This is a genomic window from Mesorhizobium sp. M0159, from assembly GCF_040322295.1.
In the GTDB taxonomy this organism is placed as follows: Bacteria; Pseudomonadota; Alphaproteobacteria; order Rhizobiales; family Rhizobiaceae; genus Mesorhizobium.
Genome location: NZ_JAMYTF010000005.1, coordinates 225,691 through 273,730, shown reverse-complemented (window position 1 = coordinate 273,730; position 48,040 = coordinate 225,691). Strand labels below are relative to the sequence as shown.

Annotated in this window: 44 protein-coding genes (1 of these 44 cut by a window edge); 22 read left to right on the top strand and 22 right to left on the bottom strand. The window is 63.2% G+C overall.

Features of this window, described 5'->3' with window-relative positions; translation table 11 throughout:
• The 3 genes from cobU to NKJ32_RS07985 all read left to right on the top strand — a co-directional run.
• A partial coding sequence (gene cobU / locus NKJ32_RS07995) for a bifunctional adenosylcobinamide kinase/adenosylcobinamide-phosphate guanylyltransferase (protein ID WP_352827285.1) occupies positions 1-507 on the top strand: 507 nt, incomplete at its 5' end.
• A gap of 1 nt (position 508) precedes the next feature.
• Positions 509-1,126, top strand: a complete 618-nt coding sequence (gene cobO / locus NKJ32_RS07990; protein WP_352827283.1) for a cob(I)yrinic acid a,c-diamide adenosyltransferase — start codon at positions 509-511, stop codon at positions 1,124-1,126.
• Positions 1,127-1,599: 473 nt separating this feature from the next.
• Positions 1,600-1,914 (top strand): hypothetical protein, encoded by a 315-nt coding sequence (locus tag NKJ32_RS07985; RefSeq protein ID WP_051406122.1) that lies wholly within the window; start codon positions 1,600-1,602, stop codon positions 1,912-1,914.
• Between the two features lie 27 nt (positions 1,915-1,941).
• Here the strand turns inward: NKJ32_RS07985 and cbiB are convergent, their stop codons facing one another.
• Positions 1,942-2,913, bottom strand: a complete 972-nt coding sequence (cbiB, locus tag NKJ32_RS07980) for an adenosylcobinamide-phosphate synthase CbiB (protein ID WP_352827280.1) — start codon at positions 2,911-2,913, stop codon at positions 1,942-1,944.
• Between cbiB and cobD the strand changes: the two genes are divergently transcribed.
• The 3 genes from cobD (at position 2,912) to NKJ32_RS07965 (ending at position 5,744) form a co-directional block, all read left to right on the top strand.
• Positions 2,912-3,970: a threonine-phosphate decarboxylase CobD gene (gene cobD, locus NKJ32_RS07975; protein ID WP_352827278.1), complete on the top strand. Its 1,059-nt coding sequence runs from the start codon at positions 2,912-2,914 to the stop codon at positions 3,968-3,970. The genes cbiB and cobD overlap by 2 nt on opposite strands.
• Positions 3,967-4,470 (top strand): tyrosine phosphatase family protein, encoded by a 504-nt coding sequence (locus tag NKJ32_RS07970; RefSeq protein WP_352827275.1) that lies wholly within the window; start codon positions 3,967-3,969, stop codon positions 4,468-4,470. The genes cobD and NKJ32_RS07970 overlap by 4 nt, the downstream gene beginning before the upstream one ends.
• A gap of 119 nt (positions 4,471-4,589) precedes the next feature.
• On the top strand, positions 4,590-5,744 hold the full coding sequence (locus tag NKJ32_RS07965) for a serine hydrolase domain-containing protein (protein ID WP_352782383.1): 1,155 nt from the start codon (positions 4,590-4,592) through the stop codon (positions 5,742-5,744).
• A 60-nt stretch (positions 5,745-5,804) separates the two neighbouring features.
• Here NKJ32_RS07965 and NKJ32_RS07960 read toward each other — a convergent pair whose 3' ends face one another.
• Positions 5,805-6,608 (bottom strand): creatininase family protein, encoded by an 804-nt coding sequence (locus NKJ32_RS07960; RefSeq protein WP_352827272.1) that lies wholly within the window; start codon positions 6,606-6,608, stop codon positions 5,805-5,807.
• A 57-nt stretch (positions 6,609-6,665) separates the two neighbouring features.
• Positions 6,666-7,049, bottom strand: coding sequence for a RidA family protein (locus NKJ32_RS07955; RefSeq protein ID WP_352617542.1), 384 nt, complete (start codon positions 7,047-7,049; stop codon positions 6,666-6,668).
• A 379-nt stretch (positions 7,050-7,428) separates the two neighbouring features.
• Here NKJ32_RS07955 and NKJ32_RS07950 point away from each other — a divergent pair, with 379 nt between their 5' ends.
• From NKJ32_RS07950 to NKJ32_RS07925, 6 genes are all read left to right on the top strand, one after another.
• The gene (locus NKJ32_RS07950) at positions 7,429-8,433 is read left to right on the top strand and encodes an ABC transporter substrate-binding protein (protein WP_352692730.1); all 1,005 of its coding nucleotides are present in this window, start codon (positions 7,429-7,431) and stop codon (positions 8,431-8,433) included.
• 3 nt (positions 8,434-8,436) lie between these two features.
• The gene (locus tag NKJ32_RS07945) at positions 8,437-9,279 is read left to right on the top strand and encodes an ABC transporter ATP-binding protein (protein WP_352827269.1); all 843 of its coding nucleotides are present in this window, start codon (positions 8,437-8,439) and stop codon (positions 9,277-9,279) included.
• Positions 9,266-10,117 carry an ABC transporter permease gene (locus NKJ32_RS07940; protein WP_352577095.1) on the top strand — a complete coding sequence of 284 codons (852 nt, stop codon included), beginning with the start codon at positions 9,266-9,268 and terminating at the stop codon, positions 10,115-10,117. Before NKJ32_RS07945 ends, NKJ32_RS07940 begins: the two co-directional genes overlap by 14 nt.
• A gap of 193 nt (positions 10,118-10,310) precedes the next feature.
• Positions 10,311-11,612 carry a cytosine deaminase gene (locus tag NKJ32_RS07935; RefSeq protein WP_352827266.1) on the top strand — a complete coding sequence of 434 codons (1,302 nt, stop codon included), beginning with the start codon at positions 10,311-10,313 and terminating at the stop codon, positions 11,610-11,612.
• Entirely contained in the window at positions 11,612-13,009 is a 1,398-nt protein-coding gene (locus tag NKJ32_RS07930) for an FAD-binding oxidoreductase (protein ID WP_352617684.1), read from the top strand. Before NKJ32_RS07935 ends, NKJ32_RS07930 begins: the two co-directional genes overlap by 1 nt.
• Before the next feature lie 225 nt (positions 13,010-13,234).
• Positions 13,235-13,816 (top strand): NAD(P)H-dependent oxidoreductase, encoded by a 582-nt coding sequence (locus NKJ32_RS07925; RefSeq protein WP_352827263.1) that lies wholly within the window; start codon positions 13,235-13,237, stop codon positions 13,814-13,816.
• A 132-nt stretch (positions 13,817-13,948) separates the two neighbouring features.
• On the opposite strand, the gene NKJ32_RS07920 is transcribed toward NKJ32_RS07925, so the two are convergent.
• The 6 genes from NKJ32_RS07920 to NKJ32_RS07895 all read right to left on the bottom strand — a co-directional run bounded on the left by NKJ32_RS07920 (position 13,949) and on the right by NKJ32_RS07895 (position 22,752).
• Positions 13,949-14,897, bottom strand: a protein-coding gene (locus NKJ32_RS07920) for an IS630 family transposase (protein WP_352827260.1) whose coding sequence is annotated in 2 segments (ribosomal slippage) — positions 13,949-14,560 and positions 14,562-14,897 — 948 coding nt in all. Because the reading frame shifts where the segments join, the coding sequence is not laid out codon by codon here.
• 182 nt (positions 14,898-15,079) lie between these two features.
• Positions 15,080-17,554, bottom strand: a complete 2,475-nt coding sequence (locus NKJ32_RS07915) for a GcvT family protein (RefSeq protein ID WP_352827257.1) — start codon at positions 17,552-17,554, stop codon at positions 15,080-15,082.
• Positions 17,551-18,732: a pyridoxal phosphate-dependent aminotransferase gene (locus NKJ32_RS07910; protein WP_352568962.1), complete on the bottom strand. Its 1,182-nt coding sequence runs from the start codon at positions 18,730-18,732 to the stop codon at positions 17,551-17,553. The genes NKJ32_RS07915 and NKJ32_RS07910 overlap by 4 nt, the downstream gene beginning before the upstream one ends.
• On the bottom strand, positions 18,732-19,631 hold the full coding sequence (locus NKJ32_RS07905) for a homocysteine S-methyltransferase family protein (RefSeq protein WP_352827254.1): 900 nt from the start codon (positions 19,629-19,631) through the stop codon (positions 18,732-18,734). Before NKJ32_RS07905 ends, NKJ32_RS07910 begins: the two co-directional genes overlap by 1 nt.
• Complete coding sequence (locus NKJ32_RS07900) at positions 19,628-22,081, bottom strand: GcvT family protein (RefSeq protein ID WP_352568960.1); 2,454 nt, start codon at positions 22,079-22,081, stop codon at positions 19,628-19,630. The genes NKJ32_RS07905 and NKJ32_RS07900 overlap by 4 nt, the downstream gene beginning before the upstream one ends.
• 77 nt (positions 22,082-22,158) lie before the next feature.
• Positions 22,159-22,752 (bottom strand): helix-turn-helix domain-containing protein, encoded by a 594-nt coding sequence (locus tag NKJ32_RS07895; protein ID WP_031211731.1) that lies wholly within the window; start codon positions 22,750-22,752, stop codon positions 22,159-22,161.
• A 269-nt stretch (positions 22,753-23,021) separates the two neighbouring features.
• Between NKJ32_RS07895 and NKJ32_RS07890 the strand changes: the two genes are divergently transcribed.
• On the top strand, positions 23,022-23,720 hold the full coding sequence (locus NKJ32_RS07890; RefSeq protein ID WP_023676539.1) for a nitroreductase: 699 nt from the start codon (positions 23,022-23,024) through the stop codon (positions 23,718-23,720).
• A gap of 19 nt (positions 23,721-23,739) precedes the next feature.
• On the opposite strand, the gene NKJ32_RS07885 is transcribed toward NKJ32_RS07890, so the two are convergent.
• From NKJ32_RS07885 to NKJ32_RS07870, 4 genes are read right to left on the bottom strand one after another with little or no spacing between them, the layout of a single operon-like run.
• Positions 23,740-24,327 (bottom strand): sarcosine oxidase subunit gamma, encoded by a 588-nt coding sequence (locus tag NKJ32_RS07885; protein ID WP_023676538.1) that lies wholly within the window; start codon positions 24,325-24,327, stop codon positions 23,740-23,742.
• A complete protein-coding gene (locus NKJ32_RS07880) occupies positions 24,320-27,316 on the bottom strand; it encodes a sarcosine oxidase subunit alpha (protein WP_352568958.1) in 2,997 nt (998 codons plus the stop codon). Before NKJ32_RS07880 ends, NKJ32_RS07885 begins: the two co-directional genes overlap by 8 nt.
• Positions 27,313-27,609, bottom strand: coding sequence for a sarcosine oxidase subunit delta (locus NKJ32_RS07875; RefSeq protein WP_023676536.1), 297 nt, complete (start codon positions 27,607-27,609; stop codon positions 27,313-27,315). Before NKJ32_RS07875 ends, NKJ32_RS07880 begins: the two co-directional genes overlap by 4 nt.
• Positions 27,610-27,620: 11 nt before the next feature.
• Positions 27,621-28,880 carry a sarcosine oxidase subunit beta gene (locus NKJ32_RS07870; protein WP_352756714.1) on the bottom strand — a complete coding sequence of 420 codons (1,260 nt, stop codon included), beginning with the start codon at positions 28,878-28,880 and terminating at the stop codon, positions 27,621-27,623.
• Between the two features lie 250 nt (positions 28,881-29,130).
• Here NKJ32_RS07870 and NKJ32_RS07865 point away from each other — a divergent pair, with 250 nt between their 5' ends.
• The 8 genes from NKJ32_RS07865 to NKJ32_RS07830 all read left to right on the top strand — a co-directional run bounded on the left by NKJ32_RS07865 (position 29,131) and on the right by NKJ32_RS07830 (position 39,481).
• On the top strand, positions 29,131-31,620 hold the full coding sequence (locus tag NKJ32_RS07865; RefSeq protein WP_352568957.1) for a mechanosensitive ion channel family protein: 2,490 nt from the start codon (positions 29,131-29,133) through the stop codon (positions 31,618-31,620).
• Positions 31,621-31,776: 156 nt separating this feature from the next.
• Positions 31,777-32,040, top strand: coding sequence for a hypothetical protein (locus NKJ32_RS07860; RefSeq protein WP_023676533.1), 264 nt, complete (start codon positions 31,777-31,779; stop codon positions 32,038-32,040).
• 268 nt (positions 32,041-32,308) lie between these two features.
• The gene (locus NKJ32_RS07855; protein WP_352568956.1) at positions 32,309-34,870 is read left to right on the top strand and encodes a GcvT family protein; all 2,562 of its coding nucleotides are present in this window, start codon (positions 32,309-32,311) and stop codon (positions 34,868-34,870) included.
• Positions 34,871-34,877: 7 nt separating this feature from the next.
• A complete protein-coding gene (locus NKJ32_RS07850) occupies positions 34,878-35,840 on the top strand; it encodes a site-2 protease family protein (RefSeq protein WP_352568955.1) in 963 nt (320 codons plus the stop codon).
• A gap of 100 nt (positions 35,841-35,940) precedes the next feature.
• A complete protein-coding gene (locus NKJ32_RS07845; protein WP_352568954.1) occupies positions 35,941-36,789 on the top strand; it encodes a DUF1194 domain-containing protein in 849 nt (282 codons plus the stop codon).
• 114 nt (positions 36,790-36,903) lie between these two features.
• Complete coding sequence (locus tag NKJ32_RS07840) at positions 36,904-37,854, top strand: ABC transporter substrate-binding protein (RefSeq protein WP_352452114.1); 951 nt, start codon at positions 36,904-36,906, stop codon at positions 37,852-37,854.
• A 71-nt stretch (positions 37,855-37,925) separates the two neighbouring features.
• Entirely contained in the window at positions 37,926-38,702 is a 777-nt protein-coding gene (locus NKJ32_RS07835; protein WP_023676527.1) for an ABC transporter permease, read from the top strand.
• The gene (locus tag NKJ32_RS07830; protein WP_352452112.1) at positions 38,699-39,481 is read left to right on the top strand and encodes an ABC transporter ATP-binding protein; all 783 of its coding nucleotides are present in this window, start codon (positions 38,699-38,701) and stop codon (positions 39,479-39,481) included. The genes NKJ32_RS07835 and NKJ32_RS07830 overlap by 4 nt, the downstream gene beginning before the upstream one ends.
• 26 nt (positions 39,482-39,507) lie before the next feature.
• On the opposite strand, the gene NKJ32_RS07825 is transcribed toward NKJ32_RS07830, so the two are convergent.
• The 5 genes from NKJ32_RS07825 to NKJ32_RS07805 all read right to left on the bottom strand — a co-directional run bounded on the left by NKJ32_RS07825 (position 39,508) and on the right by NKJ32_RS07805 (position 42,312).
• Positions 39,508-39,999 carry a GNAT family N-acetyltransferase gene (locus NKJ32_RS07825; protein WP_352568952.1) on the bottom strand — a complete coding sequence of 164 codons (492 nt, stop codon included), beginning with the start codon at positions 39,997-39,999 and terminating at the stop codon, positions 39,508-39,510.
• Positions 39,996-40,286: a type II toxin-antitoxin system TacA family antitoxin gene (locus NKJ32_RS07820; protein WP_352477597.1), complete on the bottom strand. Its 291-nt coding sequence runs from the start codon at positions 40,284-40,286 to the stop codon at positions 39,996-39,998. The genes NKJ32_RS07825 and NKJ32_RS07820 overlap by 4 nt, the downstream gene beginning before the upstream one ends.
• An 81-nt stretch (positions 40,287-40,367) precedes the next feature.
• Entirely contained in the window at positions 40,368-41,306 is a 939-nt protein-coding gene (locus NKJ32_RS07815) for a GlxA family transcriptional regulator (RefSeq protein WP_348625928.1), read from the bottom strand.
• Positions 41,307-41,656: 350 nt separating this feature from the next.
• Complete coding sequence (locus NKJ32_RS07810; RefSeq protein ID WP_013894968.1) at positions 41,657-41,791, bottom strand: hypothetical protein; 135 nt, start codon at positions 41,789-41,791, stop codon at positions 41,657-41,659.
• 335 nt (positions 41,792-42,126) lie between these two features.
• Positions 42,127-42,312, bottom strand: coding sequence for a hypothetical protein (locus NKJ32_RS07805; RefSeq protein ID WP_352452109.1), 186 nt, complete (start codon positions 42,310-42,312; stop codon positions 42,127-42,129).
• Between the two features lie 229 nt (positions 42,313-42,541).
• Between NKJ32_RS07805 and NKJ32_RS07800 the strand changes: the two genes are divergently transcribed.
• On the top strand, positions 42,542-43,441 hold the full coding sequence (locus NKJ32_RS07800) for a LysR substrate-binding domain-containing protein (protein ID WP_023676521.1): 900 nt from the start codon (positions 42,542-42,544) through the stop codon (positions 43,439-43,441).
• Between the two features lie 6 nt (positions 43,442-43,447).
• Here the strand turns inward: NKJ32_RS07800 and NKJ32_RS07795 are convergent, their stop codons facing one another.
• From NKJ32_RS07795 to NKJ32_RS07780, 4 genes are all read right to left on the bottom strand, one after another.
• Complete coding sequence (locus tag NKJ32_RS07795) at positions 43,448-44,431, bottom strand: alpha/beta hydrolase (protein ID WP_352454619.1); 984 nt, start codon at positions 44,429-44,431, stop codon at positions 43,448-43,450.
• A 268-nt stretch (positions 44,432-44,699) separates the two neighbouring features.
• Positions 44,700-44,882 (bottom strand): hypothetical protein, encoded by a 183-nt coding sequence (locus tag NKJ32_RS07790; RefSeq protein WP_352454618.1) that lies wholly within the window; start codon positions 44,880-44,882, stop codon positions 44,700-44,702.
• Positions 44,883-45,068: 186 nt separating this feature from the next.
• Positions 45,069-47,138, bottom strand: coding sequence for an ASKHA domain-containing protein (locus NKJ32_RS07785; protein ID WP_352452107.1), 2,070 nt, complete (start codon positions 47,136-47,138; stop codon positions 45,069-45,071).
• 113 nt (positions 47,139-47,251) lie between these two features.
• Positions 47,252-48,040: the 3' portion of a methyltetrahydrofolate cobalamin methyltransferase gene (locus tag NKJ32_RS07780; protein ID WP_352568951.1), read on the bottom strand. Its footprint extends 186 nt past the window's final position; 789 of the gene's 975 nt are visible here — the last part of the coding sequence; its start codon lies off the right edge, out of view; the stop codon is at positions 47,252-47,254.

Sequence of the window (48,040 nt, the reverse complement as noted above, 5' to 3'; positions counted from 1 at the left end):
GCTGGTCTCGGTCAACAACACCCCGGCGGCGGCCCCGCCGGAAAGAGCCCGCATGCCGAGAGCCTGGTGACGGTCGGCCCGCGGCCTTGGAGCTATATCGCCACGGCGCAAGCCTATGACGACGAGATGCGCCAGCGCATCGCGCTGCACCGCTCGCGCCGGGGCGCCGGCTGGACGACCATCGATGCGCCGCTCGACCTTGCCGGCGCGATCGGAGCGCTGCCTGACGGCCAGCCGGTGCTGATCGACTGCCTGACGCTGTGGCTGACCAACCATATGCTGGCCGACCATGATGTCGAGGCCGAATGCCGGAGGCTGGCCGATGTGCTGTCGCGGCCGCGTGGGCCGTGGTTCGTGGTGTCCAACGAGGTCGGCCAGGGCATCGTGCCGGACAATGCGCTGGCAAGACGGTTTCGCGACGCCGCCGGCCGGCTGAACCAGGACGTCGCGGCTGTTGCCGGCACCGTGCTTTTGATGGTGGCGGGGCTGCCGCTCAAGGTGAAATGACATGGCTGATACTATCGATCCCAAGGACGAGGAACGCCACCGCGCCAAGATGGCCAAGCGCAAGGCGGTGCAGGACGCCGAGGTCGCGGCCAAGACGGTCGAGAAGGGGCTGCTGATCGTCAACACCGGACCGGGCAAGGGCAAGACCACGGCCGCCTTTGGGCTGGCGCTCAGGATGCTCGGCTATGGCAAGCGCGTCGGCGTCGTTCAGTTCATCAAGGGCAAATGGCACACCGGCGAGAAAGACGCCTTTGCCGCCTTCGGCGACCGTGTCGTCTGGCACGCCATGGGCGAGGGCTTTACCTGGGAGACACAGGATGTGAAGCGCGACATCGCGGCGGCCGAGGCTGCCTGGGCGAAAGCGCTGGAGCTGATGGCCGAGCCGTCGATCAGCCTCGTGGTGCTCGACGAGCTGAACATCGCGCTGCGCTACGACTACCTCGATCTCGAAAAGGTGGTCGCGGCGCTGAAGGCGCGTCGCGAAGGCCTGCATGTCGTCGTCACCGGCCGCAACGCCAAACCGGCACTGGTCGAGGCGGCCGATCTGGTCACCGAGATGGGCGTGACCAAGCACCACTTCTCCGCCGGCGTGAAGGCGCAGCAGGGGATCGAGTTCTGAGGGGGTTGCTGGGGAGGCAGAGGCGCGGTGTCTCGACCTCTCAAGATTTGGGTTCCTCGCCCGCCGCGAAGGGGGGAGAGGTGGTCGCGAAGCGGCCGGAGAGGGGCTTTCGTAGAGCGCGGTTCCCCTCTCCGTCTCGGCTTCGCCGAGCCACCTCTCCCCACTTTCGTGGGGCGAGGAACCCAAGCTGGAACTAAGCTGCGAACCTTCAAGGCTGAAGGCGCCCTATTTTGTTCTTGCTTTGTGCCGGCAGCTATGCTACTAATTTCGGTATGGTGCTAATTGGCTCCAACGACCCGCCGCATGGTGGGTTTTTGTTTCGCCTGGGATCGGGCGAAGATCACAACAGAATTACGACCGTCGAGATTACCCCAAACAGTGCGATCAGCAGAAAGTCGGCGATCCGGTAGAGTTTCAGTGCCGCCGGATGTCAGGGATAGAGTTCTGGTCGCTTGCGAAGCTGGAGATTGTTCGTGGACCAGGCGGTAATCGTCTATCTTATTCTCAATGATGGTCAGTTTGGTGCCGCTGACGAGCGCGAATCCATTTATGCGCTCGAGAATCGGCTAGAGAAAGCTATCGAGGATGCATCGGTCGGCGAGTTTGACGGTGACTTGTTTGGTGAAGGCGAATGCATCCTCTACATGTATGGGCCAAACGCTGAACGACTTTTTGTCGTAGTCGAACCCTTATTGAAATCTTCTCCCGTAGCTGCCGGTGGGTACGCGATCAAAAGGTTTGGCGTGGAAGCCGATCCGAGCGCAAAGGAAGTCCGTGTTACCTGGTAGGTCGGGTTTGCCGACCCATTCGGACGTTCACGCGGCGATGACGATCACCGCGACCACGCCGAACAGCGCGATCAGCAGTAAGTCGGCGACGCGGTAGAGTTTCAGCGCCCGTCGGATGTCGGTGCTCTCGACATCATCGCGCCGGCCGCCTTCGCCCATCAATGCGTCTTCGACCATGACGCCGTCATAGGAACGGGGGCCGGCGAGCGCCAGGCCGAGCGCGCCGGCCATCGCTGCTTCCGGCCAGCCGGCATTGGGCGAGCGGTGTTTTTTCGCATCGCGCCGCACGGCGTGCCAGGCGCCCTTGGCGTCGGCGCCCTTGACCAGGAAAGCGGCGAGTACGATCAGCAGCGCCGTCAGCCGCGACGCCGGCAGGTTGATCCAGTCGTCGAAGCGCGCAGCCGCCCAGCCGAAGGCTTCGTGGCGCGGAGTGCGGTGGCCGATCATCGAATCGGCGGTGTTGGCGGCCTTGTAGGCGACGCCGCCGGCGAGCCCGCCGATACCGATCCAGAAGGCCGGCGCGACGACGCCGTCGGAGAAATTCTCGGCCAGGCTTTCGATCGCGGCGCGGCAGACAGCGGCCCTGTCGAGCTTTTCCGGATCGCGGCCGACGATCCTGGAGACGGCAATGCGGCCCATATCCAGTCCGCCGCTGTCGAGTGCGTCGGCGACCGCTTCGACATGCTCGGCCAGGCTCTTCTGCGACAGCAGCGACGTCGCCAGGATTGCGGTGACCAACAAGCCGAGGGGAATGCTCCAAAGCAAGGTTTCGAGCCAGAGGGCGAGGGCGGCCGGCACCAGCACGATCACCAGCAGCGCGACGACGCCCCAGCCGCGACGGTGGGCGTCGGAATCAGTGGCGCGGTTGAGCCTGCGGTCGAGAAAGGATATCAGCCTGCCGAACCAGGTGACGGGATGGCCAATGGCATCGAAGAGCCGGGCCGGGTAGCCGAGTACAAGTTCGATGGCCAGCGACAGGAAAGTGATCAGGATCGGCATGAAGTCTCTTGATGGAGTGACGGCGGCAGTGGACCACGGCGGAAGCCTTGGCCGGGCGAGGGCGCTTTTCCCTCACGCGCCGCTGCCGTTCGTCGACCTCTCGACCGGGATCAATCCGCACTCCTACCCGCTTTTCGATTTGCCCGCCACCGCCCTGTCGCGATTGCCGGAAACAGCGCGCAGCCGCGACTTGGCTGAACGCGCGGCAAGCGCCTATGGCGCCCCGTCGGCGGCGAATGTCGCAGCGGCGCCCGGCACGCAGATCCTGTTGCCGCGCGTCGCTTCGCTGGTCAGCCCGGGCAAGGCGCTGGTGCTCGGGCCGACTTATGCCGAGCATCGGCGGGCAGCGGCGATCGCCGGCCATGCGGCGGCTGAAGTCGATGATTTCGAAGCCCTGGCGGCGGCCGACCTTGCCGTCGTCGTCAATCCCAACAACCCGGACGGGCGCGTCGTCGAGCGCGAAAGATTGCTTCGACTTGCCGGGACATTACGCGACAGAGGTGGGCTGCTGGTGGTCGACGAGGCCTTCATGGATGTCGGCCCGCGCAGCGAAAGCCTGGCCGGCGACGTCGACCAGGGCGGCATCGTCGTGCTGCGTTCGTTCGGTAAGTTCTTCGGCCTGGCCGGCCTGCGGCTTGGCTTTGCACTGGCCGATGCGCTGACGGTCGAGCGGCTGGAGGCGCAATTCGGGCCATGGGCGGTTGCCGGGCCGGCGCTCGAATACGGCATAAGGGCGCTTGGCGATACCGGCTGGCAGGCCGGGATGCGGCGCCGTCTGGCCGAGGATGCCGCACGGCTCGATACGCTGTTCGGCTGCTTCGGCGTGCCTGTCGCCGGTGGCACCGCGTTGTTCCGCTATATCAGGCTGGCGGGCGCCGCCGGCCTGTTTTCGGTGCTCGGCCAGCGCGGCATCCTGCTTCGGCATTTCGCCGATCGTCCGGATGTGCTGCGCGTCGGCCTGCCGGGAGCCGACGAAGAATGGCGGCGGCTCGAATCCGCACTTGCCGGCTGGGCCTCGCGGCGCGACGATGATGCCAAGGGAGAAACTACCCAATGATCCACGTCTGTTCGCTGTCCAAAGTCGAGGAAACGGTAACGAAGACCGGGGCCGGCCGGCTGCTTTCGCTGCTTGCCGCCGGAACGGAGGTGATGCGACCGGCCTCGATCACCAGGGAAAACCATCTGCATCTGGTCATGCACGACATTGCGGTAGCGCAGGAGGGCATGACGATGCCGGGCGAGGAGCATGTCTTGAACCTGCTCGATTTCGCACGCCAATGGGATCGCTCGCGGCCGCTGGTGGTGCATTGCTATGCCGGCATCAGCCGCTCGACCGCCTCGGCCTACATAATCGCGGCAGCCTTGGCGCCGAAGCGCGACGAGGCCGAACTGGCCGAGACGCTGCGCGCGCTGTCGCCCACGGCGACACCCAATCCGCGGCTGATCGCGATCGCCGACACGCTGCTCGATCGCAGAGGCCGGATGATCGAAGCGATCCAGGCGATCGGGCGCGGCGCGGATGCTTTCGAAGGCACGCCGTTCGAATTGAAAATCTGAGCCTAAAAACAAATTCCAGGAAAAGTGCGCAGGAGTTCTAGGACACGGCCAAGGGGCGAATGATGATCGGGAGAATTTTGGCCATCGTTGTTGGCGTGGTCTGCGCGACAGGCAGCGCCATGGCCGCGTCCATGCCGGCTCTCAAGTCGATCGACCTGGCAGCGCTCCAAGCCACTGTCGAGGGTTTGGCCAAGGAACTTATGCTGCCCGGTGCCATGGTTTTGCTCAAGACTCCGCGGGGCAACCTCGTCTTCGGCTACGGTACGACTGAACTGGGTGCCACGAACCCGCCGCGCGCCGATACCCACTTCCGTGCGGCCTCGAACACCAAGACGATGACCGCCGCTGTCATCGTGCAACTGGTGCAGGAAGGGAAACTGAGCTTCGTCGATCTGATCTCGAAATACGTCCAGCGCGTTCCCAACGGCGACGAGATAACCATTCGGCAGCTCATAACAATGCGGAGCGGCCTCCCTAACTTCACCAATCCGCCGGAACTTGCCGAAAGCCTGGACAAGTATCCTTACAGGGTATGGACCGCTGATGAAGTACTCGGCATGGCGTTCAAACGGCCGCCGGACTTCGCGCCGGGTGCCGAATTCGAGTACAACAACACCAACTACTATCTGCTCGGCCTTGTTGCCGAGAAGATCGACGGCAAGCCGCTCTCGACCATCTTCCGGGACCGCCTGTTCGGGCCGCTCGGCATGAAGAACACGGCGTTGCCGCCGAGCACGTCGAACGCCATCCCCGAGCCATACTCAAACGGCTATCTCTACGGCAGTACTTCGTACGCCCTGGCTGATGCGCCCTATCCGGACGACCTCCAGGCTGCGGCCAGGGCGGGAACGCTCAAGCCCAACGACGACACATGGCAGAACCCGTCCGCCTACTTTGCGGCTGGCGGAGTCATCTCCACCGCGGATGACCTCGCGACCTGGATGCGCGCGCTGGTCGGGGGCAAGCTCTTCAATGCCGACTTCCAGCGGCAGTGGCTTGCAAGCCCTGAGGCGCCGGAGCCGGGCGAACCCGCCATGCAAAAATACGGCTATGGCATCCTAACGCTGACCTTCGGGCCTAACGAAATCTACTATCACGAAGGCGAGATGCCCGGTTACCAGTCCTTCATGGGCTACGATCCGGCCAATGACGTCACCCTGGTCATATGGACCAACCTGACTCTCGCGCTCGACGGCCAGGCGACCGCCAACACCTTGATGGTGAAGATACTGGACGAAATCTACACGGTGTCGCCGCTTCAAGAGGTGAAGTGAGGATCCTCGCGTGCGAATGGAATCGCCCCTCGTGAGCGAGGCCTGAGTTGGTTCAAACACCTACGCCAACCAATCCGCCAGCTTTGCCTTGCCCACGTCCCTCAGCAGGCCGATGAAGCCGTCGGACTGATGTTCGGCGGTCAGCCGGCCTTTTTCGGCGGTGGCAATGCTGGCGTCGCCGACCACGCCATTCGGGTTGAGATCGCTGGCGATCCAGGCGAAGGCGTGCGTTCCGGTGTGGCGCAGCAGCGCAAATTCCTTTTCGGCGCGGGCGACCTTGGACACGAAATTGTCGGCCTTGGCCATGTCGACGAGGTCGGGCCGGAAATGCAGCATCAGCGAGGTCTCGACGTCGCCGCCATGAATGCCGTGGCGGTCCTCGAGCTCGGTGTACATGCCGGCCGGCCGGCCAAAACGCTGCCAGCTGGTCTTTACCGCCAGCATCTTTGCCCGCACGCGCAATTCGCGGGTGACGATGCCCATGATCTCCTCATTGCCGCCATGCGAGTTGACGACAATCAGTTTTCGGACGCCGGCGCGCGCGACCGACAGGCCAAGTTCGGTCCACGCCTCGACCAAGGTCGTCGCCGGCAGGGTGAGGGTGCCCGGTGCGTGCAAATGCTCGTTCGACTTGCCTACCGCCTGGACCGGCAGGATGCGGATGTCGAGATCGCCGGGCAGGCGCGCGATCACCGTTTCCAGCATGCCGTTCATGATCGAGGTGTCGGTCGAGACCGGCAGATGCGGGCCGTGCTGCTCAATCGCCGCCAGCGGCAGAACGGCAATGGTCGCCTCAGGATCGACGGTCGCGTATTCGGTGGTCCGGTAGTCACCCCACCATACGCGTTTTTTTGCAGCGGTCATGTCATGCCCTCTTGAACCGACAAGCCCAGACCTAACGCGGGAACGATCGGCTGTCGATCATCCCGCCGCAATGACCTCGATCTCGACCTTGAATTCCGGCCGGGCAAACCCGGACACGATCATCAGCGTCGAGGCCGGCGCCGGGCTGGCGAACAGCCGGTCGCGAACCTCCATATAGGGGCGCAGGAAGGCGCGGTCGGTGACGTAGGTGTTGATGCGGACGATGTCGGACAGGCCGAGCCCGGCCTCGCCGAGAATCGCCGATATGTTCCGGAAACAAAGCTCGGCCTGTGCGCCGGCCTCCTCGGGGATCTGGTCGTCCGGGGTGATTGCGACCTGGCCCGAACACAGCACCAGCCGCTTGCCGGGCGGCAGTTCGACGCCATGGCTGTAGCGGGCGAAGGGCGGCTTGATCGACTTCGGTGTGAGAAATTTGAACATGGCAATCTCCGTTCACGGCAGCCTATCGCATCGGCCCGAAAATCGCGATCGATTTTCGGAAAGCACGATGCGAAGATTCAAAGTTTTAGAGCGTACTTTGTGCGTCCAAGTGGACGCACGTCGCTCTAAGGCCGGATCGATGGGGGCATCAAGATGGCGGTGCATGTCACGAGGGCGATTGTGGACAGGCGATCAAAAAATAGGCACGATGCCTTCCGTACAGCATGACCCGTCCGGCCTTCGCGCCGCCATTGCACAGGCGGGCATTGCACAAGCGGGCGGTCCCGGCGCAACGCGCCGGTGGCATGTGTCTTGCTTCTTGAAACAATGGTGTCGAGCCCGGCGCGTGACGCGTCGGAGCGAACAAAGGGTGGTGTGGATGTACGGAAAACTCAAGATTTCGGCGGGCGTGATCGTGCTGCTTGGCGCAGGCACGCTTGCCGCGGCAGCGAACGAAAAAGTCACCTTCGGCACCAACTGGCTGGCTGAGCCGGAGCATGGGGGTTACTACCAGGCCGTGGTGGACGGCACCTATGCCGCCTGCGGCATCGACGTGACGATCATGCAGGGCGGCCCACAGGTCAGCGGCCGGCCGCTGCTGCTGGCCGGCAAGATCGATTTTTACATGGGCGGCAATCTGCTGTCGGCTTTCGATGCCGTGCAGCAAGGCATACCGATGCGCGTCGTGGCGGCCGACTTCCAGAAGGACCCGCAGGTCATCATGTCCCATCCCGGGCAGGGGCTGGATAAATGGGAAGACCTGAAGAACGCCGACCAGTACATCCTTGGCGACGAAGGTGCGCAGACCTTCTTCCAGTGGATGGTCACCGACCTCGGCTTCGATGCCGCCAAGCGCGCGCCCTACACCTTCAATCCGGCGCCGTTCATCGCCAACAAGAAGTCGATCCAGCAGGGTTACGTCACCTCGGAGCCATTCGCCGTCCAGAAGCAGGGCGGTTTCACGCCGAACCAGTTCCTGCTGGCCGACTATGGCTGGGACACATATGCAACGACGGTCGAGACCATGCAGGAGACGGTCGACAAGCGGCCCGAGGTGGTCCAGTGCTTCGTCGATGGCTCGGCCAAGGGCTGGTACAATTATCTCTACGGCGACAACAAGGCCGCCAACGAGATGATCAAGAAGGAAAATCCGGATATGACGGATGAGCAGATCGCTTTCTCGATCGAGCAGCTGAAGAAGTTCGGCGTGGTCGATTCCGGCGACAGCGAAAAGCTCGGCATCGGCGCCATGACCGATGCGCGCATCCAGAGTTTCTACGACAAGATGGTCAAGGCCAAGGTCACGCCGGCGGGCATCGACATCAAAAAGGCCTACACGCTGGCCTTCGTCAACAAGAGCGTCGGGCTCGACCTGAAGAAGTAGGCCGTGAAGCTGGAGAAAGTGGCGCAACAGCCAGGAAGTGTACCAGGGCCGACGCTGTTGGCGCTGCGCGGTGTCGGCAAGGTGTTTTCCAACGGCGTCACCGCGCTCAGCAATGTCGAGCTGACGATCCGGGAAGGCGATTTCCTCAGCCTGCTCGGGCCGTCGGGCTGCGGCAAGTCGACGGCGCTGCGGCTGATTGCCGGCCTGTCGACGCCGACCTCGGGCGTGCTCGACTGGCGCGGCAGCGGCGCCCTCGAGCGTTCGAATATCGGCGACCGTTCAAATATCGGCTTCGTCTTCCAGGAGCCGACGCTGCTGCCCTGGGCCGACGTCTTCGACAATGTCTGGCTGCCGCTGCGGCTGAAGGGCGTGTCGCGTGCCAAGGCGGCGCCGGCGGTGATGGAGATGCTGGCGCGGGTTCACCTGACCGGCTTCGAGAAGGCCGTGCCGCGCGAACTGTCAGGCGGCATGAAGATGCGCGTCTCCATCGCCCGCGCCATGGTGACCAAGCCGCGCATTCTGTTGATGGACGAGCCGTTCGCCGCACTCGACGAGATCACCCGCTTCAAGCTCAACAACGACCTTCTCGAGCTATGGCAGGATGAGCGTTTTACCGTCGTTTTCGTCACCCACAGCGTCTTCGAAAGCGTATTCCTCTCCAACCGCATCGTCGTCATGGCGGCGCGGCCGGGCCGGGTGTTTGCCGACCTTGCCGTCGATGCATCCTATCCGCGCGACGAGGCGTTTCGCACCTCGCCCGACTATGCCGCGCTCTGCCGCCAGGCATCCGACCTGCTGATCGGCGCCATCAACTCAACTGCCGGACCGCATCATGACGGCCATTGAAGAACAGATCCCGGCGCTCGACCCGGAGGAGGCGCGCCGCGTCCGCCAGGAGCGCTTCGAGCGCATCGGCAGATGGCTGCTGCCGCTGGCGATCATGATCCTGGCGATCTGGCTGTGGGACCGCGTCTGCGTCTGGAACGACATCCCGAAATACATACTGCCGCGCCCCGGCGTGGTGCTGCAAACGCTGCACGACGATGCCGGGCTGCTGTTCTCCTCGCTGCTGGTGACACTCAGGATCACCTTCTTGAGCCTGCTTCTCGCCGTGGTCGGCGGTGTCGGGCTGGCAGTGCTGTTCGCTCAGTCGAAATGGGTGGAGATGTCGTTCTTTCCCTTCGCCATCGTGCTGCAGGTGACGCCGATCGTCGCGATCTTTCCGCTGATCAACATCTATGTCGACAACCAGACGACGAAGCTTTTGCTTTGTGCCTGGATCGTCGCCTTCTTCCCGATCCTCTCCAACACCACGCTCGGCCTCAACTCCGTCGACCGCAACCTGCGCGACATGTTCAAGCTCAACGGCGCCACTCGCTGGCAGCAATTGCGCTATCTGCGGCTGCCGGCGGCGATGCCTTATTTCCTCGGCGGGCTGAAGATCGCCGGCGGCCTGTCGCTGATCGGCGCGGTGGTGGCCGAGTTCGTCGCCGGCGCCACCGGCCAGTCGTCCGGCCTCGCCTCGCGCATCATCGAGGCCGGCTACCGGCTCAACGCGCCAAGGCTGTTCGCGGCGCTGATCCTGATCTCGCTCACCGGCATCCTGATCTTCCTGGTGCTGTCGCTGATTTCGCATCTCATTTTGCGGCGCTGGCACGAGAGCGCACTGAGGCAGGAGCGGTGATGGTGAGCAGCGCCAGCACCCCCCTCTGTCCTGCCGGACATCTCCCCCTCAAGGGGGGAGATTGGATGCTATCCAGGATTTCGCTAATCGCCAACGTTGCAAGACGAGCGCCATGGGCGAGGCTGCCAATCTCCCCCCTTGAGGGGGAGATGCCAAGTAGTGGTAAAGAGGGCAGGACAGAGGGGGGTACGCCTTGATACCGGCTTCTGGTTCCTACTATCTCTCCAAGGTCCGGCTTCATGCCTCCCTGACGCTCGGCCTTGCCGCTCCTTCCGACGCCGACGGTTTTGCACTCGCCGACATCGCCGTCGCCGACGGCAGGATTTCCAGCATTGCGGCGCATCGGCGATCGGCAGCACCGGCAGCCGCCCTCGACCTCGGCGGCCGCATCGTGCTGCCGTGCTTCGTCGACTGCCACACCCATATCGACAAGGGCCATATCTGGCCCCGAAAGCCCAACCCGGACGGCACCTTCATGGCCGCTTTGAACGCCACCGGCGCCGACCGCGCGGCGCGCTGGAGCGCCGACGACGTTGCCCGCCGCATGGATTTTTCGCTGCGCTGCGCCTACGCGCACGGCACCAGGGCGCTGCGCACGCATCTCGACAGCGTCGCGCCGCAGGAAGAGATCTCCTGGCCGGTGTTCGAGACGATGCGGGAGAAATGGCGCGGCCGCATCGAGCTGCAGGCGGCCTGCCTGCTCGGCATCGAGGGCGTGCGCGACAGGAAATGGTTCGAGAGGCTGGCCAAACGGGTGGCTGCCGCCAAGGGTGTCCTCGGCGTCGTCACCTATATGGTGCCGGATCTCGAAGAACTGCTCGACCAGGTGTTTGCGCAGGCGATCAAGCATGGCCTCGACCTCGATTTCCACGCCGACGAGACCGACGATGTCTCGGCGATCTCGCTGAAGAAAATCGCCGAAGCAGCCCTTTGGAACGGTTTTGACGGGAACATCCTGGTCGGCCATTGCTGCTCGCTGGCACGCCAGCCCGACCTCGACGTGCTCGACACGCTGGATAAGGTCGCCAAGGCCGGCTTGGCGGTGGTGTCGCTGCCGATGTGCAATCTCTATCTGCAGGACCGGCGAGGCGACAGGACAACGCCGCGCTGGCGCGGGGTGACGCTGCTGCACGAGATGAAGGCGCGCGGCATTGCCGTCGCCGTCGCCTCCGACAATACGCGCGACCCGTTCTACGCCTATGGCGATCTCGACATGCTGGAGGTCTATCGCATGGCGACGCGCGTCCTGCATCTCGACCATCCCGTCGCGGACTGGCCGCAAGCTGTCACCGCAACGCCGGCCAAGGTGATGCGGCTCGATAATTTCGGCACGCTTGCCGCCGGAGCGCCGGCCGATTTCGTCGTCTTCAGGGGGCGAAGCTGGACGGAATTGCTGTCGCGGCCCGAATCGGATCGCATCGTCGTGCGCGACGGGCATGCGATCGAGCGCCAGCTGCCCGATTATGCCGAACTCGATGATCTGATGGTGGAATGATGGATATTGCGGCGCTCAAGCGCGACCTGGACGGCCTCAAGGTCGATGACCATCCGGCGATCGTCCAGCAGAAGAGCCGCGACTTCTACTGGTACAGCCCGGTGCTGAAGCAGCAGCTCGAGCACGTCACCGGTGACCTGATCGTGACGCCGAAAACCGAAGACGAGGTCGTCCGCATTCTCGCCGCCTGCCACCGGCACGGCGTCCCGGTGACGCCGCGCGGCAGTGGCACCGGCAATTACGGGCAGGCGATGCCACTGTCCGGCGGCGTGGTGCTCAATCTCGCCGAGATGAACGCGGTCAAGATGATCGCGCCGGGCCGTGTCGTCACCGGCCCCGGCGCCGTGCTCGCCGACATCGACAGAGCGACGCGGGCGCATTCCGGCCAGGAGCTCCGCATGTCGCCGTCGACCTACAACACCGCATCGATCGGCGGCTTCGTCGCCGGCGGCTCCGGCGGCATCGGTTCGATCCGCTGGGGCGGACTGCGCGACCTCGGCAACGTCATCCGGCTGAGGACCGTGACGATGGAGGCTGAGCCGCGGGTCATGGAGCTCACCGGCGAGGACGTGCTGAAGGTGATGCACGCCTACGGCACCAACGGCATCATCACCGAAGTCGAGATGCCTCTGACCGCCAGCTATGACTGGATCGACGTCATCGTCGGCTTCGACGATTTCATGGATGCGGCTGGCTTCGGCAACGATCTCGCCATCCAGGACGGCATATTGGCGAAACTGATCACGCCGATCGCAGCACCCATCCCCTACGATTACTTCAAGCGCCACCAGCGGTTTTTCCGGCGCGGCCAAAGCATCGTCGTCTTGATGATCGCGCCGCATGCGATGGATGCCTTCCTCGCCTTCACGGCGCGCAGCAAGGGCGAGATCGTCTTTCGCGCCGACAAGGAGGCCGATCTCAAAGGGCTGCCGCCGGCCTATGAGCTGACCTGGAACCACACGACGCTGCGTGCCATCCGGGTCGATCCGACGATCACCTATCTGCAGACCCGCTATCCGTCGCCGGACCACCTCGGCCACGTCAAGGCGATGGTCGACCGCTTCGGCGACGAGGTGCCGGCGCATCTCGAGTTCATCCGCTTCGACGGCGCCATCGGCATCGCAGGGCTGCCGCTGGTCCGCTTCACCACGGCGGAGCGGCTCGACGAGATCATCCGCATCCACGAGGACAATGGCTGCTGGATCTTCAACCCGCACCGCTACACGCTGGAAGAAGGCGGCATGAAGCGGACGGATGAAGTGCAACTGGCTTTCAAGCGCGAGACCGACCCGCAAGGGCTGCTCAATCCCGGCAAGATGATCGCCTGGGAGAACCCGGACTATGATTATCGCTCGGGCAAGTCGTTCCTGTTCAAGGGACTGGAGAAGGCGGGTTGAGACGATGACGGGCGTGTGGCGCTGTACCCCCCTCTGGCCTGCCCTCTTTGCCACCACTTGGCATCTCCCCCTCAAGGGGGGAGATTGGCAGTTCCATCGTCTCGACCATCTTCCAATGTCGTCAACTGGCGAAAGCGATACTGACAGCCGATCTCCCCACTTGAGGGGGAGATGCCCGGCAGGGCAGAGGGGGGTGCTTGGTGCCGACTTGCGAGATGTTCTCCTGTGAACGTCTTCGTCCTCTACGCTCATCCTGTGGAGACCAGCTTCAACGCCGATCTGCACCGGACGATCATCGAGCGGCTGAAGGCCGCCGGCCATGTCGTCGACGACTGCGATCTCTATGCGGAGGGTTTCGATCCCAGGCTGACGCGGGCCGAACGGCTGTCCTATCACGACGAACGCAGCGAAGGCGATCCGGCGTCAGCCTATGTCGAGCGCTTACTGCGGGCCGAGGCGCTGGTGCTGTCGTTTCCGGTGTGGAACTTCGGCTATCCGGCCATTTTGAAAGGCTTTTTCGATCGCGTCTTCCTGCCCGGCGTGTCGTTCAAGCTGGTCAACGGCAAGGTGCAGCCGTCGCTGCACAACATTCACAAGGTCGCGGCGGTCACCACCTATGGCGGCAGCCGGTTCCGCGCCATGCTGATGGGCGACCCGCCGCGCAAGCTGGTCAATCGGGTGCTGCGCGCCACCATCAAACCCGGCGGGTCGGTCTCCTATCTCGCGCATTACTCGATGAACCTGTCGACGGACGAGACGCGGACGAGGTTCATCGCGAAGGTCGCGGCCAGGATGGACGCGTTCTGACGCGGGAGGGGACTTTTCCTTCTCCCCTTGTGGGAGAAGGTGGATCGGCGCGTAGCGCCGAGCCGGATGAGGGGTGCTGGAAGAAACGCGGCGTGGGAAGATTGGGACGGGAGCGCTAAACGCTAGAGCCTTTCACGTTTTGATGGAAGCGTAGCCGGCGTTTGCGAAGTAGTTGTTGCATTCGGTTGCCTCGATCGTTTCAACGAGGTGGCCGATGTGGCGCCAAGTGTCCTCGACGGTACGTTTCTGAGCTTGGCGCATCCAGTGTTTGATTTTGGCAAAGGCCTGCTCGATCGGATTGAGGTCTGGGGAGTAGGGCGGTAGGTACCAAAGCCTGGCGCCGGCCGCCTTGATCATCTGCCTGATGGCCGCCGACTTATGACTTCCCAGATTATCCATGACGACGATGTCGCCGGGTTTCAGCACGGTGATGAGCTGCTGCTCGACATAGGCGCGGAAGCATTGGCCGTTGATTGGCCCGTCGAAGACGCAAGGTGCCGCGAGCCTATCGCAGCGCAGCGCGCCGAGGAAGGTCAGCGTGCGCCAGTGGCCGTGCGGGGCCAAGCCGCGCAGCCGCTCGCCCTTCGGCCCCCAACCGCGCAGCGGAGCCATGTTGGTCTTGATCCAGGTCTCGTCGATGAAGACCAGATGCTGCGGATCGAGGCCGGCCTGCCAAGAGCGCCATCGCTGACGCCTGCGGGCAATATCAGCGCGCGCCTGCTCAAGGGCGAACAGCGTTTTTTTTGAAGCTCAGGCTCTCGCGGCGCAGGAACAGCCAGACCGCGTTGTGCGAGACCTTGACCCCGCGTGCGGCCAACTCATCCTTCAGACCATGCAGTGTCAGATGCGGCGTCTCACGCACACGCGCCTCGATGAAGGCACGGTGCGGCTCCAGCACCCTCTTGCGATGTCCGCCCATCTTGCCAGGCGCAACCGAGCCAGTCGCCCGATGGCGCTGCAACAACTTCACCGCCGCCGAAACCGAAATGCCGAACCGTTTCGCGGCCGACCGGCGGCTCTCGCCACCCAAAACCGCCGCTACAACACGTTCGCGAAGATCATCCGAAAGAGGTCGCGTCATCCGATGCTGGCCTCCACTCCAGCCAGCATCTTGAATCACAAAACCGACTGATCCGGAATCCCCTTCGATTCCGTCAAATCAGGAACCGCTCTAATTCCGTTGAGGTAGCGATCCTTCCAACACCCCTCATCCGACCGAGCTTCGCTCGGCCACCTTCTCCCACAAGGGGAGAAGGAAAAGAGTTACATCCGCACCCGTTCCGCCTTCGGATCGTACATCGGCTTAAGCGACGCCTCGGCGGCAAAGCGCTCGCCGGCGATCTCGATCTCGTAGGACGACGACAGCACATCCGCCTCGCTCTCGCCCTTGCAAGGCACGTAACCAAGCCCGATTGCGCCGCCGAGATGATGACCGTAATTGCCCGAGGTGATCGGGCCGACGATCGTGCCGTCGCGCAGGATCGCCTCGTTATGGAAGAGCAGGGGTTGCGTGTCTTTCAGACGGAACTGCACCAGCCGGCGTGACAGGCCGGTTTCTTTCTTCTTCAGCACCGCTTCGCGACCGAGGAAGTCTCCTTTGGCAGTCTTCACTGCGAAGCCAAGGCCAGCCTCCAGCACATTGTCTTCGTCGGTGATGTCGTGGCCGAAATGCCTGAAGGCCTTTTCGATGCGGCAGGAATCCAGCGTGTGCAGGCCGCATAGCTTCAGGCCGACGTCGGCGCCGGCTTCTTCTATCGCCTCGAAGACGTGGGCGGCCTGGTCGGTCGAGACATAAAGCTCCCAGCCGAGCTCGCCGACATAGGTGACGCGGTGGGCGCGGGCCAGGCCCATGCCGATTTCGATCTCCTGAAACGTGCCGAACGGGTTGTTCTCGTTGGAGAAATCGTTGGGGCTGACCTTTTGGATCAGCTTCCTCGAATCCGGGCCCATCAGGCAAAGCACCGCTTCGGCAGCGGTCACATCGGTGATGACGACGAACTCGTCGGCAAGATGCTTTCTCAGCCAGGCCAGGTCGCGTTGCAGCGTGGCGCCGGGCACGACGAGGAAGAAGGCGGTTTCGGACAATCGCGAGACGGTGAGGTCGCTCTCGATGCCGCCGCGCTGGTTGAGCATCTGGGTGTAGACGATCTTGCCCGGCGTCACGTCCACGTCGTTGGCGCAGAGCCTTTGCAGGAAGGCGCAGGCATCGCGGCCTTCGACGCGGATCTTGCCGAACGAGGTCATGTCGAACAGGCCGACGCCGTTCCTGACCGCCAGATGCTCCTCGCGCTGGTTGTCGAACCAGTTCTGCCGCTTCCAGGAATAGCGGTATTCGCGCTCCTGGCCGGGCCTAGCGAACCAGTTGGCGCGCTCCCAACCGGCGACCTCGCCGAACACGGCGCCGCGTGCCTTCAGATGTTCGTGCAGCGGCGAACGGCGGACGTTTCGGGAGGTTGCCATCTGCCGGTACGGAAAATGATCGGCATAGAGCAGGCCGAGCGTTTCGGAGACGCGCTCTTTGAGATAGCGGCGGTTCTTCTGGAACGGCTGGGCGCGGCGGATGTCGACCTCCCAGAGGTCGAAAGGCGCCTCGCCGTCATTGATCCATTGCGCCAGCGCCATGCCGGCGCCGCCGGAGGAGACGATGCCGATCGAATTGTAGCCGGTCGCCATCCAGTAGCCGGAAAGCTCCGGCGCCTCGCCGAGATAGTAGCGGTCGTCGGGCGTAAAACTCTCGGGACCGTTGAAGAAGGTGTGAATGCCGGCGGTGGCCAGCATCGGCATGCGGTTGACGCCCATTTCGAGGATCGGCTCGAAATGGTCCATGTCCTCCGGCAACTGGTCGAAGCAGAAATCCTCGCTTATGCCGTTCATGCCCCAGGGTTTGGCCACCGGCTCGAAAGCGCCGAGCATCATCTTGCCGGCATCTTCCTTGTAGTAGGCGCACTCGTCCGGCACGCGCAGCACCGGCAGGCGGGAGAGCCCGGCGATCGGCTCGGTGACGAGATAGAAATGTTCGCAGGCGTGCAACGGGATGGTGACGCCGTTCTGGGTGCCAAGTTCGCGTGCCCACATGCCGGCGCAGTTTACGACGATATCGGCCTCGATCAGGCCTTGCTCGTCGCCCTGCGCCCAGGAAACGCCGGTGACGCGGCCGGCCCTGGTATGCACCTTGGTCACCTTGACGTTCTCGACGATCGTTGCACCGCGCTGGCGCGCGCCCTTGGCCAACGCCATGGCGATATTGGCCGGATCGCACTGGCCGTCGAGCGGCAGGTGCACGGCGCCGACCACATCGGATACATTGAGATGCGGATACATCTGTTTGACTTCATCAGGCGAAATCTCGCGCACGTCGACATCGAAGGCGCGGGCGAGAGACGCCTGCCGATAGATCTCGTGCTTGCGCTCCTCGGTAAGCGCCACCGTGATCGAGCCGACCTGGCGCATGCCGGTGCCGACATCGGTCTCGGCCTCCAGCTTGACGTAGAGGTCGGCCGAGTATTTCGCCAGCCGCGTCATGTTCTGCGAGCCGCGCAATTGGCCGATCAGGCCGGCGGCGTGCCATGTCGTGCCCGAGGTCAGCTGCTTGCGCTCGAGCAGCACGATATCGGTCCAGCCGAGCTTGGCCAGATGATAGGCGGCCGAGCAACCGGAGACGCCGCCACCGATGATGACCGCCCTCGCTTTGGGAGGAATGGCCTTGGTCGGAATGGTTTTGGTGGGCGAGGCGCTCATGCGGCCTCACGGCGATAGAAGGAGGCGAAGCGGCGCAGGCGTGTGGCGGCCTCCATCAGCACCGGCTCAGGCTGGCAGAGGCTGAAGCGGATGTGGCCGGCTGCAGCCTCGCCGAAGCTCGAGCCGGGCATGACGCCGACCTTCTCCTGGTCGAGGAAAGCCCAGGCGAATTTCTCGTCGTCCGGCTCGATCGCCGATATGTCGAGCATGACGTACATGCCGCCTTCGGAGCCGCGCACGGTGATGTTGTTCATACCGCGCATGGCATCGAGGACGACGGTGCGCCTCGCGGCGTAGCGCTCGGCGATCTCCTTGACGCCGTACCCATTTTCGAGCGCCTCGGCGCAGGCGAGGCTGATGAAGGCCGGCAGGCCGTAGGTCATCACCAGATTGAGGTCGGTCAACAGCGAGACCATTGATTCCGGCCCGGTCAGCCAGCCCATGCGCCAGCCGGTCATGCCGTGGCTCTTCGACATCGAATTGATGACCAGCGTGCGTTCCGCCATGCCGGGCAGCGAGCGTGGTGAGACGTGCTCGCCGCCGCCCAGCGTCCAGTAGACCTCGTCCGACAGCAGCCATAGGTCATGCTCGCGGCAGATCTGCGCCAGACCTTCCAGGCGCTCTCGCGAATAGACGGCGCCCGTGGGGTTGTTCGGCGTGTTGATCAGGATGGCGCGGGTGTTCGGCCGAAGGGCGGCGCGAATGTCGGCGGCGCGCGGCTGAAAGCCGTCCTCGGCGGGGGTCTCGACGACGCTGAACTCGGCGCCCGCCGCACTGAAGGTGTTGGGATAGGTGGCGTAATAGGGCGCGACGACGATGGCATGGTCGCCTTGGTCGAGAACCGCTTGAATGGCCGCGTAAAGCGCGGCCTGCCCGCCCGGCGTGGCGATGACCTGGTCGGGATTTGTCGCAACGCCGGTGCACAGCGTCGAAGCCGCCGCCATCGCCTTGCGCAGGCGCGGAACGCCGGCAAGCGGCGTGTAGTGGTGATTGCTGGCGCGAACCGCCGTCACGCAGGCTTCGATCGTCTCGCTCGGCGTGTCGAAATCGTGGTCGCCGACCGACAGCATGATGATGTCCTCGCCGGCCTGCTTGCGCGCCCAGGCAGCGGAATGAACCTCCCAGCCATCCTTGCCCGAAGGCACGATGCCGGAAATGCGCGATGATGGCCTGGGCATTATGCTGCTCCCGAAATTTCATAACCGGCCTGTTCGAGCCGGTCGCGCAGCGCGGCGATGTGGGCCGGTCCGACTTCGCAGCAGCCGCCGACGATGCCGGCGCCGGCCTCGACCCAACCGACCGCCTGGCCGGCATAGGCATCCGGATCAAGGTCGTGGCGGGCGTGCAGCATTTCCACGGTTCCGCCATGCTTGAGCGCCTCAATCGAGGTGAAGCCGTTGGCATAAGCGCCGACCGGACCGCCGAGAGCGATCAGTTCGGGCAGCGCTGCAGCGATCGCTTCGGGCCGGCAGCAATTGATCAGCCGGGCCGCGACGGGCAGGCCGGCAAGAGCGCCCGACGCCGCCGCAATGGCTTCGCCGCTGCGCAGGCGCGGCGTGCCGTGGTCGGCAAGCGTCCACGACACCCAAACGGACTTGCCGCTTTCCGACGCCGCGGTGACGGCGGCGCGCGCCTCTTCGGCCGACGCCATGGTTTCGCACAGAAACAGATCGACGCCGTCCGCCTGCTCGGCAACGATACGGCGATAGATGTCGAGCGTATCCTGGAAGGATATCGTCAGCGCCGGCGCATAGCTGCCGAACAGCGGCGACAGGCAGCCGGCGATCGCCGCGTCGCCGGCCTGGTCGCGGGCTTGCCTTGCCAGTTCGATGCCGCGCTTCTGCAGCGGCTTGAACAGCTCTTCCGCGCCTTCGCGTGCCAGCCGCTCCGGCGTGGCTGAATAGGTGTTGATGGTGATGACGCGGGCGCCGGCGCGGATGAATTCCGCATGCAGGTCGCGCACCAGATCCGGTTCGTCGATCAGCACCCTGGCCGACCACAGCGGCGTCGGCTCGGAACTGCTACGGCGGACCAGCTCCTGGCCCATGCCGCCATCGGTGAGGATCACTTTCTTCATGCTCTGAGCCTCTCGTTCTTTGGATCCCATAACGGCTCATCCTTCTGCACGACCGCCCGAAAACGTTCGCCGAAGATCTCGATCTCGACCGCGGTTCCCGGCTCGGTGAGGTCGGCGCGCAGCATGCCGAGCGCGATCGACCTGTCGATGCGATGACCCCAGCCGCCGGATGTCGTCTCGCCGACGATCCGGCCGTCATGCCACAGCGTCGACATGGTGGGCGCATCGCAGTCGCCGGGGTTTTCGACAACCAGCGTGACGAAGCGCTTCTTGATGCCCTGCTGCTTCTCGTTTTGCAGCGCCGTCTTGCCGCGGAAGTCGGGCTTATCCCATCTGACGAATCGCTCCAGCCCGCCCTGCAGGATCGAGTAGTCGGTCGACAGGTCGCCCTTCCAGGTACGGTAGCCTTTTTCGAGCCGCAGCGAATCCAGCGCGTACATGCCGAACGGTTTTAGTCTATGCCTCTTCCCGGCCGCCCAGACGGCGTCGAAGATGGCTGCGGTATCGTCGACCTTGCTGTGGATTTCCCAGCCGAGCTCGCCGGCGAAGGACACGCGCACCAGCTTTGCCCAACGTCCGGCGATACTGGTTTCCTGATGCGTCAGCCAGGGCAGGGTGAGGTCGGCTGCGCAGAGTTCGGCGAGGATTTTTCGCGAGTTGGGGCCGGCGAGGATCTGGGTGGAGTATTCCTCCGTCCTGTCGATCAGCTTGAATGTGGCGTCCTTCGGGATGCGCGACTTCAGCCATTCGAAATCATGCCACTGAGCCACAGCGGCGGTGATCAGCGTCATCAGGTTCTCGTCGTGGCGGACCACCGACATTTCGGTGACGATGCGGCCCTTGTCGTCGGCAAAATAGACGAGGCCGATGCGGCCGGGTTTCGGCACCAGGCCGGTCACCTGGAGGCTCAGCCATTCGGCGGCACCCGGACCGTCGAGATTGAAACGGGAGAACCCCGGCAGGTCCAGAATGCCGGCGGCATCGCGGACGGCGAGGCATTCCTCGCGCACACGATGCTGCCACGGCCCGTCGCGGCGGAAGGTCAGCGTGGATTCTTCGGAGATGTCGTCGCCTGCGTTCGTATACCAGGTGGCGCGTTCCCAGCCATTATAAGCATCGAACCGGGCGCCGAGTGCCTTGATGCGGTCGTGGAGCGGCGACAGCTTGCGGTCGCGCCCGGCCGGCCAGGCATGGCGCGGGAACTGGATGGCATATTCGTTGCCGTAGATCTCCATGCCCTTGGCGACGCAATAATCCGGGGCCGAGGCAAAGGCGGTGAAACGGCGTGGATCGCAGGACCACATGTCCCATTCGGTCTGGCCTTCGGTCACCCACTCGGCCAGCACCTTGCCGGCGCCGCCGCCCTGGGCGATGCCGAAGGTGAAGACGCAGGCCTCGAAGGCGTTGGGCACGCCGGGCATCGGCCCGATCAGAGGGTTGCCGTCCGGCGCATAGGGGATCGGCCCGTTGATGACCTTTGAAAGGCCGGCGGTGCCGAGGATCGGCACGCGGGCGACAGCATCGGCCAGGTAATGTTCCAGCCGATCGAGATCGTCGGGAAACAGCTGGAAGGAAAAGTCGTCGGGCATCGGGTCGTTGTGGCCGACCCAGTGGGCGCGGCAATTGCGCTCATAGGGGCCGAGATTCATGCCGTTCTTTTCCTGGCGCAGATAATAGGACGTATCGACGTCGCGCAGCAGCGGCAGCTTCTTGCCCTGTTCCTTCGACCACGCCGCCAGTTCGGGGATTTCCTCGAACAGGATATATTGATGGCTCATCACCATCATCGGCACCTCGCGGCCGAACATCCTGCCGACTTCGGCGGCGCGGTAGCCGGCGGCGTTGACGACGATCTCGCAGCGGATCTCGCCTTGCGCCGTCTCGACCACCCACTCGTGATTGTCTCGGCTCACGCCGGTGACCGGACAGAAGCGGATGATCTTCGCGCCCATGTCGCGCGCGCCCTTGGCCAGTGCCTGGGTCAGCTGCGCGGGGTCGATATCGCCATCATTCGGATCGTAGAGCGCGCCTTTCAGCTCATGCGTCTCGATGAAGGGGTAACGGCGCTTAATCTCGTCGAGCCCGACCACGTCGATATCCATGCCCTGGTAGCGGCCCATGCCCTTGGCGCGCTGGAATTCCTGCATGCGCTCCGCGCTATGGGCCAGCCTGAGCGAGCCGGTGACGTGGTAGTTCATGGGATAGCGGACCTCGTCGGCCAGCCGGCGATAGAGCTCGGTCGAATAACGCTGCATGTTCATCAGCGACCATGACGAGGAGAAAGTCGGCACGTTGCCGGCGGCATGCCAGGTCGAGCCGGAGGTCAGCTCGTTCTTCTCCAGAAGCACGCAGTCGGTCCAGCCCGCCTTGGCGAGATGGTAGAGCGAGGAGGCGCCGACGGCACCACCTCCGATGATCACAACGCGTGCCGTGGTCGGCAAACCGGCCATGTTCTTCTCCGACTATTTGTTTTGATGCATGTCGTTGTCCCAAAACCGCCACGCACTTTTGGGCGACATGCATTCGTTCAATAGACAGGCGGCGAAACCACCCAGATGACGACAGCCGGCTCGGCTCCAGGATTGCGCCATCGGAACGGCTTGCCGTCGAAGCGGAAGGAGTCGCCTTCGCCAAGCCGGTGCCAGATGCCAGCAATTTCGATGTCGAAACTGCCCGAAGCGACGTAGCCGGCTTCCTCGGTCGGCCGGCGCGCCTCGGCCTTCATCTCGGCACCCGGAGCGAAGACCGAACGCAGCATCTCGAAGCTACCGCCGAGATCGGGCGACAGAAGCTCCTCCACCAGGCCGGAATCGCTTGTGCCAAGCGTGCGCCGGTTGCCGGCGCGCACGACCACGCCGCGCTCGGTCTCGACAGGCACGTCATGGCTGAAGAACAGGCTGACCGGCACGCCGAACAATTCGGCGAAGGCCCTGAGATCGCCGAGCGACGGGACCGACAGACCGCGCTCGACCTGGCTGACCCAGCCGACGGAACGGCCGAGCTTCAGTGCGATTTCAGCAAGCGTCAAGCCGCGCGCCTTGCGCAACGCGCGAATGTCGCCGGCCAGCAGCCGTTCGCCGCTGTCCTGTTCCGATCTGGCGGCGGTTGAGGGCAAAGCCATCCCTGTCTTGGTGAAAAATTCTCAGCAAATTTCATTTGATGGCGGGTTCATGAAAAAATCAAGAGGATTTTCACGCAACCACAAGATTTACTTGCGCCATTTTGACGGTTCGGGCAAAGGCTCGGCGCACGAGCGGCGAGTGGGGCGTCCGGTCGAGGCGGGTAGGCTATCGGGCGTTCAAAAAGACGCGCAAGGATGCTCCATCACTTCTAGTCGGCGCATGATCCTTCCGGAAAATCGGTTCGGGATCATACGCAAAAGGACGGCCCATGCTGGAAAACAACTCCCGGATTGCGGCGGCGATCGTCGATGACGCGATCACCTCGCGGCGGTCGGTACGCGCCTTCTTGCCCGATATGGTCGACGACGAGACCATCCGCGATATTCTCGCCGTTGCCGCGCGCGCGCCCTCAGGCACCAATATGCAACCCTGGAAAGTCTATGTGACCAAGGGCGAGGTCAAGCAGCGCATCACCGACGCCATCCTCAGCTCGGGCATCCGCGCCGAAAAGGCCGAGTGGGACGAGTATCGCTACTATCCCGACCAGTTCTTCGAACCCTATCTGACGCGACGGCGGGCCAACGGTTTCGGCCTCTACGGCGTGCTCGGCATCGGCCGGCGCGAGGTCGACAGGATGCGTGCGCAGCACGACCGCAACTTCGTCTTCTTCGACGCGCCGGTCGGCATGATCTTCACCGTCGACCGGCGGCTGAACAAGGGGTCGTGGATCGACTACGGCATGTTCCTGCAAAACATCATGGTCGCCGCGCGGGGCAGGAGCCTGCACACCTGTCCGCAAGCCGCCTTCGCGCCCTATCACCGGCAGATCAGGCCGGTGCTCAACATTCCCGACGAGGAGATCATCGTCTGCGGCATGGCGCTCGGCCATGAGGATACGTCCAAGCCCGAAAATGCCTTCCGCACCGACCGCGCGCCGCTGGAAGAGTGGGTGACGTTCGCGGAGTGACGTGAAGCGCCGTCCGGCTCTACTGCACTTCGTAGCCGACTTCCTCGCTCGCATGGCAGAGCGCTTTCCAGAACGAGCGGGCAAACGAGCGGAACACATAGATGTCGAACTGATCGGCGCCGGTGCGCTGGATCTGCGCGAAGATGTCGTGATGCATGGTCGAGCGGCCGGCGCCGATCGGGAAGGCCGGCAGCGCGAAGTCGATGGCGAAGAATTTCGCCAGCACCCACTCGGCCTTCGGCCCGGCGATACGGATCGCGGTGCGGCCGTGCGAAAGGTCGGTCACCGTACCGATGGCCGAAGTGACGACACTGGCAAAGGCCGGCGCCAATCCCTCGGCTTCATCGACCACAGTGAACTTTCCCGGCGCAAAGCCGAACACCGACCTGGCGCCGTTCGTCACACCGCCACCGGCGCCGTCGGGCAAAGCCAGGCCGGTGACCGCATGGATGCCGGCCATCAACTTCTTCTCCTCGCCGGGCCAGGCGGCGAGCTGCAGGATCGAACCCGGCCTGGTTTCGGAGAGGATGATTTCGACACCATGCTCGAAATTGCCATGCGAGCCCGGATGCAGCACCGGCTCAAGCGGCGATTGGCGTTCAACCATGCATGCGGCTCCCGTCCGGATCGAAGAAATGGTTGGAGACGATCTCGACCGGCCCGAACCGGTTGCGCAGCGGGTCGGAGACATAAGCGCGCGTGCCGCGCCGCGCCTTGCCGCCCTTGACCAGGGCAAGCGCGATATATTTACCCAGCGCCGGCGAATAGCAGCAAGCGGTGATGTGGCCAAGCGAGCCGTGCGGATTGGCTTCGTCAAGCTCCTCGACGATGTGTGCGCCGCCATTGAGCGGCTGGTTGTCGAGCGAAACAATACCGACGAGTTCCAGGCGGTCGGGCGCGATCAGCCCCTCGCGGTCCATCATCGCCGAACCGATGAACGGCTTCTTCTTCGACAGCATCCAGTCGAGATGCAGGTCGCGTGCCGTGGTACGGCCGTCGATCTCGGCACCGGTGACGTGGCCTTTCTCGATGCGCATGGTGCCCAGCGCCTCCAGCCCGTAGGTCACCAGCCCGAACGGCTTGCCGGCTTCGATCAGCGCCTCCCAGACATGGGTGCCGTAGCCGGCGCCGGAATAGACCTCGAAGGCCATTTCGCCGGAGAAGGACAGCCGGCAGATCATCACCGGCACGCCGGCGATTTCGCCGTGGACGATGCCCATGAAGGGCAGGGCGGCATTGTCGACGGCAGTGCCGCTGACGCAAGCAGCCAGTATCTGCCTTGCCTTCGGCCCGCCGATGGCGGCACCGGCCCATTGGTCGGTCACCGAGGTGACGTGGACCTTCAGCGCCGGCCAGATCACGTCGAGGAAATATTCCAGATGCTGCATCACCTTGCCGGCATTGGCGGTGGTGGTGGTCATCAGGAAATCCTGCTCGCCGAGGCGCCACGTGGTGCCGTCGTCAAAGGCGAGACCGTCCTCGCGCAGCATCAGCCCGTAGCGCGCCTTGCCGACGGCCAGCGTCGAAAACATGTTGGTGTATAGGCGGTCGAGGAATTCCGCCGCGTCGGGGCCTTGCACCGCGATCTTGCCCAGTGTCGAGACATCGACGATGCCGGCGCTCTCGCGCGTGCCTCTCGCTTCGCGGACATAGGCCTGCTCGATCGTCTCGCCGGGATGGCCGTAGATCATCGGCCGATACCACAGGCCGGCGGAATACATGGTGGCGCCGTTGGCGACGTGCCAGTCATGCATCGGCGTCAGCCGCTCGGGCTTCAGATCGCCGAAGCGTTCGGCGGCTAGCGAGCCGATCGACACCGCCGAAAAGGGCGGGCGAAAGCGCGTCGTGCCGACCTGCGGGATCGGCTTGCCCAGCGCCTCGGCCATTATGGCCAGGCCGGGTATGTTGGAGCTCTTGCCCTGGTCGGTTGCCATGCCGAGCGTGGTGTAGCGCTTCAGATGCTCGACCGAGACGAAGCCTTCGCGATGCGCCAGCCGCACGTCATCCGCCGTCACGTCATGCTGGAAGTCGACGAAGCTTTTTCCTTCGGCCTTGATCTCGAACACCGGCGCCGGATCGGGATCGCCAGGTGCTGCTTCGACGGCAGGCAAGGCCGCCGGCGTGGCGGTTGCGCCCGCAGCGGAAAGACCGGCGGCGCGACCTTCGGCGATCGCCTCGGCGGTGGAGAAACTGCCGGTGAAGGCGCCGGCGCCGATCCATTGCTGTGTCGTCGGCTTGGGCGGCAGGAACGCTTGCAATGCTTCGTTCCATTCCGCTTTGGCTCCGGCCTGGCTGGCCAGATGAATGGTCGGCGACCAGCCGCCCGACATCAATAGGCAATCGGCGTGGATGCTGCGCGCATCGCCGGAAAGCGCGCCGTTGACCATGTCGAAGCGCTGCACCTTGAAGCCGGAAAGCGCCTTGCCGCCCTCGGTGGCGATCACCGCGTGGCCAGAAAGGATCTCGGCCTCGGTCTCGCCGGCCAGCTTGCGCATTTCGCTCGAAAGCTCAGGGCGCACGTCGATGATGGCGACGACCACGGCGCCGGCCTTCTTCAGCGCCAGGGCCGCGCGATAGGCGCTGTCATTGTTGGTGAACAGCCCGATCCTGTCGCCGGGCAGCACGCCATATTCAATGGCATAACGCTCGGCAGCATGCGCCAGCATTACGCCTGGCCGATCATTGCCTGGAAAGACCAGCGGACGCTCCAGGGATCCGGTGGCCAGCACCACCGACCTGGCGCGGATCGTCCAGTAGCGATGGCGCGATTCGCCCTTGCCGGGCGTTTCCTTGTGGTCGGTGACACGTTCGAGCGCGGCAAGCGTGTTGCCGTCATAATAGCCCCAGACGGTGGTGCGCGGCAGCAGGCGGATATTGTCACGGCCTTCGAGCTGGCCAGCGGCGCGCGCTGCCCAGTCGGCGGCCGGCATGCCATCGATCGTCTCGCCCGACCAATTGGCCGAGCCGCCGAAATGCGGCTCGAGCTCGGCCAGGATGACGCGTGCACCCTGATCGGCAGCCGCCCTGGCGGCCATCAGCCCCGCCGGGCCGGAGCCGACTACCAGCACATCGCAAAACGCGTTCATGCGTTCGTAGCGCGCCGTATCGGGAGCCGTGCCTGCCTTGCCCAGGCCGGCGGCACGGCGGATGAAATGCTCACAGAACATCCAGAAGCGAGTGCCCTTCAGCGGACCGATCACCGGTCCCATGAAGGTCTTGTAGTAGAAGCCGGCCGACAAAAGCTTGCCGCCGAGCTGGTTCACGGCACTGACGTCCCAGGCAAGCGAAGGGAAGCGGTTCTGGCTGATCGCGGCCAGCCCGTCATAAATCTCGACCATTGTGGCGGGGATGTTCGGCTCGCGAACCTCGCCCCTCAACACTGTGACCAGCGCGTTCGGTTCCTCGACGCTGGCGGTCAGCACGCCGCGCGGGCGGTGATATTTGAACGAACGCCCAAACAGGGTGATGCCGTTGGCCAGCAGCGCCGAAGCCAGCGTGTCGCCGGCATGGCCGGTATAAGGCGCGTCGTCGAAGGTGAAACGGATGGTCCGCAGCCGGTCGATGCGGCCCCCGGCCTCTGTACGGCGCGGGCTCATGGCTTGTCCTCGGCCCGGTGCCGCGCAACCGAGTTGTGGTCGCCGCGCGCGAACGCGGTGCTGGAGATCTCGTGCGTCAGCGTGTTGCGCACGACCCTGAGATGGGCGCGGCAGCCGCCGGAATGCTGCCAGATCTCATTGTGGTCGCCGGCTGGATTAAGCCGGTCGTAGACATAGGCGTTCCAGGCGTCGAGGTTCTGCGAGGCGGGCTGTGGGCGCTGGCGATTGCCGTCGCCCTGATAGGTGAATTCGATCACGTCGCGCGGGCCGCAATAGGGGCAGGTGATGAGCATGGATCTCTAACCTAATGCAGCCGGGGCGTGGCGCCCTGGCCCTTGTCGTCGATCACCAGGCCACGGTAGAAGCGGTCGAGCGTGAAGGCCGAGTTGAGACCGTGCGGCTCGTCCTTGGCAATGGTCCAGGCAAAGCACCAGCCGGAAGCCGGCGTCGCCTTGAAGCCGCCATAGCACCAGCCGCAGTTGAGATACATGCCCGGCAGCGGACCGGTGGTGATGATTGGCGAGCCGTCCATCGACATGTCGCAGACGCCGCCCCATGAGCGCAGCATGCGGACACGGGCCAGCCCAGGGAACAGCGCCAGCATCTCGCTCATCACCTCATCGACGATCGGCAGGCTGCCGCGTTGGGCGTAGCTGTTGTAGCCGTCGAGATCGCCGCCATAGACAAGGCCGCCCTTGTCCGATTGCGACATGTAGAAATGGCCCATGCCGAAGGTCAGGACCGTATCGATGAACGGTTTTAGCGATTCCGTGACGAAGGCCTGCAGCACGTGGCTCTCGATCGGCATCGTCTCGATGCCGGCAAGCCGCATGACCCGCCCGGTGCTGCCGGCAACCGCGACCGCTACCTTTTTTGCGCGGATTTCGCCGCGCGTTGTCGTGACGCCGGTGATGCGGTCGCCGTCGCGCAGGAAGCCGGTGACCTCGCAATTTTCGATGATGTCGACGCCGCGGCGATCTGCGCGGCGCGCATAGCCCCAGGCGACGGCGTCGTGGCGGGCGGTGCCGGCGCGCCGCTGCATCAGGCCGCCGACGATCGGGAAACGCGCGGTGGCTGAGACGTCGAGCGCCGGCACCAGGCGCGCGATTTCGGCCGTGGTCATCAGTTCGGCGTCAACGCCGAGATGGCGCATGGCGTTGCCGCGCCGGGCATAGTCGTCGAGCTGAGCAGGTGTGTGGGCGAGGTTCAGGCAGCCGCGCTGCGAGAACATGACGTTGTAGTTGAGGTCATGGGCCAGGTTCTCCCACAGCTTCATCGAATGCTCGTAAAAGCGCGTGTTGGCCGGCAGGAGATAGTTGGAACGGACCGCCGTGGTGTTGCGGCCGACATTGCCGGAACCGAGCCAGCCCTTCTCCAGCACCGCGACATTGGTGATGCCGTGCTCCTTGGCTAGGTAGTAGGCGGTCGACAGGCCATGGCCGCCGCCGCCGATGACGATCACGTCGTAGGACGCCTTCGGGTCGGGCTTGCGCCAGGCCGGCCTCCAGTCCTTGTTTCCGGTCAGCGCGTTCTTGAGAAGCGAAAAGGCCGAATATTCCGCCATTCTTATTGTCATCCATTTCAGGCTTTGCGGCAGACTATAGAGCAGGCCGCCAACGCAAAGCCAAGATTGCGCCATCGCTTTTCGACTCCCCGACTTCGACTGGATTGGCCGACTTCGATTGGATTGGCCGACTTCGATTGGCGGACTTCGAAAACGAGCCGCCTGGCATGACTTGCCCCGTGATATGAGCGTCTTTATCAAGGACGTGCTTCAAAACTGCCGCTGCCGTCCGCGAGTCGCCAGAAAAATCATGTTCTTTCGTTTACTCCGCCTGGTCCTGATCGTTGCGCTTGTTGTCTTGGCGCCGCCGTCGTTCGACGCGATGGCGCAGGCGCTCGGGCAGGGTGCCGCCGGGCTGGTTACAGACCAGCAGAAGGTCATCCAGAGCCTGACGGCCAAAACCGACGATCTCGAGAAGAAGATACAGCAGGACGGCCAAGACGATGCCACCCTGGTGGAAATCCGCCTGCAATTGGAGGATCTGTCGCGGGCGGCGCTCACCAGCGCGCTGGCGTTCCGCTCGCGTCTCGGCGATATCAACGATCGGATCGAGACGCTGGGACCTCCGCCGGCCGCGGGCCAGCCGGCCGAGCCCGACATCGTGACCGGTGAACGCCAGGCGCTGGCTTCCGAAAAAGCCGAGATTAACGCCGTCATTGCCAGCGCGCAGAACCTGTCGATCCGTGTCAGCGGGCTGATCGAGAAGATCGGCAACATGCGCAGCGAGCTGTTCCGCAATCAGCTCACCAAGCGCTACGTGCTGTCCGATGCATTGAGCCCGGAGGTCATTTCCAACGCCAATGACGAATTTACCAGTTTCTACAAAGCGGTGTCGTCCTGGCTGAGCTTCGCCTTCAAGTTCAAGTTCCAGGCAATTCTTGCCGCGACGTTGATGGCGCTTGCGCTGGCCGCCGTGCTTTTTGTCGGCGGGCGGCGCCTGTTCGGCCGCGTCTTCGAAGCCGATCCTTCCGTCGAGGATCCATCCTATCTCAGCCGCCTGTCGGTGGCGTTCTGGTCGACATTGCTGCCGTCGCTGGCGGTTGGCGCCTTCCTTATCTCGACGGTCTTCTTCTTCAATTATTACAATGTCTTGCGCGGCGACATCGGCATCTTCCTGAATTCGCTGGTTGCCGTTATCGCGGTGGTGTTCTGCGTCAACCGGCTGACCAATGCGGCGCTGGAACCGCGGTTGCCGAACTGGCGTCTGATCCCTGTCGAAACCGGCCCGGCGCGCTGGCTGGTGCGGCTGACGACTGCCATGGCCGTCGCCATCGGCATCAATTATTTCCTGTCGGTCGTCAACGACAAGATGGGCTCGCCGCTATCGCTGACCATCGCCAGAAGCTTTGTCGCCACCATCAGCGTCGGCGTCATCCTGATCCTGATGGGGCTGCTGAAGCCGTTCAAGGCTGCCGACGGGAGCTGGCGCCCGTGGCCGGCATGGCTGCGCTACACCGCCGTCGCGCTAGGGCTATTCACCATAGCGTCGGCGCTGCTCGGCTTTATCGGCCTTGCTATTTTCGTCTCGGTGCAGGTCGTGGTTACCGGCACTATCCTGGTCACCGCCTATATCGGCTTCCTGTCGGCGCGGGCGATCGGCGAGGAAGGTGGTTTCGCCAACACTTCGATCGGGCGCTGGCTAGCGGCCAATTCAAGCTACGAAGAGACCGCGCTCGACCAGCTCGGGCTTGTCGTCAGCGCCGCCATAAACATCATGATCGTGCTGGTGTTCCTGCCGCTGATCCTGTTGATGTGGGGCTTCCAGCCCGGCGACATCCAGGCCTGGGCCTACAAGCTGGCGACGGGCCTCACCATAGGCTCGGTGACGATCTCGGTCACCGGCATCCTCACTGGCGTCGTCGTCTTCATCATCGGCTATTTCCTGACGCGCTGGTTCCAGGGCTGGCTCGACGGTTCGGTGATGGCGCGCGGCCGGGTCGACACCGGTGTGCGCAATTCGATCCGGCTGGCGGTCGGCTATGCCGGCGTCGCGGTCGCGGCACTGGTCGGCATCTCGGCGGCCGGTATCGACCTCTCCAATCTCGCGTTGGTCGCCGGCGCCCTGTCTCTCGGCATCGGCTTTGGCCTGCAGAATGTCGTCTCCAACTTCGTCTCGGGCCTGATCCTTTTGGCCGAGCGGCCGTTCAAGGTCGGCGACTGGATCGTTGCCGGTGACATCAGCGGCACGGTCAAGAAGATCAGCGTGCGCGCCACCGAGATCGAAACGTTCCAGCGGCAGTCGGTGATCCTGCCCAATTCAAACCTGATCAACAATGCGGTCGGCAACTGGACACACCGCAACAAGCTCGGCCGCATCGATATCAAGGTCGGCGTTGCCTATGGCAGCGACATCAAGCACGTGCATGGCGTCCTGTTGGAGATCGCGCGCAGTCATCCGCTGGTGCTGAAAAACCCCGAACCCTTCGTGCTGTTTTCCAATTTCGGCCCGGCCGCGCTCGAATTCGAGATTCGCGTGTTCCTGGCAGACGTTCTTAGTGGCAATATCGTCCAGAACGACATCCGCTTTGCAATCTTCGATGTGTTCGCCGACCAGCATATCGAAATTCCGTCGACGCCGCGCGCCGTCGTCGAGACCAAGAAGCACGAAGCGTGGCCGATCGACGACGACAAGATCGAAGTCGAATTCGCCGAGCGGGAACAAGCAAAAGCCCTAGCGGCGGTCGAGGCGAAACGTCTCGCCAAGTCGGGACGCAAGGTACGGAAGCCCGATCCTGACTAGCTGATTGGAGCTTGCCTTCAAGCCTTCGGAAACCAATTGCGGCATGAATGCGGCATTCAGTTGCCGTTCAGCTTGCATTGCATATAAGCTCACCTGCAAACGGCGAGAATGCCTTGCGAAATGCAACAGAGGCGGTGGCAACACCGATACTGCAAAATGTGGAAGTCTCTCGTCGCCGCCATCGCTTTTCTGGCCGTGGGCGGTTCGGCCCATGCCGCCAGCGCGGTCAACAAGGACGCCGAGACCCGCACGCTGATCGTGACGGAAGGCGGCGGCAAGACCGAGCTGGCGCTGGCCGCTGGCGAAACCGTGGAATTTTGCCCGAGCGGCTGTTTTGTTACCTTGCCGAATGGCGACCTCGAGGCGCTGACCGGTTCGGAGACGATTGAGATCTCGGGCGGCGTCGCGCGCATCAAATAAAGTCGACGCCATGATTTTTGAAGGCCGGGCAAACGCCCGGCCTTTTGTTTGCTTCCGGTAATCGGCGATGAAGGTATGCACTTTTCTTCGAAGCTGCGCAGGGCGGGCTCTAGCAGCGCCTTCGTACCGAGCAGGGCGAAGGCGTAGGTCTAACTGCATTCGACGGGCTGGTGGCGCGGGCTTTTTTGGCGATGTCGCAAACAGGCTGCAAGCGCGGCGCCGCGCCGCCCTATAGTCTGCTCGCAATAGCATCTTGGAGTCGCGGGCAATGGCAGGGTTTCCGGAAAAGGCGAAGGTCGTCATCGTCGGGCTGGGCGGCATCGTCGGCGCATCGGTCGCCCATCACCTGATCGAGCGCGGATGGGACGATATTGTCGGCATCGACAAATCGGGCATCCCGACGGATATCGGCTCGACGGCGCATGCCTCCGACTTCTGCTACACGACCAGCCATGATTTCCTGTCGTGCTGGACGACGCTCTATTCCATCGATTTCTACGAAAAGATGGGTCACTACGCGCGCATCGGCGGCCTCGAGGTCGCCCGCGTCGGCGACGACGCTCGCATGGCGGAGATCAAGCGCAAGATCGCCTCGGCGAAGGCCTTCGGCACACGCGCCCGCCTGATCGATCCCGCCGAGATCAAGGAAAAATTCCCGCTGATCGAAGAACAGATGGTACAGGGCGGCCTGTGGGATCCCGACGCCGGCCTCGTCATCCCGCGCTCGCAGACCGTCGCCGGCAAGCTTGTCGACCAGGCGGAAGCTTCCGGCAAACTCAGGGCGTTTGCCAATACGTCGGCCAGGTCGCTCGTCATCGAGAACGGCCGCATCAAGGGCGTGGTGACCGACCGCGGCACCATCGAGGCCGACTATGTCGTGGTCTGCACCGGCATCTGGGGACGGCTGATCGCGGAAATGGCGGGCGAGGACCTGCCGGTCATGCCGATTGACCATCCGCTTACCTTCTTCGGGCCGTACACTGAGTTCGCCGGCACCGGCAAGGAGATCGGCTGGCCGCTGCTGCGCGATCAGGGCAACTCGGCTTACATGCGCGATACCGGCGACCCCAAGACCGCCGAAGGCGGGCAGATCGAATGGGGTTATTACGAAGAGACCAATCCGCGCCTTTGCCATCCGCGCGATATTCTCGAGAAAAACCAGGCGCGGCTTTCGCCGTCGCAACGCGATCTCGACATGGAACAAATCCTGGCGCCGCTCGAGCGCGCCATGGAACTGACGCCGATCCTGGGCGAGCTGGGCTACAATGAGAGCCATTCCTTCAACGGCCTGCTGCAGGTGACGGCGGACGGCGGCCCCTCGATGGGCGAAAGCCAGAAGGTCAGGGGCCTATGGTATGCCGTTGCGATCTGGGTCAAGGACGGCCCCGGCATGGGCAAGCTCATCGCCGACTGGATGACGGACGGCCGCACGGCGATCGACCACCACGCCATCGACTATTCGCGCTTCTATCCGCACCAGACGAAAGAGCAGTTCATCTGGGACCGCTGCACCGAAACGGCGATGAAGGTCTACAACCCGGCTGTCCATCCGCGCGAACCCTTCTCCAAGGCCCGCAATGTCCGCCGCTCGCCCTTCTGGGAGCGCGAAAAGGAACTCGGCGGCTATTTCATGGAGCTCGGCGGCTGGGAGCGCGCCCACGGCTACGCCGCCAACGAGCATCTGCTCGAGAAATACGGCAACCGGGTGCCGGTGCGCCAAAACGAATGGGATAACCGCCACTTCTGGCGCGTCTCGAACGCCGAGCATCTCGCGATGAGCGAGGATTGCGGCATCGTCAACCTGTCGCATTTCGCCATGTACGACGTGGAAGGCCCGGACCATGTCGCGCTGATGGAATGGCTGTGCGCGGCAAAGATCGGCGGTGACGGCAATATCGGCAAGGGCATCTATACCCATTTCCTCGACGAGGAAGGCATGGTGCGCGCCGACCTGACCGTCATCCGCATGGCCGACCGCTGCCGCGTCATCGACGGCGCTGATGCCGGGCCGCGCGACTTCCAGTACATGCGCCGGACGGCAGAGGACAAAGGCTTCGACGTTACCGTCACCGATGTGACCGAGAGATATGTGACCGTCGGCATCTGGGGTCCGAACGCGCGGGCAACATTGGGCAAGGTCGTGGAAAACCCCGACGGACTGACGCCTGAGAATTTTCCCTTTGCCGCGATCAAGCCCGTCAGGATCGCCGGCAAGGACGTGACCGCCTTCCGCATCTCCTATGTCGGCGAGCAAGGCTGGGAACTGCATATGCGCTACGAGGACGGCCTGGCTGTCTGGGACGCGCTGCGGTCGACCGGCGTGATGGCCTTTGGCGTCGAGACCTATGCCAACAGCCGCCGCATGGAGAAGAGCCTGCGCCTGCAAAACGCGGACCTCTTGACCGAATACAATCTGCTGGAAGCCGACCTTGCCCGTCCGAAAGTCAAGGAGGCCGATTTCTGCGGCAAGGCAAAGCATCTGCAATATCGCGCCCGGGTGCATCAGCCGGCCATGCTTTGCACGCTTATCATGACGGACAATACAGATTCGAATGGTGTTCCCCGCTATCCGGTTGGCACGATGCCGGTGATGGACCCGCAAACCGGTGAGACGCTCGTCGACGAGCTCGGCCGCCGCTCCTTCACGACCTCGGTGGCCTATGGTCCGACCCTCGGCAAGAACATCGCGCTCGCCCACCTGCCCTGGGCGTATTGCCAGGAGGGCCGCAAGCTGAGCGTCGAATATTTCGGCGAGAAGTACCCGGTCGAAGTGGCCGCCGTCGGCTACAGGCCGCTCTACGACCCGGAGAACCTCAATCCGCGCAGCTAAGCGTTGCTTGCCTGCCGATTCTCCACACAGGCAAGCCGAGCAGTGCCAGCAGGACCTGAATGCAGAAGCCCGATTCATCGTCGGGCTTTTCGCTTTGTGGAGCGATGATTCTCGCTTACCGTCGCGCTGCGATTGGGGGGTGCCTTTGCGGCGGATCGGCTGGGACAGAAAAAACGATGCGCTTGTGTTTCAGCTGAACCGGAATATCCCGGTTCGCGTCAGCTGGACCTTCGCAATTCCCATTGTGCTGCCCTTCCTGAACGAGTGGGCGAGCCGACCCAAGGATGCACTGATCCATACCTCTATCTTTGCAGCGCTTCTGTTTGCGTCGATATTTCTGCACGAACTGGCACACGCCTGGATCGGACGCCGACAAGGCGTCGCCACCGACAGGATAGAATTATATCTCTTCGGCGGGCTCACGCGTTTCAAACGCGCCGCAGCGCCATCGCCTGCCTGGGCGCGGATTGCGATAGCGGGTCCCCTGGCGAACGTCGCGCTCGCCGCGTTTTTCGATGCGGCCTATTATCTGGTTTTTGGAGAACTCATCCCAGTTGCGCCCGAAAGGCCATTCGGGTGGCTGCCGTCAAGGTCGGCCGGTCCTCTGGAATGGACGCTTTGGATTGGCGCATTGTTGAACGTGTCACTTATCATTCTCAACATCCTGCCCGCCTACGATCTGGATGGCGGCGTGATTGCAAGACATTTGTTCCTGAGACGCTTCGGCGTCCGCCGGGCCGCGCAGATCGTCGGCATCTGCGGCATCGTACTTTCAATTCTGCGTTTTGCGATCATCTTGCCTGCCGCGGTTGCAGGTATTCTGTTGTGGCTTCCGCCGTCATTCAAGCCGAACTGGAGGGCAGCGCGCGGAGTCGGTGCTAGAAAACCGAAGCCGGACCCATCCTCCGAGACGGATGTCGAGAAGGCCGTGGAGTGGCGGGGACGGGGCGGGCACCGCATCCACAAATGAAATTCGTTTTCCGGCGGTTCGCAAAAATGTGACCGAATGAGCCCGGCTCTCCACCGGGCTTTTCTCTTTGTCGATCGGCGATTTTCGCTTACCGTGCGGCATGTCTGGTTTTGCCCGTGCAAGACATCTCGTCTCGGGTGCCGCCGCGCTGGCGTCGGTGCTATGGCTGACTGCAAACTCCCGCGCCGCCGAGCCGGTCGACGTCGAACTGGTGCTGGCAGTCGACGTTTCGCTGTCCATGTCGCCGGACGAGCTCGAAATCCAGCGTCATGGCTATGCGGCGGCGCTGACGCATGACGATGTCCTGCAGGCAATCGGCGAAGGCGCTCATGGCAAGATTGCCGTCACCTATGTCGAATGGGCTGGCGCGACCTGGCAGCAGGTCGTCGTGCCGTGGACGGTGATCGCCAATCGTGCCGACGCCGAGCGGCTGGCAGCGCAGCTTTCCGCTCATCCGCCGGCCAGTGCCAGGCGCACCTCGATCTCCGGCGCGCTGGAATTCGCCAGCGATCTCTTTGCTGAAAGCGGCTTCCAGGGCGTCAAGCGGGTGATCGACATTTCGGGTGACGGCCCCAACAACCAGGGCGCACCTGTCGATATCACCCGCGACGCCGTGATCAAGCAAGGCATCACCGTCAACGGCCTGCCGCTGATGACCAGGGGCGGGTTCAGCAGCGCTTACGATGTCAACAATCTCGACCGCTACTACAGCGACTGCGTCATCGGCGGGCCGGGCTCCTTCATGATCCCGGTCAATGACTGGACGCAGTTTCCGGAGGCCATCCGCCGCAAGCTGGTGCTGGAGCTTGCCGGTCCGGCCTCGCCGCAGCGAGCGGCGGAACAGGCGGCGCATCCGCCATTGGTGCTGGCACAGGACATCCCCGTCACCGACTGCCTGGTCGGCGAAAAAATGTGGCGCGACCGCAGCTGGATGTACAACAGCCGCTGATGGCGGAGTTTGCTGTCGATGGTGACATACCGCAGTGCAGCATCTGCTTCATTGACAAGCCTGCGGGCGTCTGTGACACAATTCCCCATCCGAACACATAAAAGGGGAACCGACATGAACAGGATCGGAATTCTTGCCGCAAGCTTGACGCTTGCCGTCGGATTGTCCGCGCCGGCGATGGCCGCCACATCGGTCAGTATCGGCATCAGTGGATGGACCGGCTTTGCGCCACTGACGCTCGCCAAGCAGGCCGGCATCTTCGAAAAGCACGGCCTCGACGTCACCTTGAAGAAGGTGCCGCAAGCCAGCCGGCCGCTCGCCATCGCCAGCGGCGACCTGCAATGCGCCGCCACCACGGTCGAGACCTGGCTGGTCTGGAACGCCAATGGCGTGACAACCAAGCAAATATTCCAGCTCGACAAATCCTACGGCGCCGACGGCATCGTCGCCCGCAACGACATCAAGACCGTCGCCGATCTCAAAGGTAAGTCGGTCGCGTCTTCGGCGCCGGGCACCTCGCCCTATTTCATGCTGGCCTGGGTGCTCAACAAGAACGGCATGTCGACCAAGGACGTGACGGTCGTCAACCTGGAGCCGGATGCGGCGGCGCAGGCGTTTCTCGCCGGCCAGAACGATGCGGCGGTCACCTATGAGCCGTTCATCTCGGCGGTGCGCGAAAAGTCCGACCAGGGCCATATCCTTGTGACCACTCTCGACTATCCGATGGTGCTCGATACGGTCGGCTGCACGCCGGAGTTCCTTAAGGCCAATCCGGATGCGGGCAAGGCGCTTGCCGACAGCTATTTCGAGGCACTCGACCTGATCAAGAGCGATCCGGCGAAATCCTATGAGACGATGGGTGCCGACGTGAAGCAGTCGGCCAAGGAATTCGAAGAGTCGGCCAAATACCTGAAATGGGCCGACAAGGCTGAAAACAAGCAGTTCTTCACCAAGGAATTCCAGGACTTTTCCAAGACCGCCGGCGAGCTTCTGCTGCAGATGGGTTTGATCAAGGAAGCGCCTGACGTCTCGACATTGGCCGACACCAGCGCCGTCGCCGACTAACCGGCAGGATTGTCGCCCGGCGGCGGCGCGTGCGCCGCCGCTTTTTCATTCAGATCAGAGGACGGTCGAAGATGCCGCGCCCCTTGCATCCGGTCTCGCCGGGCATTCGAACCGTGCTCGGCATTTCGTTCTTCGTGCTGTTCGTGGCGTTCTGGGCGTGGATCACGCTTGGCGGCCACGTCAATCGCATTTTCCTTGCCGATCCGCTGTCGATGGTGAGAGACGGTTGGCGGCTGCTGGTCGAGGACCGCTTCTGGCTCGACATCCTTATCACCATCTGGCGCGTCTTCGGCGGGTTCCTGATGGCGGCCATCGTTGCCGTGCCGCTCGGCATCGTGATGGGTGCCTGGAAGCCCGTGGAGGCGTTCCTGGAGCCGTTCGTCTCCTTCGCCCGCTATCTGCCGGCATCGGCCTTCATCCCGCTGCTCATCCTGTGGGCGGGCGTTGGCGAGCTCGAAAAACTGCTGGTGATCTTCGTCGGCTCGGTGTTCCAGATCATCCTGATCATCGCGGTCAAGGTCGGCGGCACACGGCGCGACCTGGTCGAGGCGGCCTACACGCTTGGCTCGTCCGACAACGGCATCGTGCGGCGCGTGATCATGCCGGCCAATGCGCCGGAGATTGCCGAGACCCTGCGGCTGGTGCTCGGCTGGGCCTGGACCTATGTCATCGTCGCCGAGCTGATCGGCTCGTCGTCGGGCATCGGCTACATGATCATCAACAGCCAGTCGCGGCTGGCGACAGGGCAGATCATCTTCGGCATCATCGTCATCGGCCTGATCGGGCTGTTGTCCGATTTCGCCTTCAAGGCGCTTAACCGTTGGCTGTTTCCATGGAGCCTGGCGTGAGCAAGCTGCTCATCGAAGGCGTCTCGCGCACCTTCGCCGGTGTCGGCGGTGGGCAGCCGGTCAAGGCGCTGATGCCGATCGATCTGGCGGTCGCCGCCAACGACTTCATCACCATCCTGGGGCCATCCGGCTGTGGAAAGTCGACGCTGCTCAGGATCGTCGCCGGCCTCGAAGCGCCGAGTGGGGGACGTGTTCTGCTCGACGGCAGGGTGGTGGACCGGCCCGGTCCAGACCGCGGCATGGTTTTCCAGTCCTATACGCTGTTTCCGTGGCTGACGGTCGCCGAGAACATCGCCTTCGGCCTGCGCGAACGTGGAATGGCCGAGCACGAGCGCAGCGAAATCGTCGCTTCTTACGTCGATCTCGTCGGGCTGAGAGGTTTTGAAAACCATTGGCCGAAGCAGCTTTCCGGCGGCATGCAGCAGCGCACCGCGATTGCCCGGGCACTGGCCAACGATCCGGAGATTCTGCTGCTCGACGAGCCGTTCGGCGCACTCGACAACCAGACCCGCGGGCTGATGCAGGAACTGCTTCTCGGCATCTGGGAGCGCCGGCAAAAAACGGTGCTGTTCGTCACCCACGACATCGAGGAGGCGATCTTCATGGCGTCGCGCGTGGTCGTGATGACGGCACGGCCGGGCCGCATCAAATCGGACGTTGCCGTCGACCTGCCGCATCCGCGCCACTACACGCTGAAGACCAGCCCGGAGTTTTCGGCACTGAAGGCGCGGCTGACGGAAGATATCCGCGTCGAGGCGATGCGCACGGCGCAGATATAGTCGGGTCAGCAAGGCGCCTGAACGGCTCAGAGACTTCGTAAGTCCTTGATAAGCACGTAAAGATGCAGCGGGTCCGTCGGCGATTGCGCGAATCCGTAGCGCTCGTAAAACGTGCGGGCGCCGTCGTTCTTGGCGTGGACGACGACCGCGCGGATACCTGCAATATCGGCCGCCTGCAAACTGCGCAGGACGGCATCGCGCAACAGTCCGCCGCCGACGCCTTTGCCTTGCCAGTCCAGACTGACCGCAAGACGCGCCAGCAGCATTACAGGCACCGGATGGCGTGCGAGACCTTTCGTCAATCGCTCGGGCGCACCCTCATATTTAACTTCACCAACGACCAGGGTATAAAAGCCGATCACATCTTCGCCAGAGAGACCAATGTAGGTCTGCGAAGCATTGGCTTGCTGGTTTTGGAATGCATAGCGTACGAGAAAGCGATTGAGCGGTTCTTCACCGCAGTCGAACATGTCCACCAAATGCTTGCGGGCCAGTTTCTCGATCTGGAATTCGCTCACGCTGGATCGCGACCGGAAAAGATGCTTGGTTCGTTCAATAGGCGCTTGAGGCGGGGGAGATCACGCGTTGGCGCGTCGAGCGCTGCCATGAACGCGACCCATTTTTCGGCGTCGAGATGGAAGCTGCGCCGGTCGGCTAATGTTTCTTCGGCTCGTGCAAGCGCGCTTTCAAGCACGAAATCGCTGAGCGAACGGCGTTCAGTCGCGGCGGCGGTTGCGAGTGTACGCTTTGCCTGGGGGGTAAGGCGCAAGTCCAGTTTTTCCGATCTGGTGGTTCTGGTCGTCATTGGTACCTCTCGATTGAGGGATACCACATTTCGCCAGACAATGTCATGACAATTTCGGCCGCGCCCGCGAAACGTGCTGGATCAAGCCGCCAGAAGCTGCTTGCGGTCGACGCGTTCCTGTTGCGGCGAGCGGGCGTACAACTCGCGATAGCATTTGGAGAAATGCGAGGCGGAAACAAAGCCGCAGGCGACCGCCACTTCGACCACCGGCAACGACGACTGGATCAGCAGGTGCCGGGCGCGGTCGAGGCGGATCTCCAGATAGTAACGGGCAGGGGAGCGCCCCATCTCGGTGCGGAACAGGCGCTCAATCTGCCGGCGCGACAGGTCGACATGGTCGGCGACCTCGATCAGCGAGAGCGGCTCGGAGAGATTGGCTTCCATCAGCTCGATAATGGTCAGAACCTTGGAATTCTGCACGCCAAGGCGGGCGCGCAGCGGCAGGCGCTGGCGGTCGGTCGGGCTGCGCACGCGATCGGTCAGCACCTGCTCGCAGACGCGGTTGACGAGGCTTTCGTCGAAATCGTCGCCGATCAGCTTCAGCATCATGTCGAGCGCGGCGGTGCCGCCGGCGCAGGTGTAGATGTTCTGGTCGATCTCGAAGAGGTCGGCGAAGACATTGGCCTTGGGGAACGCCTCGGAAAAGCCCGGCAGGTTCTCCCAATGGATGGCGCAGCGCTTGTTGGACAGCAGGCCTGCGGCGGCCAGGATATGCGCGCCGGTGCACAGGCCGCCGACGGCAACGCCGCGATTGTACTCCTCGCGCAACCAGGCAAAGGCCGATTTGTTCTGGTAGCGCTCGACATTGATGCCGCTGCAGACGATGGCCATGTTCGGCCGGTCCGGTCCGGACATTTTCTTGCGCTCTTCCTCCAGCGAGGTGTTGACGGCGCATTCGACGCCGTTCGAGGCGCGCACCGGCTTGCCGTCGATGCTGGCGAGCCGCCAGCGATAGGCTTCATAGCCGAGCATGCGGTTGGCCGAACGCAATGGATCGAGCGCCGTCGCGAAGGCGATCATGGTGAAATCGGGGACCAGGAAGAATACGAACGATCGCCGGATCGGGTGCTTTACGACGTTCACGGGTAGATCCTCACGCTGCAATGGCGCGAACAGGATGTCGCGATTAGCATAGCGACATCAGGAAAGACGTTTCCTGTCAATTGGCTAGATGGCAACGGAGCGACTTTATTTGCGACACGGGTCGCAAATGGGCAATCGCTATGCGGCGAAGGACGCGACATGCCGCCGGATCGAGCAAACGAGCCTACGCAGTCTGCGCACACGAAAACGCCGCCTCGGCAAAACCGAAGCGGCGCTGGATCGACTTCGAAGCAGCGCTAGGCTGCTTCCGCCGGGATTGCCGCGTCTCAGGCGACGAAGCCGAGGCGCGCGGCAGCCATGGCACCGGTCTGGCCAGGCATGGTGTTGGCCAGGCGCTGGCGCTCGAGCGCGGTCGTCAGGTTCATTTCGCGACGGGCAAAGAGGCGGGCAAAAAGCTTCATGATCATCTCCATTCGGTTGCTCAGACGGGTCGCCTTCGCTTGATGGAGTGGGGCAGCTCGTTTGTTGATGATGATATAGGCTTACGTGAGGGGAAACTAAATCGCAAAAGCGAAGCACTTGATATGAAAAGCGACACGGAATGCGACAAATTTGGGCATTCTGCCCCGGATTTTCGATTATTTACAATGTGTTGATTGCCAGTGCGGGCTGCTATGCGACTTGCTCATATGCGGCATGCGACGGCGACATGGCTCGGGAAAATCATTGGAGTACAAACAAAAAGGCCTGCCGGGCTGATCTGCGCGGCAGGCCTTCAGCTGTTGATACACACGGTTTACTTTGCTCCAGCCCAGGATCCCACACCATGGCGAGTGCCGGCCTTAGCATCGGCAGCTTCGGGCCAGCCGATATCCTTCTGCAGTTCAATCGGCAGCGCGCGGATGGCGCGTTCCGTCTGGTAGCGGGCACGGGCCTCGCTGAACTCGGTCGCGATCCGACCGATGGATGACAGGATAGACATCTCATTCTCCTTCGCGTTGGGCCAGGTTGTCCCGGCGCTTGCAGCGTCAGGCGGTACACCGGGTTTGTTTCAGCTTCATTTCGTGTCGATTGCAGGTCCGTGTCATGGTTGTTTCGGGACCACTTCGATGCGTCCTGCCTTCGATGGAGTTGACTATCCTCCCAAACTGATGTTCAATCAAACGAAATGGAATGATTGTTTGCATCAGAAAAATTGAAGGTCGCTTGCCATGAACGCCCCACTCAATCATCCGCTGCCGCTGCTCGATCTGGATGTTCTGCGCACTTTCGTCGCGATCGCCGAGACCGGCAGCTTCACCACTGCGGCCAATGCGGTTTTCCGCACGCCGTCGGCCGTCTCCATGCAGATCAAGAAGCTGGAGGACATTCTCGGCCGCTCGGTGTTCGCGCGCGACGCCCGTTCGGTGACGCTGACCACCGATGGCGAGATGCTGCTCGGCTATGCGCGCCGGCTGCTGTCGATCAATCGCGAGGTGGTGTCGAAGTTCATCATTCCAGACATTGTCGGGGTGGTGCGGCTCGGCTCGCCGGACGATTACGGCGAACGTGTGCTGCCGCATGTGCTGAAGCGGTTCGCACAGTCGCATCCATCGATCGCGGTCGACGTCACCATCGACCAGAGCGTCAATCTGCGCCGGCGCATGGACGACCGGGCGCTCGACATCACGCTGCTCACCAACTCCTACAAGACCAGCGCGATCGGCGCCGAAGTGCTGCTCACAGAGCCGATCGTCTGGGCCGGTGCCAAGGGCGGTTGCGCGCATCTGCGCGAGCCGCTGCCGGTCTCATTGTGGGAAGAGGGCTGTGCCTGGCGGGCAGGGGCATTGGAGGCGCTTGGCCGCGAGGGCCGCAACTACCGTATCGCCTATATGAGCGCGCACACGGCCGGCCAGCGCGCCGCGATCATGGCGGATCTTGCGGTGGCGCCGCTGCCGAAATCCTTCCTCGGCAGCGACATGGTCGAGCTGTGCCCGAAGGACGGCATGCCTGACATCGGCACCTACAACCTCGCCATGGTGGTGACGCCGGACGCCAGCGCGCCGGTGAAGGCAGTCGCCGACCATATCCGCGCGACGTTTGAGATGTTCAGGGAAACTGGGAAGTTCTGAGCCAAACTACGACCTGAGCGGCGCAACCAGATCGCGAGGGGTTCCGTCGCGGTCTGTCCTCTGCAGCCACAACTCTCCTGCCTTGGCATGATAACTGTCAGTTTCGTTGGTCAAGAAGGCCACTATGCTGTCCCGCGCGCGTCGCGCCTCCGGCATGTCGATCAACGGCCAGACATGGAACATGCCTTGCTCGTGGACGACCTCAATTTCGACGCCGGCCGCGCGTGCCTTTTCCGCGAAGATCAGATTGTCGGGGGTGAGCAGATCGCGTGAACCGGTCAGCAGCAGCGTTTTGGGCAGCACCGACAGGTCGCCGTAAACCGGGCTGATGCGCCAGTCGGTGGGATCTATGCCGGCGCTGTAAAGCCGGATCGCCTCGCGGCCGCCGGCAATGCCCAGCCACGGATCGTTGCGTTCGGCCTCATACATTTCTGGGTTGGCGAGCGACACGTCGAGACCGGGCGAAATCAGCACGTGGCGTGATGGCAAGGGCAAGCCATTTTGCGCAGCCATCATCGTCAGCACGACGGCCATGTTTCCGCCGGCGGAATCGCCCATGAAGATGATATCAGTCGCCCTGGTTTCGCCGAACATCTGGCAGTAGACGGCGCCGACCATGCCGAACATGGCGTGAAAGTCGTGTTCGGGAGCAATGGGATAGATCGGCACGGTGATACCGAACCCGAGGCGGTCGGCCATGTCGGCGATCAGCCGCCAATGATAGGGTGTGATTTCAAAGACATAAGCGCCGCCGTGCAGGTAGAGAATCCGCCTCCGCTCACCAGCCTGGGGAGCGATCTCGTAGACGGGAAAGCCGTTGATCGTGCGGGTTGTGATCTCCAGGCGCGACCGCAGCGACGCAGGCGGCTGATGGTTTTCCGTCTTGCGCGCATAGGCGATCCAGCGCTGCAGGTTCTCGGGGCTGGAAAACGCCTTCTTGCGGCTGTACCTGAGGACGAACGACACGACGTGGCTTTTGAGACTGGGCATGCAGATACACGGACTTCGGCTGAGCCGACTAAGAGAACCCCCGACTATTTCGAAGATTGTGTCGCCACCAAAAAAGTCAAGATTGATGCAATCTCAACACGGTCGTTTGATCCCAGCTGTCGACAAAGCATCCGGCCATGAAGTCTCTGGCCTACCGGCGCAGCTCAACGCCGCGGCAGCAACGCGGCGCGCAGCCAATTGCTGGGTGCAGCCGGAGCCGCATTGCGGCTCCGGCGAATACCGAACAGCTTGCATTTGTCGATGAATTTCATCCGCGCTGCGTGCCCCATCCGACCGACGGCTGCCCTTCGCTCGAACGCGGCGACACCGGCCAGCCAATGTCCTTCTGGATCTCAGGCGGCAAGCTGTTGAGGATGCGCAGCGACTTGCGCGCTTCGCGTGTTTTCTTGAAGGCCGCACCATAGCGGCCGAAGCTTTCGAACATCGACATCTTGATCTCCTTGGAGCGTTGCGGTGGCCGAAAACTGTTTCCGCCTGCCGTTCGATGCCGGTTAAATGCTCCGCCTATGTATCTGGCGGATTTCACGAAAACGCGATTTCGTTTCCAGATCGGCGCGATCTGGAAACATTTGCATACAAATGAAAATGGAAGGTCTGACGGCCTATCGGAGGCGAGTCATCCCCGCCCGCGCCGCGCGGCGTGGCCTTCGCGCGAACGCCGCCGCGGGGCAGCGTCGCCGGCAATGCCGTCTTCGCTCACCGTCTTGCGCGGCGGCAGTTTCACCGCCGCCGACAGCTTGGGAAACGGGTCGATCTTGTTCGGGAGCGCCATGGCATAAACGAAATGTTCCTGGAATTTCGGCTCCAGCGCCGTCTCGATCTTCTCGATCTTGCTAACGGTTTCCTCGATCTCGCGGCGATAGCCACGGTTCAACAGCGCCATGCGGGCACCGGCACCGGCCGCATTGCCAACGGCCGAGACCTTGTCGAGGTCGCAATCCGGAATCAGGCCCAGCACCATTGCGTATTTCGGGTCGATGAACGAGCCGAATGCGCCGGCGAAGTGGATGCGGTCGACATGATCGGTGTGCTGCTTTTCCATCAAAAGCTTGGTGCCGGCATAAAGGGCGGCCTTGGCAAGCTGGATAGCGCGCACATCAGTCTGGGTGATGGTGATCTTGGGCTCGCCTTCCTTCAGCACATAGGAGAAGGTGCGGCCATTGGCGACGACGCGAGGCGAGTGGCCGCTCAGCGATCCATCGACGACGCCGTCCTCGGAGATGATGCCGGCGAGATACATCTCGGCGACCACCTCGATGATGCCGGAGCCGCAAATACCGGTGACGCCGGTCGCCTGCACGCTGTCGAGGAAGCCCGGCTCGTCGGACCAGAGTTCCGAGCCGATGACGCGGTATTTCGGTTCCAGCGTTTCAGGATCGATGCGGACGCGCTCGATGGCACCCGGTGCGGCGCGCTGGCCACCGGAGATTTCCGCACCTTCGAAGGCCGGGCCAGTTGGCGATGAGGCCGCCACGACCCGGTGGCGATTGCCGAGCACGATCTCGGCATTGGTGCCGACATCGACGATCAGCATCATCTCGTCCTGGCGGTGCGGCCCTTCCGACAGCGTCACTGCGGCAGCGTCCGCGCCGACATGGCCGGCAATGCAAGGAAGCATATAGAGCCTGGCGCCCTGGTTGAGCTTCAAACCGATATCCGATGCCTTGATGTGCACGGCGCCGGAGACGGCTAGCGCGAAGGGGGCGCCGCCGAGCTCGGTCGGATCGATGCCGAGGAACAGATGGTGCATGATCGGATTGCCGACGAACACGGAATCCAGGATGTCGTTGCGTTGGACGTTGCCTTCGGTGCAGACCTTGTCCACAAGCCCCGAAATGGCCTCGCGCACGGCGACCGTCATGCCTTCGCGGCCGTCCGGGTTCATCATCACGTACGAGACACGGCTCATCAGATCCTCGCCGAAGCGGATCTGCGGATTGGATGTGCCCGACGAGGCGGCGACGCGGCCCGACAGCAACGACACCAGATGCATGGCGATCGTGGTCGAGCCGATATCGCAGGCAAGTCCGTACGCCTCGTTCTTGAGGCCGGGCCACAAAGCGATGACCCGTGCGGTCTCGCTGTCGGTGTCCTTGTGGATGGCGGCGGTCGCGGTCCAGTTGCCTTTGCGCAAAATGCCTTGCACCTGCGGCAACAGATGGAAATCGAAATCGAGGCTCTTGAGGCCCCAGTCCTTCATCAGCGCGATCTTCAGACGGTCGAGGTCGCCGAGCGGCTTGTGCATGTCGGGTTCTTCGATCTCGACATAGCACATGCGGATTGCCGCATCGCGGGCGATGACCCTGGTGTCGGCGTCCTTGCGGATGGTCTGCGCGTTGATGACGGTGTCCTGCGGCACGTCGACGACGAGATCGCCGAGAATCTGCGCCGAGCAGGACAGCCGGCGGCGCTCGGGCAGGCCGCGTACGCGCTCGTAGCGCTCTTCCTTGGCGCCCTTGGGCGAGAGGTGATCGTTGGAGGAAACGATCTTGTGCTTGGCGAAATTGCCTTCCTGCACCTCGATCTGGCAACGCCCGCAAGTGGCACGCCCTCCGCACACGCTCTCGACATAGACACCGAGCTGGCGCGCGGCATCCAGAACCGGCGTGCCGACCGGAAACCGCCCGCGCTTGCCCGACGGCATGAACAGCACGAGCGGATCGGTGATGTTGACGGGAGAGTTCATACGTTCCAGACTTTACTTTCTACGCAGCTCGGGTCTTGGCCACGGCAGCGATGCCGCTGTGTCTCGGTTCCTCCTCAGTCCTAGGCCCCATATCGTGTCGGCCAAGACCTGGCTCAACCCCGGGCCATACGCGCTTCGCGGCCGCCGCGCCTGCGTCCGCCATTGCCATTGCCATCGCCCGGCGCGTTGACCTGCGTCCGGGCGGCAACGGCCTGGCCGCCTTCAGCAGGCTTGTAGTCCTTGTAGGTCCTGATCCAGTTGGTGCAGTTCTCGTCGGTGCCGTTCAGCACGTCGGCGCCGCGCACCGCTTCCATTTCCTGCGGCCGCACCGGGTTCATGATCGCCGAGGTCATGCCGGCGCCGATCACCATCGGGATGAAGGCGGCGTTGATGCCATGACGGTGCGGCAGGCCGAACGAGATGTTGGAGAGGCCGCAGGTGGTGTTGACCTTGAGCTCCTCGCGCAGCCGGCGTAGCAGGGCAAATACCTGGCGGCCGGCATCGCCCAGCGCGCCGATCGGCATGACCAGCGGGTCGACGACCACATCATGCGCCGGAATGCCGAAGTCGGCACAGCGCTGAACGATCTTCTTGGCGACGGCGAAGCGCACATCGGGGTCCATCGAAATACCGGTCTCGTCGTTGGAAATGGCGACGACGGGAACGTTGTATTTCTTGATCAACGGCAGGATGGCTTCGAGCTTTTCCTCCTCGCCGGTGACGGAATTGACCAGCGGCCGGCCCTTGGCGACCTTCAGCGCCGCTTCGATTGCCGCAGTCACGGAGGAGTCGATCGACAACGGCAGGTCGACCAGGCCCTGCACGATCTCCAGCGTCTGCACCAGCAGCGCCGGCTCGGTGGCGTTGGGGTCGACTGCGGTGACGCCGGCATTGACGTCGAG

Coding starts and splice junctions, on each gene's coding strand:
- cobO (WP_352827283.1), top strand. CDS start 509: ATGGCTGATACTATCGATCCCAAGGACGAGGAACGCCACCGCGCCAAG.
- cobD (WP_352827278.1), top strand. CDS start 2,912: ATGAAGTCTCTTGATGGAGTGACGGCGGCAGTGGACCACGGCGGAAGC.
- cbiB (WP_352827280.1), bottom strand. CDS start 2,913: ATGCCGATCCTGATCACTTTCCTGTCGCTGGCCATCGAACTTGTACTC.
- NKJ32_RS07970 (WP_352827275.1), top strand. CDS start 3,967: ATGATCCACGTCTGTTCGCTGTCCAAAGTCGAGGAAACGGTAACGAAG.
- NKJ32_RS07965 (WP_352782383.1), top strand. CDS start 4,590: ATGGCCGCGTCCATGCCGGCTCTCAAGTCGATCGACCTGGCAGCGCTC.
- NKJ32_RS07960 (WP_352827272.1), bottom strand. CDS start 6,608: ATGACCGCTGCAAAAAAACGCGTATGGTGGGGTGACTACCGGACCACC.
- NKJ32_RS07955 (WP_352617542.1), bottom strand. CDS start 7,049: ATGTTCAAATTTCTCACACCGAAGTCGATCAAGCCGCCCTTCGCCCGC.
- NKJ32_RS07950 (WP_352692730.1), top strand. CDS start 7,429: ATGTACGGAAAACTCAAGATTTCGGCGGGCGTGATCGTGCTGCTTGGC.
- NKJ32_RS07940 (WP_352577095.1), top strand. CDS start 9,266: ATGACGGCCATTGAAGAACAGATCCCGGCGCTCGACCCGGAGGAGGCG.
- NKJ32_RS07930 (WP_352617684.1), top strand. CDS start 11,612: ATGGATATTGCGGCGCTCAAGCGCGACCTGGACGGCCTCAAGGTCGAT.
- NKJ32_RS07915 (WP_352827257.1), bottom strand. CDS start 17,554: ATGAGCGCCTCGCCCACCAAAACCATTCCGACCAAGGCCATTCCTCCC.
- NKJ32_RS07910 (WP_352568962.1), bottom strand. CDS start 18,732: ATGCCCAGGCCATCATCGCGCATTTCCGGCATCGTGCCTTCGGGCAAG.
- NKJ32_RS07905 (WP_352827254.1), bottom strand. CDS start 19,631: ATGAAGAAAGTGATCCTCACCGATGGCGGCATGGGCCAGGAGCTGGTC.
- NKJ32_RS07900 (WP_352568960.1), bottom strand. CDS start 22,081: ATGGCCGGTTTGCCGACCACGGCACGCGTTGTGATCATCGGAGGTGGT.
- NKJ32_RS07895 (WP_031211731.1), bottom strand. CDS start 22,752: ATGGCTTTGCCCTCAACCGCCGCCAGATCGGAACAGGACAGCGGCGAA.
- NKJ32_RS07890 (WP_023676539.1), top strand. CDS start 23,022: ATGCTGGAAAACAACTCCCGGATTGCGGCGGCGATCGTCGATGACGCG.
- NKJ32_RS07885 (WP_023676538.1), bottom strand. CDS start 24,327: ATGGTTGAACGCCAATCGCCGCTTGAGCCGGTGCTGCATCCGGGCTCG.
- NKJ32_RS07880 (WP_352568958.1), bottom strand. CDS start 27,316: ATGAGCCCGCGCCGTACAGAGGCCGGGGGCCGCATCGACCGGCTGCGG.
- NKJ32_RS07875 (WP_023676536.1), bottom strand. CDS start 27,609: ATGCTCATCACCTGCCCCTATTGCGGCCCGCGCGACGTGATCGAATTC.
- NKJ32_RS07870 (WP_352756714.1), bottom strand. CDS start 28,880: ATGGCGGAATATTCGGCCTTTTCGCTTCTCAAGAACGCGCTGACCGGA.
- NKJ32_RS07865 (WP_352568957.1), top strand. CDS start 29,131: ATGTTCTTTCGTTTACTCCGCCTGGTCCTGATCGTTGCGCTTGTTGTC.
- NKJ32_RS07860 (WP_023676533.1), top strand. CDS start 31,777: ATGTGGAAGTCTCTCGTCGCCGCCATCGCTTTTCTGGCCGTGGGCGGT.
- NKJ32_RS07855 (WP_352568956.1), top strand. CDS start 32,309: ATGGCAGGGTTTCCGGAAAAGGCGAAGGTCGTCATCGTCGGGCTGGGC.
- NKJ32_RS07845 (WP_352568954.1), top strand. CDS start 35,941: ATGTCTGGTTTTGCCCGTGCAAGACATCTCGTCTCGGGTGCCGCCGCG.
- NKJ32_RS07840 (WP_352452114.1), top strand. CDS start 36,904: ATGAACAGGATCGGAATTCTTGCCGCAAGCTTGACGCTTGCCGTCGGA.
- NKJ32_RS07835 (WP_023676527.1), top strand. CDS start 37,926: ATGCCGCGCCCCTTGCATCCGGTCTCGCCGGGCATTCGAACCGTGCTC.
- NKJ32_RS07820 (WP_352477597.1), bottom strand. CDS start 40,286: ATGACGACCAGAACCACCAGATCGGAAAAACTGGACTTGCGCCTTACC.
- NKJ32_RS07815 (WP_348625928.1), bottom strand. CDS start 41,306: ATGATCGCCTTCGCGACGGCGCTCGATCCATTGCGTTCGGCCAACCGC.
- NKJ32_RS07810 (WP_013894968.1), bottom strand. CDS start 41,791: ATGAAGCTTTTTGCCCGCCTCTTTGCCCGTCGCGAAATGAACCTGACG.
- NKJ32_RS07805 (WP_352452109.1), bottom strand. CDS start 42,312: ATGTCTATCCTGTCATCCATCGGTCGGATCGCGACCGAGTTCAGCGAG.
- NKJ32_RS07800 (WP_023676521.1), top strand. CDS start 42,542: ATGAACGCCCCACTCAATCATCCGCTGCCGCTGCTCGATCTGGATGTT.
- NKJ32_RS07795 (WP_352454619.1), bottom strand. CDS start 44,431: ATGCCCAGTCTCAAAAGCCACGTCGTGTCGTTCGTCCTCAGGTACAGC.
- NKJ32_RS07790 (WP_352454618.1), bottom strand. CDS start 44,882: ATGTCGATGTTCGAAAGCTTCGGCCGCTATGGTGCGGCCTTCAAGAAA.
- NKJ32_RS07785 (WP_352452107.1), bottom strand. CDS start 47,138: ATGAACTCTCCCGTCAACATCACCGATCCGCTCGTGCTGTTCATGCCG.